55 protein-coding genes and 1 pseudogene (1 of these 56 running past the window's edge) are annotated in these 56,600 nt (G+C 70.9%); 24 read left to right on the top strand and 32 right to left on the bottom strand.

The window, feature by feature from the left end:
• Positions 1–773, top strand: partial view of an HAD family hydrolase gene (locus AC3EN4_RS24375; RefSeq protein ID WP_435208118.1) — the 3' portion only. 133 nt of this gene lie to the left of the window's left edge; 773 of the gene's 906 nt are visible here — the last part of the coding sequence; its start codon lies off the left edge, out of view; its stop codon occupies positions 771–773.
• 3 nt (positions 774–776) lie between these two features.
• Here the strand turns inward: AC3EN4_RS24375 and AC3EN4_RS24370 are convergent, their stop codons facing one another.
• From AC3EN4_RS24370 to AC3EN4_RS24315, 12 genes are all read right to left on the bottom strand, one after another.
• Positions 777–1,634 carry a lysophospholipid acyltransferase family protein gene (locus AC3EN4_RS24370; RefSeq protein ID WP_435208117.1) on the bottom strand — a complete coding sequence of 286 codons (858 nt, stop codon included), beginning with the start codon at positions 1,632–1,634 and terminating at the stop codon, positions 777–779.
• Positions 1,635–1,891: 257 nt separating this feature from the next.
• Positions 1,892–2,968, bottom strand: a complete 1,077-nt coding sequence (locus AC3EN4_RS24365; RefSeq protein WP_435208062.1) for an NAD-dependent epimerase/dehydratase family protein — start codon at positions 2,966–2,968, stop codon at positions 1,892–1,894.
• 119 nt (positions 2,969–3,087) lie between these two features.
• Positions 3,088–3,189 carry a 30S ribosomal protein bS22 gene (locus AC3EN4_RS24360; RefSeq protein WP_007465623.1) on the bottom strand — a complete coding sequence of 34 codons (102 nt, stop codon included), beginning with the start codon at positions 3,187–3,189 and terminating at the stop codon, positions 3,088–3,090.
• A 214-nt stretch (positions 3,190–3,403) separates the two neighbouring features.
• Positions 3,404–3,613: a helix-turn-helix domain-containing protein gene (locus AC3EN4_RS24355; RefSeq protein ID WP_007465625.1), complete on the bottom strand. Its 210-nt coding sequence runs from the start codon at positions 3,611–3,613 to the stop codon at positions 3,404–3,406.
• Between the two features lie 200 nt (positions 3,614–3,813).
• Complete coding sequence (locus AC3EN4_RS24350; protein ID WP_421473346.1) at positions 3,814–4,998, bottom strand: ABC transporter permease; 1,185 nt, start codon at positions 4,996–4,998, stop codon at positions 3,814–3,816.
• Positions 4,995–5,927, bottom strand: coding sequence for an ABC transporter ATP-binding protein (locus AC3EN4_RS24345; RefSeq protein WP_435208059.1), 933 nt, complete (start codon positions 5,925–5,927; stop codon positions 4,995–4,997). Before AC3EN4_RS24345 ends, AC3EN4_RS24350 begins: the two co-directional genes overlap by 4 nt.
• Positions 5,924–7,306 carry an efflux RND transporter periplasmic adaptor subunit gene (locus AC3EN4_RS24340; RefSeq protein ID WP_435208058.1) on the bottom strand — a complete coding sequence of 461 codons (1,383 nt, stop codon included), beginning with the start codon at positions 7,304–7,306 and terminating at the stop codon, positions 5,924–5,926. The genes AC3EN4_RS24345 and AC3EN4_RS24340 overlap by 4 nt, the downstream gene beginning before the upstream one ends.
• A 460-nt stretch (positions 7,307–7,766) precedes the next feature.
• Entirely contained in the window at positions 7,767–8,273 is a 507-nt protein-coding gene (locus AC3EN4_RS24335) for a hypothetical protein (RefSeq protein WP_435208056.1), read from the bottom strand.
• Positions 8,270–14,947: an RHS repeat-associated core domain-containing protein gene (locus AC3EN4_RS24330; RefSeq protein ID WP_435208055.1), complete on the bottom strand. Its 6,678-nt coding sequence runs from the start codon at positions 14,945–14,947 to the stop codon at positions 8,270–8,272. Before AC3EN4_RS24330 ends, AC3EN4_RS24335 begins: the two co-directional genes overlap by 4 nt.
• Positions 14,948–15,385: 438 nt before the next feature.
• The gene (locus tag AC3EN4_RS24325) at positions 15,386–16,675 is read right to left on the bottom strand and encodes a hypothetical protein (RefSeq protein WP_435208054.1); all 1,290 of its coding nucleotides are present in this window, start codon (positions 16,673–16,675) and stop codon (positions 15,386–15,388) included.
• Positions 16,676–16,736: 61 nt separating this feature from the next.
• Complete coding sequence (locus tag AC3EN4_RS24320; protein ID WP_435208052.1) at positions 16,737–17,312, bottom strand: TetR/AcrR family transcriptional regulator; 576 nt, start codon at positions 17,310–17,312, stop codon at positions 16,737–16,739.
• 68 nt (positions 17,313–17,380) lie between these two features.
• On the bottom strand, positions 17,381–18,301 hold the full coding sequence (locus AC3EN4_RS24315; protein WP_422737088.1) for a proline dehydrogenase family protein: 921 nt from the start codon (positions 18,299–18,301) through the stop codon (positions 17,381–17,383).
• An 85-nt stretch (positions 18,302–18,386) separates the two neighbouring features.
• On the opposite strand from AC3EN4_RS24315, the gene AC3EN4_RS24310 reads away from it, so the two are divergent.
• From AC3EN4_RS24310 to AC3EN4_RS24300, 3 genes are read left to right on the top strand one after another with little or no spacing between them, the layout of a single operon-like run.
• Positions 18,387–18,659 carry a hypothetical protein gene (locus tag AC3EN4_RS24310; protein ID WP_435208050.1) on the top strand — a complete coding sequence of 91 codons (273 nt, stop codon included), beginning with the start codon at positions 18,387–18,389 and terminating at the stop codon, positions 18,657–18,659.
• A 1-nt stretch (position 18,660) separates the two neighbouring features.
• Positions 18,661–19,827: a glutathionylspermidine synthase family protein gene (locus AC3EN4_RS24305; RefSeq protein WP_435208048.1), complete on the top strand. Its 1,167-nt coding sequence runs from the start codon at positions 18,661–18,663 to the stop codon at positions 19,825–19,827.
• Between the two features lie 18 nt (positions 19,828–19,845).
• Positions 19,846–20,433 (top strand): CGNR zinc finger domain-containing protein, encoded by a 588-nt coding sequence (locus tag AC3EN4_RS24300; RefSeq protein ID WP_435208046.1) that lies wholly within the window; start codon positions 19,846–19,848, stop codon positions 20,431–20,433.
• A 21-nt stretch (positions 20,434–20,454) separates the two neighbouring features.
• Here the strand turns inward: AC3EN4_RS24300 and AC3EN4_RS24295 are convergent, their stop codons facing one another.
• Positions 20,455–21,261, bottom strand: coding sequence for a sugar phosphate isomerase/epimerase family protein (locus AC3EN4_RS24295; RefSeq protein WP_435208044.1), 807 nt, complete (start codon positions 21,259–21,261; stop codon positions 20,455–20,457).
• A 75-nt stretch (positions 21,262–21,336) separates the two neighbouring features.
• On the bottom strand, positions 21,337–22,281 hold the full coding sequence (locus AC3EN4_RS24290) for a Ppx/GppA phosphatase family protein (protein ID WP_422737092.1): 945 nt from the start codon (positions 22,279–22,281) through the stop codon (positions 21,337–21,339).
• A gap of 80 nt (positions 22,282–22,361) precedes the next feature.
• On the opposite strand from AC3EN4_RS24290, the gene AC3EN4_RS24285 reads away from it, so the two are divergent.
• The 3 genes from AC3EN4_RS24285 to AC3EN4_RS24275 are packed head-to-tail and all read left to right on the top strand — an operon-like array spanning position 22,362 to position 23,777.
• Complete coding sequence (locus AC3EN4_RS24285) at positions 22,362–23,159, top strand: DUF3109 family protein (protein ID WP_435208115.1); 798 nt, start codon at positions 22,362–22,364, stop codon at positions 23,157–23,159.
• Between the two features lie 34 nt (positions 23,160–23,193).
• Positions 23,194–23,394 carry a hypothetical protein gene (locus tag AC3EN4_RS24280; RefSeq protein WP_355050827.1) on the top strand — a complete coding sequence of 67 codons (201 nt, stop codon included), beginning with the start codon at positions 23,194–23,196 and terminating at the stop codon, positions 23,392–23,394.
• Entirely contained in the window at positions 23,394–23,777 is a 384-nt protein-coding gene (locus AC3EN4_RS24275) for a type II toxin-antitoxin system death-on-curing family toxin (RefSeq protein ID WP_435208113.1), read from the top strand. Before AC3EN4_RS24280 ends, AC3EN4_RS24275 begins: the two co-directional genes overlap by 1 nt.
• Positions 23,778–23,787: 10 nt before the next feature.
• Here the strand turns inward: AC3EN4_RS24275 and AC3EN4_RS24270 are convergent, their stop codons facing one another.
• A complete protein-coding gene (locus tag AC3EN4_RS24270; RefSeq protein ID WP_435208042.1) occupies positions 23,788–24,366 on the bottom strand; it encodes a TetR/AcrR family transcriptional regulator in 579 nt (192 codons plus the stop codon).
• Positions 24,367–24,916: 550 nt separating this feature from the next.
• Here AC3EN4_RS24270 and AC3EN4_RS24265 point away from each other — a divergent pair.
• The gene (locus AC3EN4_RS24265; protein WP_435208040.1) at positions 24,917–25,570 is read left to right on the top strand and encodes an NADPH-dependent F420 reductase; all 654 of its coding nucleotides are present in this window, start codon (positions 24,917–24,919) and stop codon (positions 25,568–25,570) included.
• A gap of 63 nt (positions 25,571–25,633) precedes the next feature.
• Here the strand turns inward: AC3EN4_RS24265 and AC3EN4_RS24260 are convergent, their stop codons facing one another.
• The gene (locus tag AC3EN4_RS24260) at positions 25,634–26,317 is read right to left on the bottom strand and encodes a response regulator (RefSeq protein ID WP_435208038.1); all 684 of its coding nucleotides are present in this window, start codon (positions 26,315–26,317) and stop codon (positions 25,634–25,636) included.
• Positions 26,318–26,340: 23 nt separating this feature from the next.
• The gene (locus AC3EN4_RS24255) at positions 26,341–27,546 is read right to left on the bottom strand and encodes a sensor histidine kinase (protein WP_435208111.1); all 1,206 of its coding nucleotides are present in this window, start codon (positions 27,544–27,546) and stop codon (positions 26,341–26,343) included.
• Positions 27,547–27,773: 227 nt separating this feature from the next.
• Between AC3EN4_RS24255 and phoU the strand changes: the two genes are divergently transcribed.
• Entirely contained in the window at positions 27,774–28,427 is a 654-nt protein-coding gene (gene phoU, locus AC3EN4_RS24250; RefSeq protein ID WP_435208037.1) for a phosphate signaling complex protein PhoU, read from the top strand.
• A 54-nt stretch (positions 28,428–28,481) separates the two neighbouring features.
• On the opposite strand, the gene AC3EN4_RS24245 is transcribed toward phoU, so the two are convergent.
• A complete protein-coding gene (locus AC3EN4_RS24245; RefSeq protein WP_421473362.1) occupies positions 28,482–29,249 on the bottom strand; it encodes a phosphoglyceromutase in 768 nt (255 codons plus the stop codon).
• Positions 29,250–29,402: 153 nt separating this feature from the next.
• Here AC3EN4_RS24245 and AC3EN4_RS24240 point away from each other — a divergent pair, with 153 nt between their 5' ends.
• Both AC3EN4_RS24240 and AC3EN4_RS24235 read left to right on the top strand, forming a co-directional pair.
• A complete protein-coding gene (locus AC3EN4_RS24240; protein WP_435208034.1) occupies positions 29,403–30,680 on the top strand; it encodes an MDR family MFS transporter in 1,278 nt (425 codons plus the stop codon).
• Between the two features lie 78 nt (positions 30,681–30,758).
• On the top strand, positions 30,759–32,030 hold the full coding sequence (locus tag AC3EN4_RS24235) for an MDR family MFS transporter (RefSeq protein ID WP_435208033.1): 1,272 nt from the start codon (positions 30,759–30,761) through the stop codon (positions 32,028–32,030).
• 370 nt (positions 32,031–32,400) lie between these two features.
• Here AC3EN4_RS24235 and AC3EN4_RS24230 read toward each other — a convergent pair.
• The 3 genes and pseudogenes from AC3EN4_RS24230 to mshA all read right to left on the bottom strand — a co-directional run.
• Positions 32,401–33,069, bottom strand: a pseudogene (locus AC3EN4_RS24230) (hypothetical protein); the annotation flags it as partial.
• 708 nt (positions 33,070–33,777) lie between these two features.
• Complete coding sequence (locus AC3EN4_RS24225) at positions 33,778–34,311, bottom strand: type III secretion system chaperone family protein (RefSeq protein WP_435208031.1); 534 nt, start codon at positions 34,309–34,311, stop codon at positions 33,778–33,780.
• A 54-nt stretch (positions 34,312–34,365) separates the two neighbouring features.
• On the bottom strand, positions 34,366–35,730 hold the full coding sequence (mshA, locus tag AC3EN4_RS24220) for a D-inositol-3-phosphate glycosyltransferase (RefSeq protein WP_435208030.1): 1,365 nt from the start codon (positions 35,728–35,730) through the stop codon (positions 34,366–34,368).
• Positions 35,731–35,934: 204 nt separating this feature from the next.
• Here mshA and AC3EN4_RS24215 point away from each other — a divergent pair, with 204 nt between their 5' ends.
• Both AC3EN4_RS24215 and AC3EN4_RS24210 read left to right on the top strand, forming a co-directional pair.
• Positions 35,935–36,699, top strand: coding sequence for an SDR family oxidoreductase (locus AC3EN4_RS24215; RefSeq protein WP_435208028.1), 765 nt, complete (start codon positions 35,935–35,937; stop codon positions 36,697–36,699).
• Positions 36,700–36,715: 16 nt separating this feature from the next.
• Entirely contained in the window at positions 36,716–37,513 is a 798-nt protein-coding gene (locus tag AC3EN4_RS24210) for a class I SAM-dependent methyltransferase (RefSeq protein ID WP_435208027.1), read from the top strand.
• A gap of 250 nt (positions 37,514–37,763) precedes the next feature.
• Here AC3EN4_RS24210 and AC3EN4_RS24205 read toward each other — a convergent pair whose 3' ends face one another.
• Entirely contained in the window at positions 37,764–38,789 is a 1,026-nt protein-coding gene (locus AC3EN4_RS24205; RefSeq protein WP_435208026.1) for a UDP-N-acetylmuramate dehydrogenase, read from the bottom strand.
• Between the two features lie 126 nt (positions 38,790–38,915).
• Between AC3EN4_RS24205 and AC3EN4_RS24200 the strand changes: the two genes are divergently transcribed.
• From AC3EN4_RS24200 to AC3EN4_RS24165, 8 genes are all read left to right on the top strand, one after another.
• Positions 38,916–39,674: a maleylpyruvate isomerase family mycothiol-dependent enzyme gene (locus AC3EN4_RS24200; RefSeq protein ID WP_422737102.1), complete on the top strand. Its 759-nt coding sequence runs from the start codon at positions 38,916–38,918 to the stop codon at positions 39,672–39,674.
• Positions 39,675–39,854: 180 nt separating this feature from the next.
• Positions 39,855–41,162 (top strand): ABC transporter substrate-binding protein, encoded by a 1,308-nt coding sequence (locus AC3EN4_RS24195; RefSeq protein ID WP_435208024.1) that lies wholly within the window; start codon positions 39,855–39,857, stop codon positions 41,160–41,162.
• Positions 41,163–41,232: 70 nt separating this feature from the next.
• Positions 41,233–42,273, top strand: coding sequence for a carbohydrate ABC transporter permease (locus AC3EN4_RS24190; RefSeq protein ID WP_435208022.1), 1,041 nt, complete (start codon positions 41,233–41,235; stop codon positions 42,271–42,273).
• Complete coding sequence (locus AC3EN4_RS24185; RefSeq protein ID WP_435208020.1) at positions 42,270–43,103, top strand: carbohydrate ABC transporter permease; 834 nt, start codon at positions 42,270–42,272, stop codon at positions 43,101–43,103. Before AC3EN4_RS24190 ends, AC3EN4_RS24185 begins: the two co-directional genes overlap by 4 nt.
• Positions 43,100–44,479, top strand: coding sequence for a GH1 family beta-glucosidase (locus AC3EN4_RS24180; RefSeq protein ID WP_435208019.1), 1,380 nt, complete (start codon positions 43,100–43,102; stop codon positions 44,477–44,479). Before AC3EN4_RS24185 ends, AC3EN4_RS24180 begins: the two co-directional genes overlap by 4 nt.
• A 19-nt stretch (positions 44,480–44,498) precedes the next feature.
• Complete coding sequence (locus AC3EN4_RS24175) at positions 44,499–45,506, top strand: LacI family DNA-binding transcriptional regulator (protein WP_435208017.1); 1,008 nt, start codon at positions 44,499–44,501, stop codon at positions 45,504–45,506.
• A gap of 132 nt (positions 45,507–45,638) precedes the next feature.
• The gene (locus AC3EN4_RS24170) at positions 45,639–46,052 is read left to right on the top strand and encodes a RidA family protein (RefSeq protein ID WP_435208016.1); all 414 of its coding nucleotides are present in this window, start codon (positions 45,639–45,641) and stop codon (positions 46,050–46,052) included.
• A gap of 1 nt (position 46,053) precedes the next feature.
• Positions 46,054–46,950 (top strand): GNAT family N-acetyltransferase, encoded by an 897-nt coding sequence (locus AC3EN4_RS24165; protein WP_435208014.1) that lies wholly within the window; start codon positions 46,054–46,056, stop codon positions 46,948–46,950.
• On the opposite strand, the gene AC3EN4_RS24160 is transcribed toward AC3EN4_RS24165, so the two are convergent.
• Both AC3EN4_RS24160 and AC3EN4_RS24155 read right to left on the bottom strand, forming a co-directional pair.
• Positions 46,951–47,073 (bottom strand): hypothetical protein, encoded by a 123-nt coding sequence (locus tag AC3EN4_RS24160; protein ID WP_488179855.1) that lies wholly within the window; start codon positions 47,071–47,073, stop codon positions 46,951–46,953.
• A gap of 134 nt (positions 47,074–47,207) precedes the next feature.
• On the bottom strand, positions 47,208–47,462 hold the full coding sequence (locus AC3EN4_RS24155; protein WP_435208011.1) for a hypothetical protein: 255 nt from the start codon (positions 47,460–47,462) through the stop codon (positions 47,208–47,210).
• A 191-nt stretch (positions 47,463–47,653) separates the two neighbouring features.
• Here AC3EN4_RS24155 and AC3EN4_RS24150 point away from each other — a divergent pair, with 191 nt between their 5' ends.
• A complete protein-coding gene (locus tag AC3EN4_RS24150; RefSeq protein WP_435208009.1) occupies positions 47,654–48,385 on the top strand; it encodes an XRE family transcriptional regulator in 732 nt (243 codons plus the stop codon).
• A 90-nt stretch (positions 48,386–48,475) separates the two neighbouring features.
• On the opposite strand, the gene AC3EN4_RS24145 is transcribed toward AC3EN4_RS24150, so the two are convergent.
• Both AC3EN4_RS24145 and AC3EN4_RS24140 read right to left on the bottom strand, forming a co-directional pair.
• Positions 48,476–48,991: an O-acetyl-ADP-ribose deacetylase gene (locus AC3EN4_RS24145; protein WP_435208007.1), complete on the bottom strand. Its 516-nt coding sequence runs from the start codon at positions 48,989–48,991 to the stop codon at positions 48,476–48,478.
• Position 48,992: 1 nt separating this feature from the next.
• A complete protein-coding gene (locus tag AC3EN4_RS24140) occupies positions 48,993–49,784 on the bottom strand; it encodes an EI24 domain-containing protein (RefSeq protein ID WP_435208005.1) in 792 nt (263 codons plus the stop codon).
• 68 nt (positions 49,785–49,852) lie between these two features.
• Between AC3EN4_RS24140 and AC3EN4_RS24135 the strand changes: the two genes are divergently transcribed.
• Positions 49,853–50,836, top strand: coding sequence for a helix-turn-helix transcriptional regulator (locus AC3EN4_RS24135; protein ID WP_435208003.1), 984 nt, complete (start codon positions 49,853–49,855; stop codon positions 50,834–50,836).
• 45 nt (positions 50,837–50,881) lie between these two features.
• Here AC3EN4_RS24135 and AC3EN4_RS24130 read toward each other — a convergent pair whose 3' ends face one another.
• The 6 genes from AC3EN4_RS24130 to AC3EN4_RS24105 form a co-directional block, all read right to left on the bottom strand.
• Positions 50,882–51,796, bottom strand: coding sequence for an SDR family oxidoreductase (locus AC3EN4_RS24130; protein WP_435208002.1), 915 nt, complete (start codon positions 51,794–51,796; stop codon positions 50,882–50,884).
• A 46-nt stretch (positions 51,797–51,842) separates the two neighbouring features.
• Positions 51,843–52,580: an alanyl-tRNA editing protein gene (locus AC3EN4_RS24125; RefSeq protein WP_007465709.1), complete on the bottom strand. Its 738-nt coding sequence runs from the start codon at positions 52,578–52,580 to the stop codon at positions 51,843–51,845.
• Between the two features lie 11 nt (positions 52,581–52,591).
• Positions 52,592–53,479 (bottom strand): alpha/beta fold hydrolase, encoded by an 888-nt coding sequence (locus AC3EN4_RS24120; protein ID WP_435208000.1) that lies wholly within the window; start codon positions 53,477–53,479, stop codon positions 52,592–52,594.
• Positions 53,476–53,790, bottom strand: coding sequence for a DUF2516 family protein (locus tag AC3EN4_RS24115; protein WP_435207998.1), 315 nt, complete (start codon positions 53,788–53,790; stop codon positions 53,476–53,478). Before AC3EN4_RS24115 ends, AC3EN4_RS24120 begins: the two co-directional genes overlap by 4 nt.
• A gap of 71 nt (positions 53,791–53,861) precedes the next feature.
• Positions 53,862–54,626, bottom strand: a complete 765-nt coding sequence (locus AC3EN4_RS24110; protein WP_435207996.1) for a hypothetical protein — start codon at positions 54,624–54,626, stop codon at positions 53,862–53,864.
• Positions 54,623–55,306, bottom strand: a complete 684-nt coding sequence (locus AC3EN4_RS24105) for a helix-turn-helix domain-containing protein (protein ID WP_435207995.1) — start codon at positions 55,304–55,306, stop codon at positions 54,623–54,625. Before AC3EN4_RS24105 ends, AC3EN4_RS24110 begins: the two co-directional genes overlap by 4 nt.
• Before the next feature lie 113 nt (positions 55,307–55,419).
• Between AC3EN4_RS24105 and AC3EN4_RS24100 the strand changes: the two genes are divergently transcribed.
• Positions 55,420–56,217, top strand: a complete 798-nt coding sequence (locus AC3EN4_RS24100; protein ID WP_435207993.1) for an alpha/beta fold hydrolase — start codon at positions 55,420–55,422, stop codon at positions 56,215–56,217.
• Positions 56,218–56,600: the final 383 nt, after the last annotated feature.

Below are 56,600 nucleotides of genomic sequence, written 5' to 3'. Positions count from 1 at the left end.
CGACCGCCGCCGCCTTCTTCGACGTCGACAACACGATGATGCAGGGCGCGTCGATCTACTGGTTCGCCCGGGGGCTCGCCGCCCGGGACTACTTCACCACCGCCGACCTGGCCCGTTTCGCCTGGCAGCAACTCCGGTTCCGGCTGCTCGCCCGGGAACACGCGGGCGACATGTCCCAGGCGAAGGAGGCCGCGCTGGCCTTCGTCGAGGGATGGCGGGTCGACGACGTGGAACGCCTCTCGGAGGAGATCTTCGACGAGCTGATGGCGCCCCGGATCTGGGCCGGTACCCGCCAGCTCGCCCAGGGCCACCTGGACGCCGGCCAGCGCGTCTGGCTGGTCAGCGCTGCCCCGGTGGAGATCGGTCGGGTGATCGCCGCCCGACTCGGCCTGACGGGTGCGATCGGCACGGTGGCCGAGGTGCGGGCCGGGGCGTACACCGGGCGATTGGTGGGTGATCTCATGCACGGGCCGGCGAAGGCCGAGGCGGTCACCCAGCTCGCCGCCGTGGAGGGGCTGGACCTCACCCGCTGCGCGGCGTACAGCGACTCGGCCAACGACCTGCCGCTGCTCTCCGCGGTGGGGAGGGCGGTGGCGGTCAACCCGGACGGCACCCTGCTGCGGCAGGCCCGCCAGCGCGGCTGGGAGGTACGGGACTTCCGGACCGGCCGTCGGGCCGTCAAGATCGCCGTACCGTCGACAGCGGCGGCCGGTCTCGTCGCCGGCGCGGTCACCGCCGGACTGGCTCTCCAGCGTCGCCGCCGCGCCGGCTGAGCGTCAGGGGCCGAACGGGTCGGGTCGCCGTTCCAGCAGCGTGTGCAGGGTCTGCTGGATGGTCTCCCGCACCTGGTCGGCGAGGTTGAAGACGACCAGCGGATCGTCCGCCGAGTCGGTCAGGTGGGCGGTGGGGATCGGCGGGCAGAACTCGATCAGCCACTTGCTGGGCAGCGGCACCATGCCCAGCGGACCGAGCCACGGGAAGGTCGGCGTCACCGGAAAATACGGAAGCTTGAGCAGTCGCGCGAGGGGCTTGATGTCGGCGAGCATCGGATAGATCTCCTCACCCCCGACGATGGCGACCGGGACGATCGGCGTGCCGGTCCGCAGCGCCGCCGAGACGAAGCCACCCCGGCCGAACCGTTGCAGCTTGTACCGGTCGGCGTAGAGCTTGCCGATGCCCTTGAACCCCTCGGGGAAGACGCCGACCAGGTCGCCGCCGCCGAGCAGCCGCTCGGCGTCCGGGTTGCAGGCCACCGTGCCACCCGTCTTGCGGGCGATCTCCGACACCACCGGCATCCGGAACACCAGGTCGGCGCCGAGCAGCCGCAGGTAGCGGTGGGCCGGGTGCTTGTCGTGCAGGGCCGCCGACAGGATCAACGCGTCCAGCGCCACGGTGCCCGAGTGGTTGCCGACCACCAGGGCGGGTCCGTCGACGGGTACGTGCTCGACCCCGCTGACCTCGGTGCGGAACCAGTCCCGGTAGAGCAGGCGCAGCAACGGGTGGAAGACGGCGTCGGTCAGCTCCGGATCGAAGCCGAACTCGTCGACCTCGTAGTCCCCGGCCAACCGTCGACGCAGGAACGCCAGCCCGTTCGCGACCCGACGATCCCACTGGTCTCCGGGCCGGTCCGGCACCGCCGGCGCGGTGCCACCGCCGGAAGCCGGCGTGCTGTCGCTGGCCGGTTCGTCGGGCGTCGTGCCGTCGACCTGGGCGGCGGACGTATCAGCCGGGCCGTCGGTCGGCAGGTCGACCTCGTCACCGGCCGTCGCGGCGGGGGCGAGCCGGGCCGCCGGACGGTGGCCGTTGCGCCGCGCCGGCTCCGCGTCCGGCACGGGCGGAACCGGCGGTACGTCGAACCGCCCGATCCCCTGCGGCTCCTGCCCCGGACCGGTCATGAGGTGCGCTCCCGCACCGCGGCCCGGACCTGTCGGATGCCGTCCAGCACCAACTGCTCGGCGGCGGCCAACTGGCCCCGGCTGAGCACCGCCTTGCCGTGGTGGGCGCGGATGAAGTCCTCGAACGCCTCGGCCGTGGAGCGCGGCGTGAAGCCGTACTCCTGCTCGAGGCGCGTGGTGTCGACGACCCGGCCGTGGACGAAGAGGTCGACCTGGTCGAGGCCGTAGCGGCCGACCCCCATGGTGCGGGCCAGCGCCGCGGCGCCGGAGAGACCGGGCTCGAACACCGGCACGGCCACCCGACCGGCCCGCCGGATCGCCTGGGACAGCGACAGCACGCCGGGACCGGCGACGTTGTAGGTGCCCGGATGGTCTTCCACGATCGACCGGTGCAGCACCTCCAACGCGTCGTCGAAGTGCAGGAACTGGAGTCGAGGATCGCGGCCGAAGACGGTCGGCACGAACGGCTGGGCGAAGTAGCGGGTCAGGGTCGTGTCGGCGGTCGAACCGATGAACGGGGCGAAGCGCAGCACCGTTGCGGTCACGTCGGCCCGACGGCGGCGGAAGCCCCGCACGTACCCCTCGACGTCGAGGATGTCGCGGCCGAATCCGCCGCGTGGCACCTCGCGCGGCTCGGTCTCCTCGGTGAACACGGCCGGATCGCGGAACGACACCCCGTACGCGGCGGTCGACGACCGGACCACGAGCTTGCGCAGGCGGGGCGCGCGCTGGCAGGCGGCGAGGAGCTGCATGGTGCCGATGACGTTCTGGTCCTTCATGGCCGACCGGCCACCGTGCTGCGGGTCGGGGGAGCTGACCAACGCGAGGTGGACCACCGCGTCGACGTCCAGGTCGGCCAGGAGCCCACCGAGCGAACCCGGGTCGACGCGGATCCGCTCGACCCGGTCCAGCAGGTCGGTGAACTCGGCGGCCGGTTCCGGCGCGTCCACGCCGATGACCCGCTCGATACGCGGATCGGCGGCCAGCCGGGCGGCAACGTGGGCGCCCAGGTAGCGACCGACCCCGGTCACGACGACGACCCCCGGAGCACCTGGGGTGCTACCGGGGGTCATCTGACGCACCTACGCCGACAGGCGGGATCGAGCCGGGACGACCACGGCCTGATCACCTGAGCCTCCGGAGGTCGACAGTTTGGCAAGTGACGCTGCTGCCGGGCTGGGCCCGGCGACTGTCACTTGCCGAGACGGCGACGCTGGACGCGGGTCTTGCGCAGCAGCTTGCGGTGCTTCTTCTTAGCCATGCGCTTACGGCGCTTCTTGACCACCGAGCCCATACGACAGCCTTTCGATACAACGTGCGGGGCGGACCGGATGACACCACGCAGGTGGCGACGGAGACCGCATGCGGACAACGGACCGGACCAGTCTGGGCGGCGGGGCGCACCGGCGGGGTCTCGGTCGCGCTCCAGGGTAGCCGGAGAGCGTCAGCAGGACCAACGCGCCCCCGTCCATCACGCCTCGCGAGCGCTCGTTCGGCCGTGCGGTGGCTCAGGCGGTTTCCTGAAAGGCACCCCGCAGGTATTCGTGCACCGCGTGCTCGGGCACCCGGAACGACCGGCCCACCCGAACGGCGGTCAGCTCACCGCTGTGCACGAGGCGATAGACCGTCATCTTCGACACCCGCATGACCGTCGCCACCTCCGCGACGGTCAGGAACTTGACCTCCGACAGCCGTCCGTCGGACTGCGACCCGGCCATGGCTCACCGACCCATCCCATGCCCGGCGCGGGCCAACCCGACGGATGCTCCGGGCCGGGCGGCGACGCGCGTGTTACCAGTACGGTAGCGGGACGGCTGTGACCGGCGCGATCCCTTCGTACAACTGATCATGTTTCGGTGGTGGGTTCACCCGATCCGGCCCGCCGTTATCTCCCCGCCTGCGTCCGTCGTCCGGTTGCTCACTCGGCGCGCAGCGCCACCACCGGGTCGAGCCGGCCGGCGCGCTGCGCGGGGACCACGCCGAAGACGATCCCCACCGCCGCCGACACACCGAACGCCAGCGCCAACGACCACCACGTGATCGCCGCCGGGATCGGTGACAACGCGTCCACCAGCAGGGCGGTCCCCACGCCGAGCGCCATCCCGGTCAGCCCGCCGATGGTCGTGAGCAGCACCGCCTCCAGCAGGAACTGCACGCCGATGTCGCGGGGCCGCGCGCCGACCGCCTTGCGCAGCCCGATTTCCCGGGTCCGTTCGCGGACGCTGACCAGCATGATGTTGGAGACGCCGACGCCGCCGACGAGCAGCGAGATGCCGGCGATGGCGGCCAGCACCCCGGTGAGTACGCCGAGGATGTCGCCGAGCACCCCGAGGATCTGCTGCTGCGTAACCGCGCTGAACTCGGTGTCCGGGTGCCGGCGGTTCAGCTCGGCGACGATGCGTTCGCCCAGCTCGTCGATCCGTTCCCGGTCGGGCGCCTTGACCGCGATGCCGTCCACCCGCTGGGTGCCCCAGAGGCGCTGGGCGGCGGTCACCGGTACGTGCACCTCGTCGTCCCGGTCGACGCCGAGGCTCTGCCCGAGGGGCGCGAACACGCCGATCACCCGGAACCGTACGCCGGCGAGGGTCACCTGCTGACCCAGCGGATCGCGGTCGGGGAACAGCGCGCGGGCCACCGAGTCGCCGAGGACCGCGACCCGCCGGCTGGTGTCCACGTCCGTACCGGTGAGGTAGCGGCCCCGAGCCAGCGAGCGGGTGAACACCGTCGGCGTGGTCTCCAGCACGCCCTGCACGGTGGTGAAGTCGGAGCGCGCGCCGGCCCGCGCGGTCGCGCCCGAGGCGACGGTGACCGCGACCCGCTGCGGATCGCCGACGACGCGGGAGACCGCGTCCGCGTCCTTGAGCGTCAACGGCGAGACCACCGGGGCGTTGCCCACCTCGATCTTGCCGGGGACCACCAGCAGCAGATTGGAGCCGAGCCCTTCGACCTGCTGCTCCACCTTCTGTTTGGTGCCGGTGCCGATGGCGACCAGCAGCACCACCGACGCGACACCGATGATCACGCCGAGCATGGTGAGCGAGCTGCGCAGTCGGTTGGCGCGCAACGCGTCCAACGCCACCCGCCACGCCTCGGCGACCCTCACGTCGTACCGTCCCCGGGCTCGCGCGCGTCGGCCTCGACGCGCCGCCGGCCGGACACCCGTACGTCGGCCTCCGCGGGGTCGTGCGGAAGGCGTCCGGTGGCTCCGGCGGCGCCACCGGAGCCACCGGACGGGTGCCCCGGGCCGTTTCCGGACGCGGACCGGGGCTCCGCGCTGGGAGCGGGGACCAGTGTCTCAGGTCGACCGTGGTCGACGGACGGCGGTCGATCATGGAGATCGCCGGCGCTGTCGGCCACCACCACACCGTCGCGCATGGCGATCCGGCGTGCGGCCCGCGCCGCCACCTCCTGGTCGTGGGTGACCATCACCAACGCCACCCCGGACTCCGCGTTCAGCCGCTCCAACAGTTCCAGGACCGCCGCGCCGGTCACACTGTCCAGGTTGCCGGTCGGCTCGTCGGCGAGCAGCACCGTCGGCTCGGTGACCAGCGCGCGGGCGATGGCGACCCGCTGCTGCTCGCCACCGGACATCTGGTTGGGCCGGTGGTCGAGCCGGTGCCCGAGACCGACCCGGCCCAGCATCGCCGCCGCCCGCTCCCGGCGCTGCCGGGCCGACACCCCCCGGTAGACCAGCGGCAACGCCACGTTCTCCACCGCCGACGTACGCGGCAGCAGGTGGAACGCCTGGAAGACGAAACCGATCGTCTCGTTGCGCAGGGTGGCCATCTCCGGCGGGGACAGGGCGTTGACGTCCCGCCCGCCGATCACCAACCGGCCACCGGTCGGCCGGTCGAGCCCGCCCAGCAGGTGCATCAGCGTGGACTTGCCGGAGCCGGACGGTCCGACGAGGGCCACGTAGTCCCCCGCCCGCACGGTCAACGACACCCCGCGCAGCGCCTCGACCGACACCCCGTCGAGCTGGTACGTGCGCGACACGTCCACCGCCTCGATGGCCGGCGGGGTGTCGCTCACCGCACCTCCTGACCGTCGCGTACCTGGTCGGTGCCGCGTACCACGATCCGGTCGCCGGCCTGGACGCCGTTGAGGATCTGCACCAGGTCGGACCCCTGGACGCCCACGGTCACCGGTGCCCGGTCCGCCCTGCCGTCGCGGACCACCCAGACGGCGTCCCGGCCGTCGGCGGAGAAGACGGCCGAGGCGGGAACGGTCACCGCGTCGGCGGCCTCGCGTACCCGCAGGTGCACGATCGCGTTCATGCCGGGGCGGGGCGTGGGGGCGGGCTCGTCCTCGGCCAGCTTCCCCGCGCCCAGTGCGAGGCGTACCCGGTAGGTGACCCCGCCCTGGGCGGAACTGGTGGGGAGCACGTCCACCGAGCGGACCGTGGCGTCGTAGCTGGCACCGCTGACGGCGTCCAGCTCGACGGTGGCGGTCACCCCGGGCTTGACCAGCAGCACGTCGGTCTCGTCCACGTCGGCGAGCAGCCCGAGCTGCCCGGTGTCCACGATGGTCAGCACCGGCGTGCCGGCGGTGACGAGACCGCCGACCACGACGGCGTCGTCGACCCCGGCCGGCGGGCCAGCCGGGGCGGGAGACAGCGCGGACGGGTCGATCCCCGCCCCACCGGCCTGCTCCAACAACCCGGCCAGGCCGCCGCTCGCGCCACCGCCGGCCCGGGTGCCGCCCGGCTGCACCACCCCGGCGATCGGGGCGCGCAGGGTCAGCGCGTCGACGGTCGCCTTCGCCAGGTCGTACGCCTGCTGGGCCTGGAGCCGTTGCGCCGCGGACAGCGAGCCGACGGCGGAGTTCAACCCGCTGATCCCCCGCTGCACCGCGCGCACGGCCGCGTCGGCGCTGCGCGCGGCGGCGGCGTACTGCCGCTGGGCGGAGGTCACCTGGGCCAGCAGCGCGTCCCGTAGCTGCTGGTCGGCGATCTTCTCGGCGGCCTCACGGGCGGCGTCGAACGCCTCGTCGGCGGCCTTGTCGGTGCTGCGCCGACTGCTGGTCAGGTTGCCGGTGGAGACGCCCCGGCCGGCGCGCTTGGCCGCGTCCAGCGCCTCCTTCGCCTGGCGCAGGCGGGCCTGGGCCGACGGGGACGCGACCACCGCGAGCACCTGACCGCGCTTCACCCGCTGTCCGGGTTGGACCCGCAGGCTGGCCAGGGTGCCGTCGGCGGGTGCGGTGAGGCTGGCGGCGGCGCGGGCCGTCACCGTCGCCGGAGCGTCGATCACCTCGCTGACCGGGTTGACGGCCGCCGAGGCGAGCGCGACCGGCGGTTGGTCGTCACCGCAGGAGGCGGCGGTGGTGGTGGTGAGGACGGCGACGGCGGTCAGGGCGATGAGCAGGCGGGGCCGCGTGGCGCTTGCGAGCCTCGGCCGGTCGGAGCGGCGCACCCATCGATGGTACGGCGTCGATTTAAGGCAGAGGTTGAAGGCTGACCATCACGGCCGTCTCGGGCATCTAGCACGGCCAGCAGACGCCGGGCCACACGCACACGCTATAGGCCCCCAGCCGGCACGCACGCCACCAACCGAACCACCGACTCCAACTAAACAACTAGGACCGTGACGGTCCATTTGCGCCGCGTGCGAAGTGGGTGGTTCCGGGAATTGAAGCCACACCGCTGTACGGTCGACATTGACGCGCTCGAATTCGGTAGATGCCGCACCGCGTCACCACAGCCTGCCGTTCGGCGGAGAGCGACATCAACGGATTCCTTACGGCAGCCCGACAGCCGCCAGGTCAGTTCACACGCGCAATTACCGCCGCCATCTAGAGCGACATGACGTACTGACGCAACTCTACCCAGAGCACACCATCCCCACGCCCTCAGGGGCCGCGAATTCTGTTGGTTCAGCGTGAATTTGACGCCTGAAGCAGGCTACACGGGGAGGACCAATTCGGCAATCTTCCTTGAACACCCTCCAGGAATGAGCTCGAATAATCGGGCGGCACGTCACCTATTCCTTCCACTTCGAGGACATAGAATTCTGCCAAATCGCCCTCGACATGAAGTCGCGCCTCCGGGAAGAAGTCAACTTCGAGGCGAAATAAGCCGTTACGTCGGTTAGGCGCGCTAGATGCGACCGTCAGCGCCACCAACGGCATCCGTACCGCCGGCGAGCTCCAGACGAACGAGCGCAGACCACGCAATACAAGAAGCGCAGAATTTCCTACGTCAAATTGCAAAGATGTACGCAGTTCGAACAGAAGGGCTGCCGTGGAGGACAACTGACACACTCGAGAGTCGAGTAGTTGCGCCTCCTGTAGAGCATCCTCGCCCGTCAACGGATCAGTGTCAGGCGCGTCAATATTTGACGACACGGAATCTGACAGGACGAGTTCATCGATGGAAGTCATTGAATTTTGATGTGGTTGTAGGAATCGGCCCTACTGACCGTCTGCCCAGTTAACGGGTTGACCGACTGCCCTTTCTTGTTCATGTAAACCACATATCCCTTAGGGTACTGATGTTTTCCAGTGGTAACTGGATCCATCACCCGAACTTGCACCACCCGAGGATCGAGCCCCTTAGTTCCAGCCGGAATATCGTACACCCAACCCTTGCCCGTTGCGACCGGCGTGCCGGCAGCCCCCTTGGGGAGGGGCAGAGTTTCTCCAGCAGGTCCAGTTACCGATTCAAGCACACAGCTGGTGTTGTGGACCAACACCGTGGTGTTGCCGGCTAGCACATAGAACGTATGAATGCCTCCGACGGTGAGGTTGTAAGCGAGGCCAACATGCACGCTGTCCGAGCGAAGTCTCACCACGGCCCGAGTGTTGCCATCCGCTGACAGCACCAGATCGCCCGCGTCAAGCCTGTCAGCCCGCTGCCACTCCCGGTCGGTCAGGTTCCAGAACGGATGATCCTCGGTCGTGGTGATCACCGCGCCGACAAGCTGGAGCTCGATGAGATCGTCCTGATGGACCCACACGTGGGTGATGACTCGGGGACCCTGCTCACCGGTCTCCGGGTCTGCGGCCATCACCTCGTCTCCGGCCTCCAACTCATCCAGTCGTTTGGTGGTGCCGTCGGCCATCAGGACTTCAGTGTCGCCGCTGAAGCTCTTGCAGCCGCAATTGCAGCCGGTGCCCCCCTCGCCACCCTTACCGGGCTTGCCAAGCTTGCCCGGCGTCCCGGGCATAACCCGGTCATCATCTGGCAAATTCTCGACGCCCCACTGGAAATGGCCAGAGAAGAGTTCCTGCATCCAATCGCCACACCTGCCCGTAGAACGCATCTCAGCGCAGATGTACATCGCGAGTCCGCGAGTATCTTCCTCCATCAGAGTGTCGTTATTGCCCTGACTTTTAGCCCGGTACCAAGCCGCACGCCGCTCGTTCCACCGACGCATGAACTCTTCGAGCGGAACAGTTGGCGGAACCACGATTCCCCAGCCGAGGTTACGCGGATGATCAAACCTCGATCGCGTGGTCGTCTTGCCGTTCGCGTCTCCCCACGCGATGTTGGCATCGGTGCCGCAACCGCCCGGGCAGCCTCCGGCACCCCGACCGTCACCCTCCTTCAGCGGGCGCGGGTCGTAACCGCGGCAGTCGTACTCCAGGCAGTCGGCGGGGATCAGACCGTCTGGGTCGCTCATCGTGACGGGGGAGTTGTTGGCGTAGGAGTAACCGTTCCACTGCTGCGGATCGGTCAGGTCCTGCAACGGGTCCACGGAGACGAACCGACCGATGGTCGGGTCGTAGTTGCGGGCGCTGACCTGGGTGAGGCCGGTGTTCGTGTTGAGTGGCTGGTTGAGAAAGCCGCGGTTGTCCGGCGCGGTGACGGTGGAGCCGCGCGGCGCGCCGTACGGGGTGTACTGCCGCCAGGTCGGCACCTGGGCCGTGTAGTTCAGGTAAAGAGTCGGCGTGCCCTGGTGGTCGGGGATGGTGAACCCGTACGCGTTGCCACTACCCGTGCGGTAGGCCACCGCGCCACTCGGCGTCGGGTAGTAGCGGGTGCCGCTGACCGCCTGGGTGCTGGTGTTGAGGGTGATCTGCTGACCGGGCAGGTAGAGGGTGGTGACCCCCGGGTCCTTCTGGATCAGAAGGTTGCCGTCGGCGTCGTACAGGAACGAGCTGTTGCCGTCCGTGCCGCCCGTCACCGACGCCAACTCACCCGCGTCGTCCCAGTTCAGGGTCTGGGTGCCCTGCCCGGCCTTGCGGGTGGTCATGTTGCCCGCGTCGTCATAGCTGTACGAGGTACTCCCGGTGAGCCCACCGGAGGTGGTGGTGCTCGTCAGCGTGTGCGGCTGGCCCTTGGAGTTGCCGTCATAGGCGTAGTTGGTGGTGGTGTCGGTTCCGCCGGTCGTGGAGTACTGGATCTGGCTCTTCCGGTTGCCGAGCGGGTCGACGCTCCACTCGGTCCAGTAGGCGCTGGTGGTACCGATACCGCTGCCGACCATGGCCCGGTTGCCGAGGGTCGGCGCGACGGCGCAACCGTCGGTCGCCGTCCAGGCCTTGAAGAGCCGCCGGAGTGAGTCGTACCGGTAGCACTCCGTCTCGGACACCATGGTCGGCTCGTACCGGGTGTTCACCGTCTTCGTGATGTTGCCGTACAGGTCGTACTCGTAGTCCTGCTTGTCGACGTTCGTCGTGGTGGTCGTCGTCTTGGTCACCAGCTGCTGGTTCAGCCGCCCGTTGTGATCGTCGTAAATGTTGACGATGGAGGCGAGGCTCGTCGGAGAGCCAACCTGGTTACTGATGACCCGACCCCAGGCGTCGTAATCGGTGACCGCGCTGTACCCGGCGAGCCCCGCCAGGGAAGACAACAGGTCCAACGGTCCGACGTAGCCACGGCTCACTGTTTCCGCAGGCAGATTTCCTCGGGCCGGATAGATGTCCGCGATGGGGATACCGGTCACCGTCGAGTAGAGGTGCCCGAACCCGTACGTGTTGCCGAGCGCTCCCTCGACAGCCGGGATGGTGATCGTCTCGCCCTTCGAGTTGCCGAAGGAGTCGAAGCTGGTCCACTGGGTGCTGTACTCGGCGCCGTTGCGGAAGGCTGTCGCGGTGGTTAGCTTGCCGATCGCGTTCGTGATCGACCCTGCGTTGTTGTCGTTGTCGTACACCCAGGCGGCCAGCTTGTTGCTGGCCGACTGCGCCGACGCCGGCGCGGCGAAGCTCGCCGTGCGACGGTTGATCTTGTCGAAGGTGGCCGAGGCGGTCTTGCCCCGGCCGTCCGTCGACTCGATGACGTTGCCTGCGCCGTCGTAGCGCATGGTGCTGCTGCCGGCGTCCGGGTCATCCTTGCCGACCACCTGTCCCAGCAGGTTGTACGTGCTGGTCCACACGTTGCCGGCACTGTCGGTCAGGGTCGATTGGTTGCCGTGGCTGTCGTATCCGTAGGTGCTGTCCACCGTGGTGCCGCCGGTCAGGCGGAAGGGGCCGGTGAAGGGGTTGCTCGGGGAGACCAGCGTCGGCGCGGCGGTGTACTGGAGTTGCTTCTCCAGCCGACCCATCGGGTCGTTGACCGTCGAGGTGACGGTGCCTCCGGTCGGCGGGATGACGGTCGTGCGGTCACCGTTGTACACCGTCCTTGTCGACGACTTCACCACGCCGTCGCGGGCACTCTCCGCCAGGATGACCCGGCCCAGCCCGTCGTAGGTGTTTTGGGTCTGGTTCAGAACCTTCTTTCCCAGCGAGTCGGAGTCCGCGGGGACGGTGCTCGCCCCGTTGGCGGCGTCATACCAGGCGTTGAAGGTCTTCCACACCCAACCCCGGCTGTCGTAGATCGTGTCGGTGACCAGTCGACCGCCCACGTTGGCGTCCGACTGGACCTGTCGGACGCGGTACTGGGCGTCGTAGATGGTGGTGGTGGTCGAATAACCGCTGTTCTTGTTGAGGGTCTCGGTCTTCGTCGCGGTCGGCCCGGTGTTGGAAACCGCGTAGGTGTGCTTCACGTTCGGCGGAACGCTGGTGGGTCGGGACGCCAGCCAGACCGCCGTCAGCCGACCGAGCGCGTCGTACTGCGATCGGGTGACCACGCTGTTGGCGTCGGTGCTGCTCGTGGGCAGATTGCGCAGCGTGGTGATGGTCGTGGAGGTGGCGTGACCCTCCGCGTTCTCCAATTTCATGCCGGTGGTCAGACCGGCCGTGTTGTCGGTGTAGGTGGTGATGGTCTTGTTGTCGTTGCCGTCCCAGCTTCCGGTCACCCGTCCGTACGCGTCGAACTCCGCCTTGTCGGTGGTCTGGTAGACGTACGCCCCGGAGACCCAGTCGGACGCTTTGCGGACCATGGTGACGTTGCCCCGGGTCGGGGCGGCCTGCGGGAACGCCTCCTCGAACTGCGTGTCGTCGTAGTAGGTGCGGACGTGCGAGACGACCTGCGCCGGCCGGTTGACCGTGGTCGGAGCGGTCAGTGTGTTGGTGCTACCCGGCACCGAGGCCGGCGAGCCGGCGCGGAAGCCGGCGCAGGCCACCGACACCGTCTCGACCTGGCTGGTCAGGCCGACCAGGTTGAGATCGGTGTTGGCCGCGGCGTACGTCGTGCTCGTACACCGGTCGTAGGTGGGGTTCGCCGGCACGGTGTGGTCGTACGAGTAACGCAACAGACCGAAGGTCGGCGAGCTGATCGACGAGTCGTACGACATGTCGGACTGGCTGTACCGCCAGGTGGTGCTGGCGCCGGAGGTGACGGCCTGCCGCCGCCACGTCTGTACCGGCGCGGTGAACGTCGCGGTCAGGTCCGGGAGCCCGGTGCGGCTCCGGATAGCGGTCGCCTCCGAAACCCAGTACGAGGTGACCGTCGAGCTGTCCACCGGGCCGCCGTCGCCGAGGTACGAGGTGGTTTCCAGAGCACGACCAGCGAGCTGGTCGACGTCCTCGTGCACCCCTCCCGCGCTGTCGGTGACGGTGGCGACCGCAGTGCTGTTGTTCTTGCTCATGCCCCGGTAGTAGGTGGTCTGGGACAACGTGCGGGGGTCGTTCACGCCGTCACCGTTGCGCACCCGGACCTTGCCGTACCCGCGGAACTGGCCGTAGGTGCGGTACTTGGCCTTGACCACCTCGTTGTCGTCGTAGTGCCAAGCCGCACCGTCGAGGTACTCGTAGCTCGTGGCGGTCATTGGCGCGCCGCCGGTCGGGTCGGTCGCGGTGACCCGGGTGACGGCGTACTTGTTGAACCAGTCGCGGATCTGGTCCGGCAACCCTTCTGGGGTCCAGTAGACCGGGTAGCAGGACTTGGTGTTGGAGGCGGGACTGATCGTCACCGGCACGGTGCAGGGTTCCGGCAGCTCATAGATGGGCGAGATGACCGAGCCGGTCTCGGTGGTGATCGTCGCGATGCGCTGCCGGTAGAACGAGGGGTAGCCGCTCCTGACCTCCACGCGGTTGGGGAGTTTGAGGCCGGTGAATGACACCGAGGGCAGGGTGATGGCGTTCGACGAGCCACCCGAGTTGGTGTCGTGCCCGGTGCGGGTGATCGATGCCAGCCACAGCGTCGCCGATGTGCCGTCCTCTGGGTCCGGCATCGTGTGGGCGAAGGCGTAGGAGTCGACCTTCTTGTACGGGGTACTGCTGGTGTCGTACTGCTGAGTGACGATGGAGGTCAGCCGCACGGTGGAGAAGAAGGACGGGCTCCACGTCTTGCAGTCGGTGCCGGAGTTGCAGACGAGGTCGAACGGAACGTCCGGCCAGTTGGCCTTGTTCGCCTCGTTCAACGGCTTGCAGGTGCCCGAGAGGCAACGGTCGTCGGTGTTGAACACCACCTGGTTGGGAACGATGCCGTACGCGCCGTTGTCACGGAAGCCGTAGTCGATCCGGGCAAGGTTGCTGTCCCGGATGTACATCACGTCCGTGGCGCCCTCGTTGCGCCCGTAGTAGTTGGTGGCCTGGTTGTAGTAGTAGGCCATCGCGTTGCCGTGGACGTCCTTGACGTAGTCGAGGTTCCACCGGTACGCCATGGTGCAGACCGAGGAGCTGAAACCGGCCGCGTTGTAGCAGGGGTCCCCGGAGTGCGCCGAGTAGACCGGGACGTAGTCGACCGACTTGGTCTCCGGCTTGTTCGTGGTCCACCCGGGCAGGCGGTTGCGGCCGAACTCGTAGACCGTGCCGTCCCGCTCGGTCACCCGCCAGTAGTCGGTGTCCTTGGTCCCGCTGCCGTTACCCGAGTTCATCACCCGGGTAACCACGGCACCGGTGTCGTTCTGCACCTTCCAGGTGTCCTTGGCGGAGTCCCAGATGAGCGAACTCGACGATCCGTTCAAGGCGATGGTGAGGATCGGACCGGCGTAGCAACGGTCGTTCGTCTTGACCGGGGACGGGCTGCCGCCCGGGTCGTCCGAGCAGGAGACGAAGGTCTGCTCGACGTACGACCTCGGTGTGGTCCAACCATCGCCGAGCCACGACGCTTGGGCGTTGGTGGCCACGGTCTGACCGTCGACACTTCCGGAGTCGTAGGAGAGGGCCAGTTGCGGCACGAGTTTCGACCGGGTCGGCGGCACGGTCAACGGGTACGAGTAGGTGAAGGAGCCGGTGCTGCCACCCGCGCTCCATGAGCCGGACGGCTTCAGGTCGGTCGCCGCGTACGTGCCGCCCTTGCCACCCTCTTCGCCAACACCGGCGATAGCGGCGAGGACCACCGCCGAGCCGGCCGACCGGCTGTCGGCGGCGTCGGTCGTCAGCGGCACCTCGGCCGACACCGAGTTGGCCGCCTGGTCGTTCGTGGAAGGCACCCGGATCGGCGTCCGGCAGGCGGCGAGCGAGGGAGTGGTGAGCGCACATGCCGGCAGTTGCACGAGCCGCAGACGGGAACCGTAGTTGCCGCCGTACGCCTCGGTGAACTCGGCGTAGTCGACGCCGACACGTACGGAGCCGCTGGCGCGTCCACTCGCCGTCGGAGTCACCGACAGCAGTACGCCGTCCACGCCAGCGGCCCCGGTGGTCGCCCGGTCCGCAATCTGAACCTGCACCTGCCGGGGACCGGTGTAACGACCGTTCTTCGCGACCGGCACCACCCAGACCGGGGTGTCGGCGGCACGGGTCTTCGCCGGTGCCGCCGTTCGGGCCGTGGGAGCCGACTCGGGCAGCTCCACCGCAACCGACGCGGCCTTCGGCCATGCCGTCCGCGACGGCCGATGGGTCGACTTTGCCTGGTCAGGTGGGGTAACGAAGTGCGAGGGCAACGGCCTGACGCCGGTCACAGATCTCCCGGGCGACATGGGCGGGCGCTTGGACAGCCCGCCGTCATCCGGCTTCGCGATCGCTGGCGTCCCGGTCAGCAGACTGGCTATCAGCGACGTCGCCGCAGTCAGCGCTACCAGACGTCTGGGACGTTTGACGAGACGGAATCCCCCGTGCCCGACCATTTCACCCTCACCTCTGCAAGATCCGGAACCACGCAGGGTGTTGTGTCGCACACCCCCGTGGCGCGAACAATGTTTCACGTTCGACTGCCCGCAAGGTCACGGCAAGATAACGAAGGCGAAGATCACGGGGGCCGAACCCGTAGCAGCAAGTCCAGAGGGGATAGCTCACGCGGCGACGGCGCGGACGTACGCCACGCACTCGTCGTGCAAGGTCGACCAGTCCTCGCCGAACGCCTCGTCGGCGGCGGCGGCGAGCGTCCTGCGGTCGTGCACGACGGCCTTGAAGAAGGTCAGCAGCCGCTCCGGCCCGAACCGGTCGACGAGGTGGCGGACGGCGAGGTAGCCGACGCCGTAGCTGCCGCCGACCCGTTCGGCGGGCGCGTCGTCGGTGGGGGTGATCCCCTCCAACCGGCCGTCCCAACCGCTCCCGACCAGTTTGCGCACCTCGGCCAGCCCTTCGTACCGGTCGACCGGCCGACCGCCGGAACCCGAGAACTCGGCCAGTCCCTCGACCAGCCACCAGGTCGTCTTGCCCGGGTAGCCGCGCTCGGGCAGCGAGGCGGCGTGGGTCAGCTCGTGCCGCAGCAGGTCGTCGGCGCCGCTGCCGGGCAGCCCTTCGGCGTTGAGCACCACCTCGTGGTGGCCGCCACCGACCGTCACCGCGTAACCGCCGGTCCACTGTGGGCGGCCGCCGCCGTACCAGCGCTGCCACTCCGTGCGCCCGGCGTAAAAGATCCGGTAGCGGTCCGGGGGCGAGCCGGCCACGACGTACGTGTCGGCGACCTTCGCGGCCGCCTCCGCCTGGGTCAGCAGGGCCGGCAGCTTGCCGCGCAGCGCCGGTGTGGTGGCGACGATGGTGCGCGCGCCGACCGCCACGACCAGGTCGCTGATCTCCCACGGCCGGGTGCCGGTCTCGGCGGACTTGGACTCCTCGACGGCGACGAGTCGGGGCTGGTCGCCGTTCTCCCGCCAGCGGGTGCCGATCAGCACCGGGCTCGGTCGGCAGTCGGCCGTGACGAAGCAGTACTGGAAGCGGACCAGCAGCCGCCACTCCCCCGGCTTGCCGACGATCGGCGTGGGCAGGCCGCTCGGCTCGGCCCGCCAGACGGTCACCTTGAGGGCCCGTAGCGCGGCGAAGCGACGACGCAGGTCGGTGTGCGCGGCCGGGTCGGCGACCGCGAGGAAGCCGGTCCGATCGCCGCCGAGCAGCGCCGTGGACTGCCGTCGGAGCTGGGCGGTCATCCGGTCGGAGAGGCCGCGTGCGACGGCGGTGGCCGGGTCGTCGGTGGCGGTGACGCCGGCCCGGCTGAGCGTGGCCCGGCCGCCGGCCTCCCGAACGGCGCCGACCACCAGCGCCGCCGGAAGGCCGCAACCCAGCAGCAGAACGACAACGACGAGTACGGTCCACAGCGGCCAGAGCCGCCGCGGTGCTGGCTGCTGCACCCCGTCAGTCACCCGCCGAAGGGTACGACCAATCGACGAATCGGGCGAGGCCGACCCGACCCGATCGGCTCGGTCAGGCCCCGCGAGCCGGCCAGGAGCGGAATGCGGTGTCCAGGCCGGCGACCAACTGGTGGTACGAGCGGTCGACCTCGCGCGGCAGACCGAAGCCGCCGGCGGCCTCCAGGGCGACGAAGCCGTGCAGGGCGCTGCGCAGCGCGCGGGTGGCGTCCACCGCGTCGTCGCCGGTGAGCCCGTAGCCGCGCAGCACCGCGAAGATGGCACCGACCGCGCGTTCGCCCGCCTCGACGTGCTCGGGGTCGGACGGGTCCGGCACCCGCTGGGTGGTCGGGTAGCGCCCCGGGTGCCGGCGGGCGTACGCCCGGTAGGCGTCGGCCATCGCGCGCAGGGCGTCCCCGCCGGCCCGCCCGGCCGCGGCCGTGGTCAGCTCGATGGCGAGTTCGGCGGTGGCGAGCGCGGAGAGCTTCTGGTTCAGCGCGTCCGCCCCGCGGATGTGCTTGTAGAGGCTGGGCAGCGCGACGCCGAGCCGGCTGGCGAGCGCGGCGAGGGTGAGCTGGTCGTAGCCGACCTCGTCGGCGAGGCGGGCAGCCTCGCGCACCACGGTCTGCTGGTTGAGCCCGGCCCTAGGCACCGCCACACACCCGGCTATCAGTCATAGCCTGAAAGCTAACTCTGCTAGCCGGGTGCGTCAAGCGACAGTCACTTCTTGGAGATCAGAGCGCGGCCGAAGAAGACCATGTTCGCCGGGCGCTCGGCGAGCCGACGCATCAGGTAGCCGTACCACTCGTCGCCGTACGGGACGTAGGTGCGCACCGTGTAGCCCTCGCCGGCCAGCCGGGCCTGCTCCTCCGGGCGGATGCCGTAGAGCATCTGGAACTCGAAACGCTCCGGCCCCCGGTCGAACCAACGGGCCCGGTCCTCGCCGATCGAGATCATCCGCGGGTCGTGTGTCGCCAGCATCGGGTACCCGTCGCCGGACATCAGGATGTTCATGCAGCGGACGTAGGACTTGTCCACCTCACGGGCCGACTGGTAGGCCACCGACTCCGGCTCCTTGTAGGCGCCCTTGCAGAGCCGCACCCGCGAGCCGGCCGAGGACAGCTCCCGGCAGTCCGACTCGGTCCGCCGCAGGTACGCCTGGAGCACCGCGCCGGTCGACGGGAAGTCCTTGCGGAGCTTCGCCAGCACCTCCAGCGTCGAGTCGGTGGTGGTGTGGTCCTCCATGTCCAGGGTGACCGTGGTGCCCACCGCGTCGGCGGCCGCGCAGATCGCCCGCGCGTTGTCGTACGCCAACTGCTCGTCGAACATCTGGCCGAGCGCGGAGAGCTTCACGCTCACCTCGGCGGCCGGGGTGAGCCCGGCCCCGCCGAGCATCGACAGCAGCTTCAGGTACTCGTCCCGGGTGGCCGTGGCCTGCTCGGGAGTGACGGTGTCCTCGCCCAGGTGGTCGAGGGTGACGGCCAGACCGTCGTCGACGAGCCCGCGGGTCGCGCGCAACGCGTCGTCGGTGGCGGCGCCGGCGACGAACCGGCGGACGACGTCCCGGGTGTACGGGGCGGTCGCGACGAGCCGCTCGACCTGGGATGACCGGGAGGCGGCGAGGATGACGGAACGGAGCATGAGCCGAGCGTATCGCCCCTGCCAGGAGCCCCGCCCGGCGGCGGCTGGGGCTGCGGTGCTGGCGTCGATCAGCTACAACGATGCCGTGAACCAAAGCCCCCGCCGCCGGCTTCGGTCGGCCTCCGTGCAGCTCGGCGCGCTCACCGCTCTCGCGCTCGCCCTCTCCGGCTGCAACCTGACCTCGGACGACGACGATGACGACGACTGCGCCCTCGGGCCGGTCGGTGGCGGCGACACGGTCGCGCTGGCGATGCGGGTGCCCGCCTCCGCCACGACGCGCACCGCCGGGGAGCCGACCAGCGCCGCCCTGCCCGAGCGCGGCGGGTTCGGCACCCACCTCGCCTCCTGCGGCGGCTGACGTGCGCCGCGAGACGGTCACGCCCCGGCCCGACTGGGACGCCACGATCCGGGCCCAGGGCCTGGTCTACGTCGACACCGAGCTCCCCGACGGCGGGATCATGTCGTACTGGGACGAGACCGCCGCGTACGCCTTCGACCTCGACGAGGTGCTGCGGCTGGAGGAGGCCACCGAGGAGCTGCACCGGATGTGCGTGGCCGCCGCCGAGCACGTGGTGGCGCAGCGCCGGTACGCCGAGTTTGGCATCCCGGAGTGGGCCACCGACGCGGTGGCCCGATCGTTGCGGGAGACGCCGCCCACCCTCTACGGGCGCTTCGACCTGGCGTACGACGGCAGCTGGCCGCCGAAGATGCTGGAGTACAACGCGGACACCCCGACGGCGCTGGTCGAGGCGAGCATCATCCAGTGGTACTGGCTGGAGCAGACCCGCCCCGACCTGGACCAGTGGAACAGCCTGCACGAACGGCTGGTCGGCGCCTGGGCCAAGATCGGCGCCGGGCTGCACGACCCCCGGGTGCACGTGCTCTGGTCGAACGAGGAGGAGTCGGGCGAGGACCACATGACCGCCGGCTACCTCGCCGAGACCGCCCGCCAGGCCGGCCTGGACGTCGAGCTGCAACCCATCCAGGAGATCGGCTGGGACGGCCGGCGCTTCGTCGACGCCGCCGACCGTCCGGTGACCACCTGTTTCAAGCTCTACCCGTGGGAGTGGATGCTCGCCGAGCCGTACGGGCCGCCGGCGCTGGCCCCGGGCACCCCGACCACCTGGATCGAGCCGGCCTGGAAGCTGCTGCTGTCCAACAAGGCGCTGCTGGCGATCCTCTGGGAGCTGTACCCCGGTCACGAGTACCTGCTCCCGGCGTACCTCGACTCGCCGCGCGGCATGCCCGAGTACGTGGCCAAACCGCTGCTCGGCCGGGAGGGCGGCTCGGTACGCATCGTCACCGCCGGCGAGGAGATCACCAACCCGGGGATCTACGGCGACGAGGGCTGGTGCTACCAGGAGTTCCGGGCGCTGCCACAGTTCGCCGGCAACCGGACGGTGTTGGGTAGCTGGATCGTCGACGGCGAGTCGGCCGGGCTGGGCGTCCGGGAGAGCGCGAGTCTGATCACCGACGGCTACGCGCGGTTCCTGCCGCACTACATCGACGCGCCGCGCACCCCGTGAGTCGTCTACCGTTGGGGTGTGAACTTCGACGCGTACGCCCGGACCGGCGTTGACCTGGTCAACGCCCGCCTGGACGACCTCGACGACCTGCGGGCCCTCTTCCCCGACGACAACGCCTGGATGCGCGACGAGGTCGCCGACCGCGATGTCGCGATCTTCCGGCGGGCTCAGAAGCGGTTGCGGGACGTCTTCGAGTACGGCACCTCGGGGCGCGACGCCCAAGCGGTGACCGAGCTGAACGCGCTGCTGGAGGCGTTCCCGGTCCAGCCGCGCATCTCCGGGCACGACTCCAGCGACTGGCACATGCACGTGACCAGCCGGGGCGCGTCGGTCAGCGCCGAATACCTGGCCGGCGCGGTCTGGGGGCTCTCGGTGTGGCTCTGCGAGTACGGCAGCGCCCGCTTCGGGGTCTGCGCCGACGAGCGGTGCGGCAACGTCTACCTGGACACGTCGTCCAACTGCTGCCGGCGGTTCTGCTCGGAGCGCTGCGCCACCCGCTCGCACGTCGCGGCGCACCGGGCCCGCAAGCGGGCCGCGGTCGGTGAGCAGGCACCGGTCGCCCCGCAACCCACCTCGGCCACCGAGTCGCTGACCCCGGTCAGCTGACCGGCCGGCCGGGCGGCGACGTCAGACGTCGACCGGTGACGGCGCGGTGAGGTGCGCGCGGGCGAATTCGAGCGCGGTCCGCAGGTCCGCCTCGCGCACCGCGCGACTCTTCGCGCCCCGGGTCGCCACCTCGACGGCGACCGCGCCGGTGAACCCTCGCCCGGCCAGCGAGGAGAGCAACTCCGCGCAGGGCTGGGTGCCACGCCCGGGCACCAGGTGCTCGTCGCGGCCCCCGCCGGTGCCGTCGCCCAGGTGCACGTGGGCCAGCCCCGCGCCCATCCGGTCGGCCATCGCGAGGGGGTCACTGTGCGAGGCCGCGCAGTGGGAAAGATCCAGGGTGTACGACGGGTAGCCGGTGTCGGTCGGGTCCCATCCGGGGACGTACGGGACGAACTGCCGCCCCGCCATGCGCACCGGGTACATGTTCTCCACCGCGAAGCGGAGCCCGGAGAACCGGTCCGCGACCGTGGCCAGCCCCTCGGCGAACCCGCGCGCGTAGTCGCGCTGCCAGGTGAACGGCGGGTGCACCACCACCGTCGGCGCCCCGAGCGTCTCGGCCAGCTCAGCGGCCTTGCGCAGCCGCTGCCACGGGTCCGGGCTCCACACCCGCTGGGTGACCAGCAGGCAGGGCGCGTGCACCGAGAGCACCGGCACGCCGTAGTGCGCCGACAGGCCGCGCAACGCGCCCGCGTCCTGGCTGACCACGTCGGTCCAGACCATCACCTCGACGCCGTCGTAGCCGAGCGCCGCGGCCAGTTGGAACGCCGCGGCGGTCGGCTCGGGGAAGACCGAGGAACTGGACAGGAGCACCGGGACTCGGGACGTCACACCAGCCAGCGTAGCCCGGCTGTCACGGGGCCAGCAGGACGAGCACCGGCAAACCGGTCGGCGACCGGCGCTCGGTCACATCGGTTCGAGTTGATCGAGCCGACGGAGGATGACCCCCTCCCGCAGCGCCCACGGGCAGATGTCCAACGCGTCCAGGTCGAGCCGGCGCATGACCCCCTCGGCGACCACCGCACCCGCCAACAGTTGGTGGGCCCGGCCCGCGCCGACCCCCTCCAACTCCATCAGCTGGGCGGGCGTCATGTGCCGGATGAAGCCGATGATCTGCCGCAGACCGGCACGGGTCAGCCTGCGGTGCACCCAGAGGCCGGCGCCGGACGGCGCCGCCCCGGCCAGTCGCGCCAGGGTGCGGAACGTCTTCGAGGTGGCCGCCACCCGGTCCCAGCCCACCTCGGTCATCTGGTCGACCACCTTGTCCAGCCGGCTGTCGACGTACTCCCGTAGCTTGTCGACGGCCTCGGCGGACGGCGGCGTGGTGCTGGCCGGGTCGACTCGCAGTTGCTCGCGGGTGAGCCGCCCGGCGCCGAGCGGCAGCGAGACAGCGACATCCGGGTCCTCGTCGATCCCGGCGGCGATCTCCAGGGAGCCGCCGCCGATGTCGAGCACCAGCAGACGCCCCGCCGACCAGCCGAACCAGCGTCGCACCGCCAGGAACGTCATCCGTGCCTCGTCCGCGCCGGAGAGCACCTCCAGGCGTACGCCGGTCTCGTCGCGGACCCGGGCCAGCACGTCGGCCGCGTTGGTGGCGTCGCGCACCGCCGAGGTGGCGAACGCGAGCAGGTCGTCGGCCTCCAGCCCGGTGGCCGCCGCCCTGGCCATGCCGACCGCCTTGACCAGGCTGTCCGCACCCACCTCGGTCAACGCCCCGTCCGGGCCGATCTGCTCGGCGAGACGCAGGACGACCTTCTCCGAGTGGGCCGGCCAGGGGTGCGCGCCGTGATGCGCGTCGACCACCAGCAGGTGCACCGTGTTGGATCCGACGTCGAGGACACCCAGTCGCATGGTGAAGACCCTAGGTGCAACACGTTCGTGCGGCTCGTCGGCCCGCGGACGGCACCGCGCGTACGCTGGTCCGGGTGACGATGGAGCTCCGCGTGCTGGTGGACGACCCGGGCGACCCGCGCAGCCGCGAGGTGCCGCTGGACTTTCCCCGGGAGTGGATCGAGTTCGCCGACCCGGCGGACGAGACCCACCTGATCCGGGCCGACCTGACCTGGCTGCTCTCCCGCTGGACCTGCATCTTCGGCCAGGGCTGCCACGGCATCATCGCCGGCCGGGCCGCCGACGGTTGCTGCTCGCACGGGGCGTTCTTCACCGACTCCGACGACGAGAAGCGGGTCCGCCGTGCGGTCAAGCTGCTCACCCCGTCGACCTGGCAGCACTTCCAGCGCGGCTTCAAGAACTGGACCGACGAGGACACCATCGACGGCAAGAACCCGGCCCGCCGCACCGCCACCCAGGGCGCCGACGGGCCGTGCGTCTTCCTGAACGACGCCGACTTCGCCGGTGGCGGCGGTTGCGCGCTGCACGCCCAGGCGCTGCGCGACGGGGTGCACCCGCTCGAGTACAAGCCGGACGTCTGCTGGCAGCTGCCCATCCGCCGGGACCAGGACTGGGTGAAGCGTCCCGACAACACCAAGGTGCTGGTGTCCACGCTGTCCGAGTTCGACCGGCGGGGCTGGGGTGCCGGTGGGCACGACCTGGACTGGTGGTGCACCTCGTCGACGGACGCGCACGTCGGGACCGAGCCGATGTACCTGTCGTACGGCCCGGAGCTGACCGCGCTGATCGGCCCGGCAGCGTACGAACGACTGGCCGAGCTGTGCGCCGCCCGGGTGCGGCAGGGCCTGGTCGCCCCCCACCCCGCCGACGATCTCTAGCCGATCTTGGTAGCAGCGTTGCTACCATATGCGTATGGCAATGACCCTCCGGCTGGATGACGAACGCGAACGGCGCCTCCGCCTGGTCGCGGACGAGGAGGACCGATCCATGCATGCCGTCGTGGTCACCGCCATCGACGACTACCTGGCGCGACGGAACGCCAAGGAGTTCGGCGACCTCGCCGACGAGATCATCGAACGACACGCCACCCTGCTCGCGCGCCTCGCCGAGTGATGGCAGAGGTTCGATACCCCACGCTCGCCGACGTAGCCGGCATCGCCCGCAAGCTCGGCGTGGGGATCAGGGACGCCGGCCTCGTGGAGTCGGCGGTGGCTCGGCCGAGAACGAGCGTCTACGGCGAAGACGCCTATCCCGATCTCTGGACGAAAGCGGCGGCGCTGCTGCACTCACTGGCGAATAACCATCCGTTCGTGGACGGCAACAAACGGATCAGCTGGATCGTGACTGTCGCCTTCCTATTGCAGAACCGCGCCGTCAGCATCGACCAGCTCGACGAGACCGATCAGGACGTCGCGTACGACCTGGTCATAGCCGTCGCGGAGAGTCGCCTGACGGAAGTCTCCGAAATCGCCGCCGCCCTGCGCAAGCTGTTCTGAGCACTCGGGGTCAGTCGAGGGCGGCGGCGACCAGGGCGCGGGCGCTCTGCCGGGCCGCCTCGGCGATCGCCGGATCGCCGTCCAGCACACCGCTGGCGAGCCCACCGTCGATCAGCAGGGTGAGCTGCCGGGCGAGCAGCTCCGGGTCGACCGCGCCGGCCTTGCGGGCCAGCTCGGTCACCCACGCCCGGACGACGGTCTTGTGCTCGACCGTTCGGGCGTGCACCGGGCCGCCGGCGGGCGACTCGGCGGCCGTGTTGATGAACGCGCAGCCGTGGTAGCCGTCCCGGCGACAGGCGCTGGCGAGGGCGTCGAACATCCCGACGAGCTGGTCGCGCGGCTCGTCACCGGCATCGCGGGCCGCCGCCCGTAACGCGCCGAACCACGCCTGGTCGACCCGGTCCAGGTACGCCAGCACCAGGTCGTCCTTGCGGGGGAAGTGCTTGTAGAGCGTCGCCTTGGCCACCCCCGACTCGGCGATGACCGTGTCCACCCCCACGCCGCGCGGGCCGTGCGCGTAGAAGAGCCGGAACGCGGTGTCCAGGATCCGGTCCCGGGCCGAGCCGGCCGGCGTGCGCTGCGCGGACATCGACACTCCCTCGTCGTTGCTGGTGGCGGGCACGATTTTACCGACAGCTCCGTCTACAGACAGCTCCGTCTACAGACAGCTCCGTCTACAGACAGCTCTGTCTGCTACCGCTCTTCGTTTCCGCCGCAGGGGCCGACGGGTTCCTCGACTCCTGTCGAGCTGCCCCAGATTTGGGGCTGAGTCATCAGGAACGAGGCATCAAGGACCGACGCGTCAAGGACCGGCGCGTCAAGGACCGGCGTCAAGGACCGAGGCCACTGGTCACGTGTCGCAGCGCGCCCCGCCCCGCCGCCCCGTTTCTGGGGCAGCTCGACACGCAGTGAGGGACAGTCGCCATGCCGCCACCTAGGCCGCCACCCAGGCCGGCCGGCTCATCGGCGCCCGCCGCACCGCGCCCCAAGCCGCCGCCCCGACTTCTGGGAAAGCTCGACACGCGGTGCAGGACAGCCGCCCTGCCGCCGTCCAGAGGGGCAGCAGATAGACAGACCTGTCTGTTAGTCTGCGAGCAACCGGCGCGAGGCCACCGCGCCCGAGTGGAGGATCGATCGACATGCGCATCGCAGTTCTCGGCACCGGCTCGGTGGGGCAGGCCATCTCGGCCCGCACGGCGGAGCTGGGCCACCAGGTCACCGTCGGCACCCGGGACGTCGCGGCCACCCGGGCGGGCGCGTACGCCGGCTGGGCCGCCGCGCACCCCGAGGTCGGCCTGGCGACCATGGCCGCGGCGGCAGCCGACGCCGAGCTGGTTGTCAACGCCACCAGTGGCACCGCCTCCCTGCCGGCGCTCACCGCTGCCGGCGCGGCCAACCTGGCCGGCAAGGTGCTGCTCGACATCGCCAACCCGCTCGACTTCGGCGCGGGCTTCCCGCCCACCCTGACGGTGGACGACACCGAGTCCCTGGCCGAGCGGATCCAGCGGGAGTTCCCGCAGGCAAAGGTCGTCAAGTCACTCAACACGCTCACCGCGGAGCTGATGGTGCACCCGCGCCAGCTCGCCGACGGCGAACACAGCGTCTTCGTCTCCGGCGACGACACGGAGGCGAAGCGGATCGTCACCGACCTGCTCGTCAGCTTCGGGCACACCGACGTGATCGACCTCGGCGACCTCTCCACCGCCCGGGGCACCGAGATGCTGATGCCTCTCTGGCTGCGACTCTACGGCCGACTCGACACCGCCATCTTCAACCTCAAGGTCGTCCGCTGACCCGACGCCGACAGCCCGAAGGGGGCCCACGCCAGGCGCGTGGACCCCCTTCGGATCGGCCGATCACGGCTCGAACTTGTAGCCCAGACCCCGTACGGTGACGATGAAGCGCGGCGCCGACGGCTCCGGTTCAATCTTGGAACGCAACCGCTTGACGTGCACGTCCAGCGTCTTGGTGTCGCCCACGTAGTCGGCACCCCAGACCCGGTCGATGAGCTGGCCACGGGTCAGCACCCGGCCGGCGTTGCGCAGCAGCAGCTCCAGCAGCTCGAACTCCTTGAGCGGCAGCTGCACGGCCCCACCCTGGACCGTCACGACGTGCCGCTCGATATCCATCCGCACCGGGCCGGCGGCCAGTGTCGGAGCGCCCGCCTCGGCGACCTCCGGGCTCTGCCGCCGCAGCACCGCACGGATGCGGGCGACCAGCTCGCGGGGGGAGTACGGCTTGGTGACGTAGTCGTCGGCACCGATCTCCAGGCCGACCACCTTGTCGATCTCGCTGTCCCTCGCGGTGACCATGATGATCGGCACGGCTGAGCGCTGCCGGAGCTGCCGGCACACCTCGGTCCCCGACATCTCGGGCAACATCAGGTCGAGCAGCACGATGTCGGCGCCGGTCCGGTCGAACTCGGTGAGGGCGTCGGTGCCGGTCGCGGCGACCGAGACCTCGAAGCCCTCCTTACGGAGCATGTACGACAGGGCGTCGGAGAACGACTCCTCGTCCTCGACCACCAGAACGCGGCTCAACGGGGATTTCCTTTCCATTGCTGTCAGACCTGCCGTAGCTCGGCCGGACCGGCCTCGATCCCAACCGGCGGCAGTGTCGCCAGCAGGTCGTCCGGTGGGCTGGCGGGCAACCGGAGGGTGAACGTCGACCCACCACCAAGAGTGCTCGACACCTCCACCCGACCGCCATGGTTGCTCGCGATGTGTTTCACGATGGCCAGGCCGAGCCCGGTGCCACCGGTGGCGCGTGAACGGGCCTGGTCGGCCCGGTAGAAACGCTCGAAGATCCGGTCCACGTCCGTCGGGGCGATGCCGATGCCCTGGTCGGCGACCGCGATCTCGACGTGCTCGTCGTCGCCGCGGAGGGTGACCCGCACCGTGGTGTCCTCGCCCGAGTAGTTGATGGCGTTCTCCACCAGGTTCGCGACCGCCGTGGCGAGCTGACTGTCGCTGCCGTACGCGGTGAGGCCACGCTCGCCGTCGACCGTCACCTCGACGCCGCGCGCGGCAGCCGTGGTCCGGGTGCGGTCGACCACCTCGGCGATCACCCAGTCGAGCGCGACCGGCTCCGGTGGCGGCTGCGGCTCGGCGCCCTGGAGCCGGGTCAGCTCCAGCAACTCCTGCACCAACCGGCCCAGCCGGGTGGACTCGTGCTGGATTCGCTCGGCGAACCGACGGGCGGCGACCAGGTCCTCGGAGAGGTCCGGCGCCGCGGCGTCGGCCGGCTCGGTGGCGTCCAGCAGCGCCTCGGCGAGCAGTTGCAGCGCCCCGATCGGGGTCTTCAGCTCGTGGCTGACGTTCGCCACGAAGTCGCGCCGGACCCGGGTCAGCCGGTGTGACTCGGTCACGTCGACGGCCTCGACGGCGATGAAGCCGTTCCCGAGACCCATGGCCCGCAGGTGCACGCCCAGCGGGTTCTCCCCCGCGCTGTCGCGACCCCGGGGCAGATCCAGCTCGATCTCGCGCCGCACGCCGGTGCGCCGCACCTGACCCGCGAGGGTACGGATCAACGGGTGCGCCGCGATCGAACCGGGTGTGCTGCCGGTGCGCAACAGCCCCATGGCGCGGGCCGCCGGGTTGATCAGCACCGGCTCGTCGTCGTTGTCCAGTACCACGACACCGGCCCGGAGCGAGTCGATCGTCCGACGGCCGAGCCCGGCCTGCTGCTCGTCGGCTATCGCGGGCCTCCCTGTTCTCCAGCGGGACAGCAGGAGGCCGGCGACCAGTCCGGCCGCCAACGCCACGGCCACCACGACCGCCACCGCCCACTCCACTCGGCGATCGTAGGGTCATTGTTAACCTGGCTACCACACAGAACGGGACGAACCACCCTCACTTTCAGAAGTGTTCACCCCCACGTCTGGCGTCGTTCACCGTGGTTCATCCGGGGTCCGTCAACGCCCCCTACCGTTGGCGTCGCACCTGCTCAACCCCTGCGCCGACACCCGTCGGCGGCGACCGACCACAGGACGTGATGATGCGCGACGAGTTCCGGGCCGACCTTCAGATCGTCAGCCAACTGCTGGTGGACATGGCGGAGGGCATCCGCGCCGCCATGCGCCAGGCAACCCGGGCCCTGCTCACCGCCGACCGGCAGGCCGCCGAGACGGTCATCGAGCGGGACGCCGAGATCGACGACCTCTACCGGCACGTCGAGGAGCGGGTGTGTGACCTGCTCGCCCGACAGGCGCCGGTCGCCTCCGACCTCCGGGCGATGATCACCGCGCTGCACGTGGCGGCGGATCTGGAGCGGATGGGCGACCTCGCCGAGCACGTGGCGAAGACCGCGCTGCGCCGGCACCCCTCCCCCGCCGTTCCGGCCGAGCTGCGGACGGTCTTCACCGAGATGTCCGACATCGCCGACCGGATGGCCGGGAAGATCGGTTCGGTGCTGGCGAAGCCCGACGTGGACCTCGCCGCCGAGCTGGACCGCGACGACGACGCCATGGACGAGCTGCACAAGAGCCTGTTCGCGGTGCTGCTCGGCGACGACTGGCCGTACGGGGTGGAGACCGCGATCGACGCCACCCTGCTGGGCCGCTTCTACGAGCGTTTCGCCGACCACGCGGTGAACGCCGGCGAGCACGTGATCTACCTGATCACCGGGGAGAACAGCCCGACCGCCAACTGATCGGACGTACGAGAAAGGGGGCCCCGCCGACGCGGGGCCCCCTTTCTGCGACGCTCAGCGGCCCTGGTTGGCGACCGCGGCGGCGGCTTCCTTCGCTGCCGTCGGGTCGAGGTAGGTGCCGCCCAGGGTGAGCGGGCGCAGCTGCGGGTCGAGGTCGTAGCGCAGCGGGATGCCGGTCGGGATGTTCAGCTTGGCGATCGCCTCGTCGGAGATCTGGTCGAGGTGCTTCACCAGGGCGCGCAGCGAGTTGCCGTGCGCGGCCACCAGCACCGTCCGGCCGGCCAGGATGTCCGGCACGATCGAGTCGTACCAGTAGGGGAGCATCCGCTCGACGACGTCCTTGAGGCACTCGGTACGGGGCATCAGCTCGGTCGGCAGCAGCGCGTACCGCGGGTCGCCCACCTGCGACCACTCGTCGTCGTCGGCGATCGGCGGCGGCGGGGTGTCGTACGAGCGGCGCCAGAGCATGAACTGCTCCTCGCCGTACTCGTCAAGGGTCTGCTTCTTGTTCTTGCCCTGTAGGGCGCCGTAGTGGCGCTCGTTGAGCCGCCACGACCGGCGTACGGCGATCCAGTGCCGGTCGGCGGCGCTGAGCGCCAGCTCGGCGGTGCGGATCGCCCGGCGCATTACGCTGGTGTGGACGACGTCCGGCAGCAGGCTGTGCTCGCGCAGCAGTTCGCCACCGCGCCGCGCCTCGCCCTCGCCCTTCTCGGTCAGGTCGACGTCCACCCAGCCGGTGAAGAGGTTCTTGGCGTTCCAGTCACTCTCGCCGTGCCGCAGCAGGACCAGCGTCCCGACGGTGGGCCCCTCGCTCGCAGTCATGCGGATCATCCTGCCTCAACCGGTTCGCGGACACGCGGGCACCCGTCGTGACGACCACCACGTGAAAAAGCGGATGACCTGCGATTCCGGCCAGCACTAGGGTTGTAAGGCGCTGTAGTCACATCGGTCATTACTTGCAAGCGGGGGCACCACGTGCGGACGATGCGGAGCTGGTTCCGGGACACCACCGGTGGCCTGCCGAGGACCTTCTGGTACCTGTGGTCAGGCACCTTGATCAACCGGCTCGGCTCGTTCGTCCTGGTGTTCCTCGCCATCTATCTGACCCAGGAACGGGGCTTCTCGCCCTCCCAGGCGGGCCTGGTGCTCGGGCTCTGGGGCGTCGGCGGCGCGGTCGGCACCACGGCGGGCGGGGCCCTCGCGGACCGGTGGGGCCGCCGGCCGACGCTGCTCACCGCGCACGTCGGCGCGGCGACCATGATGCTCGCCCTCGGGCTGGCCCGGGACCTCTGGGCGGTCGCGCTGGGCGCCCTGCTGCTCGGCATGTTCGCCGAAGCCGCCCGCCCGGCGTTCGGGGCCATGATGATCGACGTAGTGCCGGCGAAGGACCGGTTGCGCGCCTTCTCGCTCAACTACTGGGCCATCAACCTCGGCTTCGCCTGCGCCGCCATCCTCGCCGGCCTCGCCGCGCAGGCCGACTACCTGCTGCTGTTCGTGGTCGACGCGGGCACGATGCTGATCACCGCGCTGATCATCTTCGTCCGGGTACCGGAGACGCGCCACGGTGGGTTCACCGTCGCGGCGACGACGGCCCCGCGCGGCGCCCTGCGCACGATCCTCACCGACCGGGTCTTTCTCGGCTTCGTGACGCTGAACCTGTTCGCCGCGCTGGTCTTCCTCCAGCACATCTCGATGCTGCCGATCGCCATGGGCGACTCCGGGCTGAGCCCGGCCACCTACGGCTCGGTCATCGCACTCAACGGCCTGCTCATCGTCGTCGGCCAACTGTTCGTGCCGCGGCTGATCCGGGGACGCAACCGGTCGCAGGTGCTCGCCCTGGCCGCCGTGGTGATGGGCGTCGGATTCGGGCTGACCGCGTTCGCGGGCAGCGCCTGGTTCTACGGGCTGACCGTGTTGATCTGGACGGTCGGCGAGATGCTGAACTCGCCGTCGAACTCCACGCTGATCGCCGAACTCTCCCCGGCCGAACTGCGCGGTCGCTACCAGGGCGTGTTCGGCCTCTCCTGGCAGATCGCCGGCGCGAGCGCGCCCATCCTGGGCGGCGTGGTGCGCGAGCACGTCGGCAATGCGGCACTGTGGCTCGGCTGCGCCGCGATCGGGGTGCTCACGGCGGTGGCCCACCTGGCGTCCGGCCCCGCCCGGGAGCGCCGGGCCGCCGCGCTACGGCACGCCGCCGAGGCCGCGACACCGGTCGGCGCGCGTGCGCCGCAGCCCGCCGAGGTTGCGGCCTGAGTCCGGTACGACCACCGCGGGCGGGCCCGACTACCGTTCCGAGGAAACGGTTAACAAACTGAACTGTCGGGAGGTCGCATGCACGCCCTGCGGCGCTGGTGGCACGACACCGCGGGCGGGCTCCCCGGCTCCTTCTGGTACCTCTGGGCCGGCCTGCTGATCAACCGTGCGGGCGCGTTCGCCATGCTCTTCCTGTCGCTCTACCTCACCGACGCCCGGGGCGCCAGCGAAGCGGTGGCCGGCACCGTCGTCGGGGCGTACGGGGCCGGTGGGGCGGTCGGCGTGCTGTTCGGTGGGGTGCTGGCCGACCGGTGGGGTCGCCGGGCCACCCTCCTCGCCGCGCATTTGGCCACCGCCGCCCTGATGGTGGCGCTGGCCTTCAGCCGGCCCCTGCCGCTGATCGCGGCGTTCGCCGCGCTGGTCGGCGTCGCGCATTCCATGCCCGGCCCGGCGTTCGTGGCGGCGATCGTCGACGTGGTGCCCGCGGACCGGCGTTCGCGCGCGTTCAACCTGGAGTTCTGGGCGCTGAACCTCGGGATGGCGGTCGCCTCGCTGCTCGCCGGGCTGGTGGCCGAGGCGAGCTTCACCGCGCTGTTCCTGGTCGACGCGGGCGCCACGTTGACCGCCGCCGCCGTCATCGGCTGGAAGGTTCCGGAGACCCTGCGCCGGGCCAGCCCTGCCGCCCCGACCAGTGACCGGACGCCCGTCCGGCCCCGGCGGCCGGGACTGCTCACGGTTCTCAGCGACCGGATCTTCCTGGTCTTCGTCGGCCTCACCTTCGTGCTGGCCGTCCTCACCCTGCAGACCTCGACGATCATGCCGTTGGCGATGCGCGCGGACGGCCTCGGACCGTCGGCGTACGGCGTGGTGGTGGCGCTCGGCGGCGCGCTGATCGTGCTCGGGCAACTGTTCGTGCCCCGACTGATCGACCGACGCCGCAAGGCCGTCGTGCTGGCCGCCTCCTCCGCCCTGCTGGCGGTCGGCTTCGGAACGCTGGCCGTCGCCGACGACCTGGCCGTCTACCTGGGCGCGGCGGTGGTCTGGACGGCCGGCTCGATGCTCGCCGCCCCACCCAACGCGCAGATCAACGCGGATCTCGCGCCGCCGGACCTGCGCGCCCGGTACCAGTCGGTGTTCTACCTGACCTTCCCCGCCGCGGCCTTCGTCGCGCCCATGCTGGGCGGGCTGAGCCTGCAGTTCCTCGGCAATCGGCACTGGCTCATCGTGGGCGGGTTGGGTCTGCTGGCCGCCGTCGGCCACCTGCTGGCCGGACCACAGCGCGAGCGGCACGTCGACGCGCTGCGCCGGGCCGCCGACCGGGAGCCGGCTGACCGGGTCCCGACAAGCTGACGGTACGACGGCAAAGCGCCCACCACATCCCAAAGGTCATGGTGGGCGCTCGCCGGTGGGGCCGGCGGCGGCGGGCAACACTCACCCCCGTAAGCATCGCCCGCTCACGCCGCCGGTCCAAACAGGTGGGCACCGTCCCCCAACGGTTGATCCACCCGTCCCCTCGCGCCTCGCCTGGTGCGCGGATCTGATCGATCCGCCGCTCCCCCGAACGTTTCCAAGCGTGGCGCGGCGCAATAAAGCTAGTTCGACCGCATTCTGGATTCAACCCAGATGGGCTGTCTCGCCGGTCACAACTGGCGAGTATCCCCAGTTCGGGCCTCGGTCTGTGGCAACAGCCGACTACCCGTCGGGCATTCCCGCAAACACCTCAGCCGTCCTCACGATCGGGTGATTCCGTTCGGAAGAAGTTGCTCGGCCGGCCGTCCCGCATCTGCTCCTGATAGATCAGATTGAGCCGGCGCAGATCAAAGGTGTGGAACCACTCATCCCAGGTGATCTCACGAATCCGGCTGCTTTCCCGGTATCCGGGGATGTTGAAGGTCAACACGCCGGCCCGGCCCTCCCGCTCGGCGCCCGCGATGGTCGCCGGCTTCGCGCCACGCGCCTGCGCCCACCGCTGGATGACCTCGTGGTTCGCGGTGATCAGGCTGCGCCCCGGCCGCTCCGGCCGGTCCGCGATCGACGCGATCACCTGCGAGCTGCGGACCGACCGTCCACTGCCGCGCCCGGTCCGGATCCCACCGGCCGCCATGCCCGTCGACCGGCTCGCCGTGGCCCGCTTCGCGGGAGACGCGCTCTTCGCGGTAGCCGTGCTCCTGGCGGTCGCCCGCTTGGCGGGAGCCGTTCTCTTCGCCGTGGCCCGCTTCGTCGGCGCCGTGCGCTTCGCCGCCGGTCGGGCCGACGCCTTCTTCGCGGGCGCCTTCTTCGCGGGCGCCTTGCGCGCCGGAGCCGTCGTCCGCGCGGTCGCCGAGGTCCGGCGCGCCGCCGTCGACTTCGCCGCCGTCGTCCTCTTCGCGGTGGTCTTCTTCGCGGCGGCCGACTTACGGGCCGCCGTCGACGTCCGTACGGTCGTCGTCTTCTTCGCAGCCGCCGTCTTCCGCGCCGGAGCGCTCTTGGCGGCGGCCGTCTTCTTCGCGGCGGCTCGCTTCGCCGGGGCGCTCTTGTTCGCGGGCGCGGCCTTCGCGCGACTCGGCGCCGCCCGCGTCGCCGACTTCTTCGTCGCGGCGGCCCGACCCGCCGACGCCCTGCTGCCGGATGCCCGGCCGGCCGGACCGGTGCTGCGCCGACCCGCCCCACCGGCGTCCGAACGCATCGAACGCACCAACTGCTTCACCAGGTCGGGCTTGCGCATTGCGGAAATGCCGGAGACTCCGCGCTTGCGCAGTTGCCCCCGGATGTCGTCCACCCGCATCTGCGAGATCGCCGACTCGGAGACCCCCGGCGTACCCGGAGTCTGGTTGCCGGCCTGTCGTCTGGTTCGGGTCGCAGTCCCGCCGCGACCTGAGCTGTTCCGCTGAGCCATGGGACGCTCCGCTCCTCGACACTCCGTCCTCGGCGCGCGGGGGTCCCTGTGCCGCACCGCGCGCCGCGGCATACCCCGCAGGAGCAGCCCCAACCCCCAACCGCGCCCCGCCCCCACCCCCCAACCGCGCCGATCTTGCACTTTCGGTTGTCGATATAACCCTTTATGCGCCTTGTGTCGCGACAGAAAGTGCAAGATCGCGGGGCGGGGCGGGGCGGGGCGTCAGGCAGGGTTGGTGGTGGGGGGTGGGGGTGGGGGTGGGGTGGAGGGTTCGAAGAGGTGGGCGAAGGCCGCCAGGTTCGCGGTCGACTCGCCGCGCTTGACGCGCCACTCGTACTCGCGCCGGATCGAGCTGCCGAAGCCGATCTCCAGCATCGTGTCGAAGGACTCGTCGGAGTAGGTGAGCACCGAGCCGAGCAGCCGGTCCAGTTCGTCGGCGTCCACGCCGGCCGGATTGACCCGCCCGGTCAGGTAGACGTCGCCGACCGCGTCGATGGAGAAGGAGACGCCGTACATCCGGGCGTTGCGCTGCAACAGCCAGGACCACAGCTCCTCGCGGCGCTCGTCGGGCTGGCGCATCACGAACGCCTCGATCCGCAGGGCGTGCTCGCCGACGATCAGGTTGCAGATCGTCTTGAGCTTGTGGGTGCCCGGCAGGGTTACCGCGTACGAGCCGGGACCGGTCGACTCCCAGGCCAGGTCACGGTCGGCGCAGACCGACTCGATCAGGGTCGCAAGATCGCTCTTCGGGCTCACCGGACCCACTCTACGACCGACCCGACCGACGCACCCGGTGGCGAGCGCCCGGGGTCACCAGGAGCAGGACAGGGCCGGGTCGCAGGCCAGATCGGCGGCGAGCCGGGCCCGACGCGAGGCGATCGCCTCCCCGTACACGTCGAGCAGCCCCGACACCGTCTGGTCCCAGGAGAAGTGCCGGGCGTGCTGCGCGGCGCCCCGGGAGAGCCTGGCCCGCAATGCGTCGTCCGGCAACAGGCGACTCAGCGCGCGGGCCCAGTCCACCGGGTCGTGCCCGTCGATGAGCACCCCGCTCACCTGGTCCCGGACGGCGGTGACCAGGCCACCGACTGCGGCGGCCAGCACCGGCGTACCGCAGGCCTGAGCCTCCAGGGCGACGAGGCCGAAGGATTCGTTGTGCGACGGCACCGCGACCAGGTCGGCGGCCCGGTAGAGGGCGGGCAGGTCGTCGCCGGTACGCGGCGGCAGGAAGACCACCCGGTCGGTGACACCGAGCGTCGCGGCCAGCTCGATCAGGGCGGTCGGCCGGTCCAGGCCGCTACCGCTGGGGCCGCCGCAGATCACCACGGTCACCTCGTCGGCCAGGGCGGGGTCCCGCTCGCGCAACGCGGCGACGGCGCGGATCAACACGTCCGGCGCCTTGAGCGGCTGGATCCGGCCGACGAAGGCCACCACGTACCCGTCGACCGGCAGCCCCAGCCGGCGGCGGGCGGCGCGGGCGGCCACGGCGCGCTCGCCCGGCGCGGGTCGGAACCGGGCCAGGTCGACGCCCGGCTGCACGACGGTCACCTGGGTCGGGTCGGCGTCGTACCGCTCGACGAGGTCGCGGGCCTCCACCCGGGTGTTGGCGACCAGCCGGTCCGCCTCGGCGACGACCTGCTCCTCGCCGATCACCCGGGCCTTCGGCTCCGGCCGGTCGTCGGCGGCGAGCTGAGCGTTCTTGACCTTGGCGAGGGTGTGCGCGGTGTGCACGAGCGGCACACCCCAGCGTTCCTTCGCCAACCAGCCGACCTGACCGGAGAGCCAGTAGTGGGAGTGGATGAGGTCGTAGTGCCCGGGCGGGCGGGACGCCTCGGCCCGCAACACCCCGGCGGTGAAGGCGCAGAGCTGCCCGGGCAGCTCCTCCTTGGTCAGCCCTTCGAGCGGGCCGGACATGATGTGCCGGACCTGCACGCCGGGGGCCATCTCGACCACCGGGGGAAGGTCGCTAGAGGTGGCCCGGGTGAAGATCTCCACCTCCACGTCGGCCTCGGCGAGCCGCCGGGCGACCTCGAGGATGTATACGTTCATCCCCCCGGCGTCGCCCGTTCCGGGCTGATGCAGGGGGGATGTGTGTACGGAGAGGGTGGCGATGCGGCGGGGCCGCGGCCACGGTCGGGCACCTCGCTGACGACCGACACCGGTGTGCAGTTCCGCCACGTCCGCTCCTTCTGTCACGGTTAATGCCGTCACGCACGACCGGCGCTTCTCGGTCAACCTGTACGCCGGATGTCATCTTCCCCATCGGGCTACGGAAATGCCTCAGCGCGGCCGCCCGGCGTGACGGACCTCATCACCGGGCTCCGTCGACACTGCCGTACGCCCGGTCGGGATCGGCGGGGCGGCGCGGGTGACAATGGCCCGATGACCTCTGTCGCCATCGTCACCGGAGCGTCCAGCGGAATCGGCGCGGCCACCGCCCGCCGGCTCGCCGCCGAGGGCTTCCACGTGCTCGCCGCCGCCCGCCGGGCCGACCGGCTCGCCGGTCTCGTCGCCGAGATCGCCGCCGCGGGCGGGCAGGCCACCGCGGTGACCTGCGACGTCACCTCGGACGAGTCGGTGGCCGGGCTCGCCGAGGCCGCCGCGCAGGCGCCCGGGCCGGTCACCCTGCTGGTCAACAACGCCGGCGGGGCGCGCGGGCTGGATCCGGTGGAGTCCGGCTCGCTCGACGACTGGCAGTGGATGTACGACGTGAACGTGCTCGGCACGTTGCGGGTGACCCAGGCGCTGCTGCCGGCGCTGGAGGCGTCCGGTTCGGGGACCATCGTGGTGGTCTCCTCCACGGCCGGGCTCACCGTGTACGAGGGCGGCGGCGGCTACACCGCGGCGAAGCACGCCCAGACGGCCATCGCCGGCACGCTCCGGCTGGAGCTGTGCGGCCGACCGCTGCGGGTGATCGAGATCGACCCGGGGATGGTGAAGACCGAGGAGTTCGGTCTGGTCCGCTTCGACGGCGACGCCGAACGGGCCGCCGCCGTCTACGCCGGAGTGCCCGGGCCGCTGGTCGCCGAGGATGTGGCCGACTGCATCGCCTGGTGCGCCACCCGCCCGGAGCACGTGAACATCGACCGGCTGGTGGTCCGGCCGCGGGCGCAGGCGGCGCAACACAAGGTCCACCGGGTCTCCTGAGCCGGGCACAGGACCCATGAGCGGGGCGCCACGACGCCGACCCCTCGGCGTGGTCACCCGGGGCACGACCAACCCGAACCGGCTCCGCCGGGTGGACAACTGGATCGTGGAAACCTGCGCCGACCGGCTGCGGGCCGCGGACGATCCGCTGGTGGTGGACCTGGGCTACGGCGAGACGCCGGTCACCGCCGTGGAGCTGCGAGCCCGGCTGGCGTCGGGGGTGCGTCGGGACGTACGCCTGGTCGGGCTGGAGATCGACCCGGCCCGGGTGGCGGCCGCGACGCCGGCCGCCGACCCGCCCGGCCTGACCTTCGCCCGGGGTGGCTTCGAACTGGCCGGGCTGCGGCCGGTCCTGGTCCGCGCGTTCAACGTCCTGCGACAGTACGACGAGAGCGACGTGCCCGACGCCTGGCGTACGATCACCGCCGCGCTCGCCCCGGGCGGGGCGCTCGTCGAGGGCACCTGCGACGAGCTGGGTCGCCTGGCGAGCTGGCTGCTCATCGATACGGACGGCCCCCGGACGTTGACCCTGGCCGCGAAGCTCACCACCCTGGACAGCCCCGCCGAGCTGGCCGAACGGCTACCGAAGGCGCTGATCCACCGCAACGTGCCGGGTGAGGCGATCCACGACCTGATCCAGGCGTTGGAGGACGCCTGGCGGACCGCCGCCCCGTACGCCACGTTCGGCCCCCGCCAACGCTGGGTGCGCGCGGTGACCCACCTGAAGGCCGAGGGCTGGCCCGTCCTGGCTGGTCCGCACCGCTGGCGCCAGGGCGAGCTGACCCTCCCCTGGCCCCTCCCCACACACCCCTGACCCGCGCGCCCCCGACCCCGCGCGCCCCACCCCACGCACCCTCACCCCGCGCGCCCACCCCGCGCACCCCGCCGCCGCCCCCGCGATCTTGCAGTTTCTGTCGTCACATCGCGGGCGAAAATGGACAAAGCGATGACAGAAAGTGCAAGATCGCGGGGCGCGACGGCGCGCGGGGGCGCGGGGGCGCGGGACGAGCGCGGGCGCGCGGGGGCGCGGGCGCGGGGGCGCGCGCGGGGGCGCGGGACGGGGGTTAGAGGGCGCAGTTTACGAGGACTGGTTCGGGGTGCAGGGTCACTCCGAAGCGGTTGTGCACCTCGTCGCGGATGGTGTTGGCCAGCGTCAGCAGGTCGCCGGTGTGGGCGGTGCCGCTGCGGTTGGTGAGGGCGAGGGTGTGCTTGCCGGAGATGGCCACGCCGCCGGGGCCGGGGTGCCCCTTGGCGAAGCCCGCCTTGTCGATCAGCCACGCCGCGCTCACCTTGACCAGGCCGTCGGATCCGGGCCAGGCCGGCGGTTCGCCCAGGTCGGCGGCGCGTTCGCGCAGCAATGCGTACGTCGCCTGGTCGAGTACGGGGTTGGTGAAGAACGAGCCGACCGAGCGGGTGTCCGGGTCGGTGGCGTCGAGCACCATGCCCTTGCCGGACCGCAGTCGCAGCACCGCCGCGCGCGCGTCGGCAAGCGGCACCTGGTCGCCCACCTCGACGCCGAGCGCCCGGGCCAGTTCGGCGTAGCGCACCGGGCCGGACAGCGGCGAGCGGCTGAGCCGGAAGTCGACCGAGAGCACCACCCAGCGGTCCTGGTACTTGAAGATGCTGCCCCGGTAGGCGAACCCGCAGTCGGCGGCGGGGACGGTCTGGCGGGTGCCGTCGAGGCGGTCGTACACCTCGACGCCGGTGATCGTCTCGGCGACCTCCTGGCCGTACGCGCCGACGTTCTGGATCGGGGTGGCGCCGGTCGAGCCGGGGATGCCGGAGAGGCATTCCAGGCCGGCCCAGCCGTTGCGGACGGTGGTGGCGACCAGGTCGTCCCACGGCTCGCCGGCCTCGACACGTACGGTGACGGACTCGGCGTCCTGACTGAGGACCCGCAGGCCACCCGAGCGCACCAGCACGACCGTGCCGGGGAAGCCGGCGTCGCCGATCACCACATTGCTGCCACCGGCCAGGACGAGGATCGGCTCGTCCGCGGCCCGAACCGCCCGGATGATCTCGTCCGCACTGGTCGCGGCCACGATCCGCCCGGCCGGCCCGCCCATCCGTAGCGTGGTGTAGTCCGCCAAGGGACCCGGAATGGGACGATCGGCTTCGGTTGTCGGCTGGGCGGAGGCGTCTGACACGTCTTTCACTTTAGGCTGATGGGCAGCCGCGGCACCCACTGGTGGCCCGGCACCCCCGGGAGGATGGCGATGAGCAGAGTGCAGGGCAGCAAGGATTTCTGGATTGGGGCGCTCCGGGCCGAGGGTCCGGCGTTCGCCGCGGCGGTTGCCGAGGCACCGCCGGAGACACCGGTGCTGTCCTGTCCCGGCTGGACGGTCAATGATCTCACCCTGCACCTCGCGGGCATCTACCACTGGGTTTATTCGTTCGCCGGATCGGGGAGCACGGAGGCACCACCCCGCCGGGAGGCGTCCGAGGCGCCGTCCGGGGTGAGCGCGCTCCAGCTCTGGCAGCACGGGTACGACCAGTTGATGACCCTGTTCGACGGGCTCGACCCGGAGGCGCCAGCGTGGAACTGGGCCCCGCAGCCGAAGAAGGCCGGTTTCTGGCCGCGCCGGATGGCGCACGAGACGGCGGTGCACCGCTGGGATGCCCAGCTCGCCATCGCGGCCGGTGAGCCGGTCGAGGCCAAGCTCGCCGCCGACGGGGTGAGCGAGGTGCTGGACACCTGGTTGCCGGCCGGCCGGCGGCAGGTGAAGGGCGACTGGCACGGGGTGGTTCAGCTCGCGGCGACCGACGCGGACCAGGAGTGGTACCTGCGGCTGCGCGGTCAGGGCGTGGCGCTGCTCGACACGGCGACGATCTTCGACCACGACGACCACCACGCCCGTGCCCAGGTCAGCGGCACGGCGAGCGACCTGCTGCTGGCGCTCTGGGGCCGGGTCAGCTTCGAGACGCTGGACGTCACGGGCGACCGTGCGCTGCTGGACGGGCTGCGCACCGGCTGATCTCGCGCCGCACGCGTGACGCGAGGGCGTCACCCCGACGGGGGTGACGCCCTCGTCGTATGGCGGGACAGATTCGTGAGAGCGCTCTCTTGACAGCGTGCGGGTGACCCACCACGCTGGCGTGAGAGCGCTCTCTTGGCCTTCTGCCACCACCTCACCACGTTGAGAGAGGTCCATACGATGGCTGTCCTTCCGCGCCGCCGCCTCGCCGCGGTGGCCCTCGCCGCAACGACCGCCCTGCTCGTCACCGCCGGCTGCGGCGGCGGTGACGACGCCGACGCGGGCGGGCCGATCACGCTGACCGTCGACGTCTTCGGTCAGTTCGGCTACGACCAGCTCTACCAGGAGTACATGGCCGCGCACCCCGGCGTGAAGATCGTCGAGCGGGGCACCGGCAGCAACCTCGACGAGTACTCACCGAAGCTGACCCAGTGGCTCGCCGCCGGCCGGGGCGCCGGCGACATCGTGGCCATCGAGGAGGGCCTGCTCGTCGAGTACAAGGCGAACCCGAACAACTTCGTCAACCTGCTGGACCACGGCGCCGCCGACCTCAAGGGCAACTTCCTGGAGTGGAAGTGGAACGCCGGCCTGACCGCCGACGGCAAGCAGCTCATCGGCCTCGGCACCGACGTCGGCGGCATCGCCATCTGCTACCGCAAGGACCTCTTCGAAAAGGCCGGTCTGCCCACCGAGCGGGACGAGGTGTCGAAGCTCTGGCCCACCTGGCAGGACTACATCGCCACCGGGGAGAAGTTCGTCGCGGCGAAGACCGGGGCGTCCTTCCTCGACGCGGCCACCAACACCTTCAACACGATCCTGTTGCAGACCGCCGGCAACACCACCGGCTACAGCTACTACGACACCAGCGGCAACGTCGTGGTCGACAGCAACCCGGCCGTACGACAGGCATGGGACACCACGATGGACATCATCGACTCGGGCCTCTCCGGAAAGTACGGCTCGTGGTCCGAGGAGTGGGTGTCCGCCTTCAAGCAGACGAAGTTCGCCACCATCGCCTGCCCCGCGTGGATGACCGGGGTCATCGAGGGCAACGCCGGCCCGGCCGCCAAGGGCAAGTGGGACATCGCCCGGGTGCCCGGCAACGGCGGCAACTGGGGCGGGTCGCACCTCGCCGTGCCGAAGCAGAGCAAGCACCAGGCCGAGGCCATCGAGCTGGCCAAGTTCCTGACCAGCGCCAAGGGCCAGATCGGGGCGTTCAAGGCCAAGGGGCCACTGCCGTCCTCGCCGCAGGCGCTCGACGACCCGGCGATCGCCCAGTCGACGAACGCGTACTTCTCCGACGCGCCGGTCGGGATGATCTTCGGCACCGGCGCGAAGAGCCTCAAGCCGGTCTACATGGGCCCCAAGAACCAGGCCGTGCGGACCGAGGTGGAGAACGCCGTACGGACCGTGGAGCTGGGCCAGCGCAGCCCGGCGCAGGGCTGGACGGACGCGGTGACCAACGCGAAGAAGGCCGCCGCCAAGTAGCCCGAGCCAGCGTGCGGGCGGACTCCGGGAGCCGGGGTGCCGCCCGCACGACGGAAAGGAGTTCCCGGGCATGACGGTCCAGCTCGACGCCCGCCCGCCGGTCACACCGGCGACCAAACCCCGCCGACAATCGTCGGGTCGGCTCAGCCGCCTCGACACCCGCTACTCGCCGTACCTCTACATCGCCCCGTTCTTCCTGCTCTTCGCGGTGTTCGGGGTCTACCCGCTGGCGTACACCTTCTGGGTCTCGCTGCACGACTGGGACCTGCTCGGCAGCGAGCACCCGTTCGTGGGCGCGGAGAACTACACCCGGCTGCTCGCCGACCCGGACTTCTGGCACGCGCTGGTCAACACGCTGGGCATCTTCGTCATCTCGACGGTGCCGCAGTTGCTCGCCGCGCTCTGGCTGGCCAACCTGCTGAACCGCGGGCTGCGGGGGCGTACGGGCTGGCGGATGGCGGTGCTCGTCCCCAACGTCACCTCCACGGCCGCCGTGGCGATCGTCTTCGGGGTGCTCTTCGGCCGCGATTTCGGCATGGTCAACTGGCTGCTCGACCTGGTGGGGCTGGACGCGATCGAGTGGAAGTCCAACCGGATCGCCTCCTGGGTGGCGATCTCCGCGATGGTCGACTGGCGGTGGACCGGCTACAACGCGCTGATCCTGCTGGCCGCGATGCAGGCCATCCCCCGCGACCTCTACGAGGCGGCGGCGATCGACGGTGCGAGCCGGGCCCGACAGTTCTGGTCGGTCACCGTTCCGCTGCTCAAACCGACGATCATCTTCTGCACCATCATCGCCACCATCGGCGGCCTCCAACTCTTCACCGAGCCCCGGATGTTCCACTCCGGCACCAACCCGATCCGGGGCGGACCGCTGCGCGAGTCGCAGACCCTGACCATGTACATGTTCGAGAACGCCTTCGCGCCGCACTACAACTTCGGGTACGGCTCGGCGGTGGCGTGGCTGCTCTTCGCGCTCATCGCCCTCGTCGCGGCCGTCAACGTGCTGGTCCTGCGCCGCCTCGGCGGCACAGCCGGCAGCGGCAAAGGCGGCACAGCTGGCACCGGTCGAAGCGGCTCGTCCGGCACCGGCAGGAAGGGAACCCGATGAGTCGGCTCTGGCGGGCCAGTCCGCTCACCTACTTCGCCCTGATCGTCGCGGCCGTCCTGTCGATCTTCCCGATCTGGTGGATGTTCGTCGTCGCGAGTCGTACCAGCGACGCGATGGGCCAACTGCCGCCCCCGGTCACGCCGGGCAACAACCTGGGCGCCAACATCGCCCGGCTGTTCGACAACACCGACGCGTACTTCCTCACCGGCCTGATCAACTCGGTGATCGTGGCGACCACGGTCACCGTCTCGGTGGTGTTCTTCTCCAGCCTGGCCGGGTTCGCCTTCGCCAAGCTGCGCTTCCGGGGCCGCAACGCGCTGCTGTTGGTGATCATCGCGACCATGATGGTGCCGACGCAGCTCGGCGTGATCCCGCTCTACCTGCTGATGACGAAGTTGCAGTGGAACGACCGGCTGCCCGCGGTGATCGTCCCCGTGCTGGTCACCGGGTTCGGCGTGTTCATGATGCGGCAGTATGCCGGCCAGGCCATCAGCGACGAGCTGATCGAGGCCGCCCGGATGGACGGCTGCGGCACCGCCCGGGTCTGGTGGCACGTCGTGCTGCCGGCACTGCGCCCGGCCGCCGCCGTGCTCGGCCTGCTCACGTTCATGACCACCTGGAACGACTTCCTGTGGCCGTACGCTGTGCTGAACGACCCGGCCAACCCGACCGTTCAGCTCTCGCTACGGGCGTTGTCCGACGGGTACTACCAGGACATGTCGCAGGTGTTCACCGGCACGGCCATCGCGACGCTGCCCCTGTTGCTGGTCTTCGTGCTGTTCGGTCGCCAGATCATCGGCGGGATCATGGAAGGTGCGGTCAAGGCGTGAACGAGATCCGATTTCCCGAACATTTCCTCTGGGGAGCGGCCACCGCCGCGTACCAGATCGAGGGCGCGGCCCGCGACGACGGTCGCGGTCCGTCCATCTGGGACACCTTCTGCCGTACGCCCGGAAAGGTCTACCAGGGCCACACCGGCGACGTCGCCTGCGACCACTACCACCGGTACGCCGACGACGTGGCGTTGATGGCCGAGCTGGGCCTGAAGTCGTACCGGTTCTCGGTCGCCTGGCCCCGGATCCAGCCCGACGGCAGCGGCCCGGTCAACCCACGCGGGCTCGACTTCTACGACCGGCTGACCGACACCCTGCTGGCCCGGGGCATCGACCCGATCGTCACCCTCTACCACTGGGACCTGCCGCAGAGCCTCGAGGACCGGGGCGGCTGGACCAACCGGGAGACCGCCGAGCACTTCGCCACGTACGCCACCGCGGTCCACGCCCGCCTGGGCGACCGGATCGACACCTGGACCACCCTGAACGAGCCGTGGTGCTCGGCCTACCTCGGGTACGGCAACGGGGTGCACGCCCCGGGTGAGCGGGACGGGGCGGCGGCCTTCACCGCCGTACACCATCTGCTTCTGGCGCACGGCCTGGCGGCGCGGGCGCTGCGCGCGGCCGGCGCGCGCAGCGTCGGCATCACCATCAACCCCGCTGATGTACGACCGGCGGACCCGCAGAGCGCGGCGGACGCGGCCGCCGTCCGGCTGGTCGACGGCCTGCACAACCGGATCTTCCTGGATCCGCTGCTGGCCGGCGGCTACCCCGACGACGTCCGCGAGCACGTGGCGCGGATCGTCGAGCCGACGTTCATCCACGACGGCGACGAGAAGCTGATCGCCGCCCCGATCGACCTGCTCGGGCTCAACTACTACGCGCCCACCTACGTGGCGGGGCGGCCGGACGGCGACGGTGACGGCGCGTACCCGGGGACCGAGGGCGCCGTGCACTTCCTGCCGCCGAGCGGACCCCTCACCGACATGGGCTGGATGATCGAACCGGCCGGGTTGACGCGGCTGCTGGAACGGATCGCCGCCGACTACCCCGGCGTGCCCCTGCTGATCACCGAGAACGGCGCGGCGTTCCCCGACAAGGCGGGTGCCGAGTCGTCCGAGGGGCTGGGGCAGGTGATCGACAACGACCGGATCGCCTACCTCGACGGGCACCTGCGGGCCGCCCACGAGGCGATCTCCCGGGGCGTTGATCTGCGCGGGTATCTCGTATGGTCATTGTTGGACAACTTCGAGTGGGCGGAGGGTTACCGCAAGCGGTTCGGGATCGTGCACGTCGACTACCTGACCCAGCGGCGCACACCGAAGGCCAGCGCCCGGTGGTACCAGGAGGTGATCTCCCGGAACGGGCTGTGACGAGCGGGGGGCGGTCACGATGACGACGGCGCAGCGGCCGACGCTGGAGGCGGTGGCGGCACGGGCCGGGGTGTCCAGGGCCACCGTCTCCCGGGTGGTCAACGGCTCCACCACCGTCGCCGAGCCGATCCGGGAGGCCGTCAAGCGGGCGGTCGCCGAGTTGGGGTACGTGCCCAACCTCGCCGCCCGCAGCCTCGTCACCCAGCGCACCGACTCGATCGCCCTGGTCATGCCGGAGGCGGCCACCCGGGTCTTCTCCGACGACCAGGTCTTCCCCGGCATCATCCGGGGCGTCAGCCAGGAGTTGGAGGCCGCCGACAAGCAGTTGGTGCTGATGCTGGCCGGTTCGCCGGCCGGGCACCAGCGGGTCGAGCGGTACACCACCGGCCGCCACGTCGACGGGGTGCTCTTCGCCTCGCTGCACGGCGCCGACCCGCTGCCCGGCACCCTGGCCCGCCTCGGCATCCCCGTGGTGGTCAGCGGCCGGCCGCTCGGCGACGTACCCGTGCCGTACGTGGACGTCGACCACGTCGGCGGGGTCACCGCCGCCGTCCGGCACATGATCGACAGCGGTCGGCGGCGGATCGCCACCATCGCCGGCCCGCAGGACATGGTGGCCGGCATCGAACGGCTGAACGGCTACCGGGAGGCGGTCAGCGCCGCCGGGCTGCCCGAGCTGGTCGCCGTCGGTGACTTCACCCGGGAGTCCGGCGCGGCGGCGATGCAGCAGCTCCTCGCCGACCACCCCGACCTGGACGGGGTCTTCGCCGCCTCGGACCTGATGGCACACGCCGCCCTGCGGGCGCTGCACGCCGCCGGCCGGCGGGTGCCGGAGGACGTGGCGGTGGTCGGCTTCGACGACATCGAGACCGCCGCGTACACCGAACCGCCGCTGACCACCGTCCGCCAGCCGATCGTGGAGCTCGGCCGCCGGATGACCCGGCAACTGCTCCGCCTCGCCGCCGGGGAAGCGATCGAACCGGCCGTCATGCTGGACACCGAGCTGATCATCCGCGCGTCGGCGTGATTGCCCTCATGATCCGCGCAACTTCAGTGTTGTTGCTGCTTCCCGACGCCGCGAGGCAGCAACAACCCTGAACTTGCTGCCTGCCGCGTTAATGCGTCGCTGCGGCGGGCGATCGTCGTTAGCCTCGCCGGCATGCCGGATCCTGTCGCGCTGCTGCACGTGCCCGCCCTCTCCGACGTCGCCGAGTACGCGTACGCGGCGACCGTCGAACCTCCCGCCCGCCTGGTGTTCACCGCCGGCGCGTGCCCGCTCGACGCCGAGGGTCGTACCGTCGCGCCGGGCGACCACGCCGCGCAGGCCCGGCAGGTGATGACGAACCTGGAGACCGCCCTCGGGGCGGCCGGCGCGCGGCTCACCGACGTCGTCAAGACCACCGTGTACGTGGCATCGTCGCGCCAGGCGGATCTGGTGACCGTCTGGGAGGTGGTCCGGGACTTCTTCGGCGACCACGACCCGCCCAGCACCCTGCTGGGGGTGGCCGTGCTCGGCTACTCCGACCAGCTCGTCGAGGTCGAGGCCGTCGCCGCCGTACGGACGGGGGCCTGACATGCGCATCCGCGAAGCCCGGCCGGACGACGCCGCCGCTGTGGTGGCGCTGCGGGCGATCGTCCACCCGTACCTGGTGCGCGGGGTCGAGTCGACCCGCAAGATGCTTGCCGATCCTCCGCCGAACGAGGGCTGGATCGCGTTGGTGGCCGAGGTTGACGGCCAGGTGGTCGGCTGGACGTCCGCCGAGCCCAACACGTCGACGTCGGTGCCGGGCTTCGGCGACGTCAACACGCTGCACGTACACCCCGAGCACCGTCGTCGGGGCATCGGGACGGCGCTGTTGACCGCCGCGACCGACCACCTCCGCCCGCTCGGGGTGCACCGCGTCCGCACCATGGCCGCGGCGGACTCGTTGCCCTTCGCCCGCCGGCACGGGTTCGAGCCCAGCCGCGAGGTGCGTTACTCGGCGCTGGACCTGACCCCGCCGCCCGCGCTGCCCGAGCCGCCTCCCGGCGTACGGCTGTGGCCGATCGCCGAGATGGACCCGCACCTGCTCTACGCGGCGGACGTCGCCTCGGCCGTCGACGAACCCGGTGACGTACCCGTCGACGCGGTCACCTTCGAGAGCTGGCAGTACGACGTCTGGGACGAACCTGGCCTGGACAAGACGGCCAGCACCGCAGCCCTTGTCGACGGCGAGGTCACGGCGTTCAGCCTCGTGAAACGGGACGGTGACCGGATGTGGTCGGACTACACCTGCTCGGTCCCGACGTACCGAGGGCGAGGACTGGCCCGACTGGCCAAGACGGCGGCGCTGCACCGGGCCGCCGAGGCCGGCGTACGGATCGCGTACACCTCGAACGACGAGTCGAACGCGCCGATGCTGGCGATCAACGCCCGGCTGGGCTACCGCCCGGTGACGACCCTCTGGGCCTGCCTGGCCGACCTGACCTGATCAGTCAGCTTGGTTGCGCGGGCGCGTCCACTCCAGGAACCGCGCGACGTACAACGCCGGGTCCGGCCGCAGGCCCAGCTTGAGCGCGTCGGCGAACGCCTCCTGCGCGAGCGTGGTCAACATGAGCAGCATCCCGACCCGGTCGCCCCGCCAGCGGGACAGCAGCGACAGCCGCGCGGCAGAACACGGCCAGTGTGCACCGCAGCGGGTACAGCGCCAGTGCGGCAGGCCGGCGTGATGCGGACGCGGTCGCGGGCTCATCGGGTGCACACGGGCAGGCGGGCCTTCAGTAGCTGCACGCCTTCGCGCCGCACGTAAAGCTCACGCCGGGCGACCGCGTCACCGCGCACCCCCAGCTCGTACGCGTCGAGCCACACCCACCCGTCGTACGCGTCCCACTCCAACTCGCGGATGACCCGCACGGTGATCGGGCGCAGGAACTGCACGCTCGCGGTCGCCGACAGGCGTAGCAGGTCGCCGGCCCGGAATGTCGCTCCTGGTGCTGCGGGCATGTCTCCCCCTCCGGTGGGCCAGGAGGGGCCGCCCCTGAGTGCTCGCCCAAGGGACGGCCCCGGGCTGACACCGCCGCCGGGCTACACCTCCACCAGCAGTGCCGCTCACCTGACACCGTTCCAGCGTGTATCGGACGCCTGCACCGTCCGTATGCGACCATCGAGGGACGTCTAGGAAAGGTCCCCTTGCGATGACGCGAAACGACGTCCTCGGGATCGCCCTGAGGTCGGCGGGAATGACCGTTGCCGACCTCGCCACAAAGTGCGATGTGGACGCAAAGACCGTTGAGCGGTGGATCAGCAGGGGTCGCATACCTCATCCCCGCTCCCGGATGCGCGCTGCTGGGGTGTTGGGCAAGGATGTAGAGGTGTTATGGCCAGAAGTCGCCCGCCGCGCGATCAAGATCGGTTCAGACCGCGAATTGGTCGGCATGTACGCACGCCGTTCCGACCTGCCGCGTTCGCTGTTCCGCGAGTTGATCGACAAGGCGGACAGACGGTTGTGGTTCGGCGGGTACACGAGCTACTTCGTGTGGCTTGAGGTGCCAAATGCCCCCGCTACGCTCGGCGCGAAGGCGCAGAGCGGCGGCGACGTACGTTTCCTGCTCGGTGACCCCGATAGTGAGATCACCACGGCACGAGAAGGCATCGAGGCCACTCCGCTCACGCTCGCGACCCGCATAGCCATGACCCAGGCGGAGATCGCGAAGTCTCCCGCACCCCTTGCCGTCCGACTGTCAGATCGGCACGTTGCCATGTCCGTCTGGGTCTTCGACGACGAGGCGATCGTGGCTACTCACATCGGCGCTGGGCTCGGGCAGGATTCGGTGACGATGCACCTCCGACGCCGCGAGACGGGTGGCCCGTTCGATCGCTACGTGGAGCACTTCGAGTCCCTGTGGGGCGAGGCGCGAACGGTCTAGCCAGTGATCAGTTGATGGTGACCAGTTGAAAAAGGCTTCTGGGAACTGGTGGGCATCAAGTGATCAAGTCGGGAGCCGCCGAAAAAAGACCTACGCCGCGTCGAAGACCTCGCGGGCCGTTGCGTGGGTTTCCGCGCCGAAGAGCACCAGGCGTACCTCGCTGACCCTGGCGGGCGTGGCCGCGCGGAGCACCGACAGCGCCTGGCGGACCGCGTCGTCGACCGGCCAGCCGTAGATGCCGGCGGAGATCAGTGGGAACGCCACCGTGGACGCGCCCAACTCGTCGGCGACCCGCAGGCTGTTGGCGTAGCAGTCGCGCAGCAGCCCCGAGCGGTCCTCGGCGGCCGAGAAGACCGGGCCGACCGTGTGGACGACCCAGCGGGCCGGCAGGTTCCCGGCGGTGGTCGCCACCGCCTGCCCGGTGGGCAGCCCTCGGCCGTACGTGGACGCGCGCAGCGCCCGGCACTCGGCCAGGATGGCCGGCCCACCGCGTCGGTGGATCGCGCCGTCCACGCCACCGCCGCCGAGCAGGGACGAGTTCGCGGCGTTCACGATGGCGTCGACCCGCTGGTCGGTGATGTCGCCCTCGATCAGGGTGATCTCCACGTCAGCTCTCCTCGATCGACTGGCCCAACGAGCGGCGGGCCAGCAGGGTGGCGCCGGCGACGGCGGCCGGCATGACCAGCACCGCGCCGAGTGGGATGAGGAAGCACAGGAAGACCGCCACGCCGAAGCCGAGCGCCATGGGCCGGTCCGCCTTGAGGATCGTCCGGCGCTGCGGCAGCCGCATGCCGCGCCGGTAGAAGGGTGCGCCGACCAGCTCGACGGCGAGGAACCAGCCACCCACGGCCGCCCCGATCACCGGGACCACCGTCTGGCCGACCACCGGAATGAAGCCGGCGAGGAACAGTGGGATGCCGACGAGCGCGGTGAGGGCCACCAGGCGTACCGAGTCGGCGGTGCTGCGGCGCAGCGACGACCAGAACGGCACCTCCACGGCGTCCGGGGTGCCGCCGAGCCGCTCCTCCACCTTCTCGGAGATCTTCTCGTAGAACGGGTCGCCGATGACCAGGGTGACCGCGGTGAAGCTGATCACCGCGAGCAGTCCGCCGATCCCCAGGAAGGCCAGCCCGGCGATCACCCGGACCAGGCTGCGGCCGGTCCGCGACCAGTCGTCGGCGAACGGGGTGACCAGGGCGGCCAGGTCGTCCACGAAGTACACGAGGGTGGCGAACGCCGCCACGAACAGCGCGCCGGAGATCAGCGCCGGCACGATGCCGAGCAGCATCAGCTTCGGACTGCGCACGTAGAGACCCAACCCGCGCAGGAGCAGCCGCACCCCGAGGAGGAAACGTCCGACGGCCCCGGTCACCGGGCTGGCGATTCTGCTGGCGTCCACGATCGAGCAGCCTAACCACCAGTGATCGAATCCGCCGGACGGCGAGCGGCACCAGGCAGGATGGGCGGGTGCGCGCCTCCCGACTGATCTCGTTGCTGCTGCTGTTGCAGGCGCGCGGTTCGATGACGGCCGGCGAGCTGGCACGGGAGCTGGAGGTCTCCGAGCGGACCGTCTACCGGGACGTGCTGGCGCTCTCCGCCGCCGGGGTGCCGGTGTACGCGGACCGGGGCCGGGCCGGCGGGTACCGGCTGCTCGGCGGCTACCGCACCCGGTTGACCGGGTTGACCCGCGACGAGGCCGAGGCGCTCTTCCTCGCCGGCCTGCCCGGCCCGGCCGGCGACATGGGCCTGGCCGACGCGGTCGCCAGCGCCGAGCTGAAGGTCCTCGCCGCCCTGCCGCCGGCCCTGCGCGACGCGCCCGTCCGCACCGGTCAGCGGTTCCACCTGGACGTGCCGGGTTGGTTCCAGGAGACACCGCCGCCGACCTGGCTGGCCGAGCTGGCCCGGGCGGTCTGGGACGACCGGGTGGTACAGCTGCGCTACCGGCGCGGCGACAACGAGGTGACCCGGCGGGTGCAGCCGTACGGGCTCGTACTCAAGAACGCGACCTGGTACCTGATCGGTCGGGTCGGCGACGACATGCGCACCTACCGGGTGGACCGGGTGACCGGCGTCGAGGTGGGCGAGGAGCAGTTCGCCCGCGACGCGGGCTTCGACCTGGCCGGGCACTGGCGCGAGCAGGCCGGGTCGTTCCTGCGGACCATGCTGCGGGCCGAGGTCACCGTCCGGCTGAGCCCCGCCGGCCTGCGCCGGCTCCGGCACGTGGTCGACGCCCCCGAGGTGTACGACGAGGTCGTCACCACCCTCAGCGAACCGGACGAGCAGGGCTGGGTGGTGGCGCGGCTGCCTGTGGAGACGGTCGGCGTCGCGTACGCCCAGTTGCTGGCGCTGGGCCCGGAGGTGGAGGCGCTCGACCCGCCGGAGCTGCGCGGACGCCTGGCGGACGCGGCACGCCGGGCCGCCGCACGATACGACGACCCGGTCGTGCCGTGACGCCGGTCAGCGGCCCGTCACGTCGGCGGGCCGAGCGGTGACCGGTCAGCGGTAGCCGGTGACGTCGGCCGGCTTGCCCGCCTCGACGACCTCGACGATGTAGCGGATCGCCTCCGGCTGGCTGCCGTCGACGTCGGTGAAGCCGTACACCTTGGACAGCGTGCCCGCGTCGACGGACTGGCCGTTCCAGCGGGCCTTGTCCTCGTCGGCGGCGAGCGCGGCCACCGCGCGGCCGACGAAGACGGGGGTCTCGGAGATGAGGAAGTGCGGGTCGGTGGCGGCGCCGTCGCGCCAGTTCTCCTCGGTGACGCCGAAGTGCTCCAGCATCGCCTCGGAACGCAGCCACCCGGGGGTGAGGGCGACGGCCGTGCAGCCGTGCGGCTTCAGCTCGTGCGCCTGACTGAAGGCGAGCCGGTTGACCGAGACCTTGGCCAGGTCGTAGAAGACCGAGAGGCGGTAGTTCTGGTCGTTGTACGCCTTGGTGCCGTCGCCGATCTCGACCACCAGGCCACCGGGCTTGCGGATCAGCAGCGGCAGGGCGAAGTGGCTGGTGATGATGTGCGTGTCGATGGCCAGCCGCAGGGTGCGAAAGCCCTTGTCGAGCGGCTGCTCCCAGACCGGCTTGTCCCAGGTGACCAGCGGGTCGCCGCCCCAGATGTCGTTCACCAGCACGTCCAGGCCACCCTGCTCGGCGTCGATCCGGGCGACCAGGTCACGGACCTGCTCCGGCACCAGGTGGTCGACCTGCACGGCGATGCCGGTGCCGCCGGCCGCGGTGACCAGTTCGGCGGTCTCCTCGATGGTCTCCGGCCGGTCCATCTCCGAGCGGCCGGCACGGCTGCTGCGGCCGGTGGCGTACACGGCGGCGCCGGCGGCACCCAACTGGACGGCGATCTGTCGACCGGCACCCCGCGTGGCACCGGCGACGAGCGCGATCTTTCCTGCGAGCGGTTGTGTCATGCCTGCGAGGCTGCCAGCGATACCTGACAGCCGACGTCCGAATTCGTCAATCCACCAGTCGGACCCGGACCCGCCGGTTGGCCCGACCCTTGCTCTCCACCTTGACCACCTGCACCTTGCCGATCTGGGCGGTGGACGCGACGTGGGTGCCGCCGTCCGCCTGAACGTCCAGACCGACGATGTCGACGATCCGCACCTCCTGCTCGTCGGGCGGGATCAGGTTCGACTGGGTGCGGATGATGTCCGGCAGGGCCAACGCCTCGGTACGCGGCAGCACCCGGGTGGCGACCGAGCGGTCGGCGGCCACCTCGGCGTTGACCAGCTCCTCGATGCGGCTCTTGAAGTCCGGCGGCACCTCGGGCAGGTTGAAGTCCATCCGGGCCTCGCCCGGTTCCATGTTGCCGCCGGTGACCAGCGCGCCGAAGTCCCGGAACACCACACCGCAGAGCACGTGCAACCCCGAATGGGTACGCATCAGACGGGTGCGGCGCTCGTCCTCCACCGCACCGACGACCTCGGTGCCGACCGGCGGCAACGGGTCACCCTCGGCGGGGATCAGGTACGGGTCGTCGCCCTTGCGCGTACCGACGATCCGGGTCTGCACGCCCTGCCACAGCAGTACGCCGTGGTCCGGCGGTTGGCCGCCGCCGCCCGGGTAGAACGCCGAGCGGTCGAGCACGATGCCCTGCTCCGGGTCGGCGTGCAGGACCGTGCAGGTCCACTCGCGCAGGGTCGGGTCGGCGAGATCCAGCCGGTGCGTCCGGCCATGCTGTGTGACGCCCATGACAGGGCACGTTACTCGTTGAGGAAGCCGGAGATACGCCCCCGCAGGTCGGCGCGTTCCGTCCAGAGGAAGCCGGGGCGGTCGTACACGTGCAGGGTGGCCCGGGGCAGCGCGGCCGCGAGTTGCTCGGCGACCTCGACCGGGTGCAGCTCGTCGCCCACGCACCCGATCACCAGGGCCGGCGCGGTGACCGCCGCCAGCACCCCGGCGTCGTCCAGCGGCACCTGACCCGCCAGGGTGCCCAGGCCCTCGTCCAGGCCGTCGCGGAGCAACTGGTCGAGCCGCTGCCGCAGGTACGCCCAGCCGGCCGGCGTGTTACGGACCGCCGCCGGCAGCTCCAGCGAGACGACGTCCGCGACGGCCCCCGCGTCCCCGCTGGCCACGGCATCCACCAGTGCGCCGATGCGCTCCCAGGCGACCGGACCACGCGGCTGGTCGAGCGCCGCCGGCAGGAAGAACACCAGTTTCTCGAAGCGCTCCGGGCTCTCGGCGAGCAGCCGGCAGAGCGCCCCCGCGCCGAGGCTCGCCCCGAACGCCCGGTTGGCGCCGCCGAGGTCGGCGATCGCCCGCAGGTCACGGGCGAGGTCGAGATAGGTCCACGAGCCGGGCGGGGCGTCCGAACGGCCGTGCCCCCGGAACTGGAAGAACAGTCGACGACCGGCCACCCCGCTACCGAACGGTCGCGTGGTGGCGATCCCGTTACCCAGCCCGTGCGCGAAGACGGTGACCGGGTCACCGACGCCGGTGACCAGGCGTTCCAACTGCACGCCGTGCGGCGTGGCGACCAGCTCGGTCTCCGGGTCGGGGATCGCAGGTCGGCCGGTACGCGGCCCACCCGGGCCGGGACCGAAGGTGCGGGGACCGCTGTCCGGTGGCGGAGGCCAGCGGAAACCTCTCACCAGAACCCTTTGCCGTCACTGAGGTCGCGCAGGCCGACCCGCACGTCGAGCAGGTAGATGAGCGCGGCGGCGATGCCGATCAGTCCGAAGAGGCTGATCGGACCCCGGCTGAGCAGGATCAGGACGAGGCAGACCGCGAGGATCGCGATCCAACCGCCCTTGGGCAGCGTGCCGATGGCGGCGAAAGCGTCGGAGCGCTGCGTGATGGCATGCACCAGCGCGACACCCTGGATGATCAACGCGAAGACGAGCAGAATCAGCTCGATCACGTAACGGACTTCGAACGCGAAGATCGGCGCGGCGGTGGCCATGCCGGCAAGTTTATGTCGGCGACCCCGACTACGTCCGTCAAGGACGCCGTCGGGATCGCCGACCGGTTGAACTACTCGGCCGCCGGGCGGGTCCGCTTGGTGGCCCGGGGCAGCTTGGCCGACGGGGTCTCGGCCGGCTTCGCGGCCTTCGCCCGGGTGGCCTTCTTGACGGCGGCCGGCTTGGCCTCCGCGATCTCGGCGACCTCGGCCGGGCTCGGCACCTCCGCCGGGGCCGTCGTCGCGGTCGGGTCCGGCGTGGCGGCCGGAGCCGCGGTCGGGGCGGGCGTGGCGGCCGGGGCCGTCGTCGCGGTCGAGGCGGGCGTGGCGGCCGGCGCCGCCGTCGCGGCGGTCGCCTCGGTGGCCTCGATGTCCGCGTTTACCGTCTCGGCGGCCTCCAGCACGCCGGCGCCCACGACCCGCTCGCCACGGGCCACCAACGCGCCGTACGCGGCGAACGCCCGCTCCTGGGCGGCCTGGGCGGCGGTGACGACCACGGCCGCGTTGCGGGTGGCGGCAGCACGCAGCTTCTCGATGTCGGCGACCTCGCGCAGCTTGGCCAGGTCGGCCGACTCGCGCAGCTTGGCCAGGTCCAGCTCGGCCTGCGCCCGGTCACGCAGGGTGCCGGCGGTCTCGTTGGCCGTACGCAGCGTCTCGGTGGCCTTCTGGCGCAGCTCGAAGCCGGTCAGCACCGCCCGGCCGCCCAGGTCGGCGACGACCCGGGTGCCGTGCACGCCGACGACCGCGGGCAGCTTGCGGAGCTGCTCGATGGCCAGCTCGGCCGCACCGGCGGCGGCGTAGATGGGAGCGGGGATGCGGTTGGTCTTCGGCTCGGTCATGACGTCTCCTCCTCGGCCGTCTCGGCGGCCTTCTTCTCGGGGGTGCTGCTCGGGGCGTTCTTGTCGGGAGTGCCGCTCGGGCTGGTCTTCTCGGACGTGCCGCTCGGGTTGTTCTTCTCGGAGGTGCCGCTCTTTTCGGAGGTGCCGCTCTTCTCGGAGGTGCCGCTCGGGGCGGGCGCGGGGCCCGCCTCGGTGACGGCGACCGACTCGAGCACGGCCTCGGTCGGCGTGCCGCCCTCGGTGGTGGGACCGGTCGCGGCCAGATTGGCCACGTCGGCGGGCGCGTCGGCGACATCGGTCGGGGTGGTCGCCCCGGCTGCGGCCTGCGCCTCGGAGAGCCGGGCGTTCTCCCGGCGGAAGGTCTCGTAGATCTGGCTGAGCGACTGCTTCTGGGCCATCGTCAGGTCGGGGTCCACCGCGATGGCGGCGAGCACGCCGTGGCCCTCCTTGTCGTCGAGCAGCCCGGCTCGCAGGTACATGGCCGGGGTCGACACCCGCAGCGCGCTGGCCAGTTGCTGAAGCACCTCGGCGCTGGGCTTGCGCAGACCGCGCTCGATCTGGCTCAGGTACGGGTTGCTGACCCCCGCCTGCTCGGCCAGCTGGCGCAGCGAGATCTTGGCGTTACGGCGCAGATCGCGGATGAACCCGCCGACGTCGGGGAGGTCCTTTGGTGTCGCCATGCCGCCGACGCTAATCCGCTCCGCTAACTCCTGCAAGCAAAATGCTTGCCAGAGTTAGCAAGGTCTCAACGTCCCATTTGCGCGCCACCCCGCCCGGTCCGTACGGTCCTTTGGTGCACAAGATCACAGTCAATGGAGCAGTCCTCGCCTACGACGAGGCCGGCAGCGGTACGCCCGTCGTTCTGTTGCACGCCGGCATCGCGGACCGACGGATGTGGCGGGACGTCCTGCCCGCGCTCGCCGCCCGGCACCGGGCGATCGCCCCGGATCTGCGCGGGTACGGCGATTCGGAGCTGCCACCGATGCCGTTCACGCACCACGACGACGTGGTCGGCCTGCTGGACGCCCTGGACCTGCCGCAGGCCGCCCTGGTCGGCTGCTCCTTCGGCGGGTCGGTCGCCGTCGACACCGCGCTGGCCCATCCGGACCGGGTGAGCGCGCTCGCCCTGTTCGACACGGCGGTCTCCGGCAACGAGTGGTCCGAGGAGGCCAACGACCTCTGGGACGACCTGGTCGGCGAGGTCGACCCGGACGACTTCGTCGCGGGCGCGGCCGGCGAGGTGCGGTTCTGGGTGGTCGGCCCGGCCCGTCAGCCGGCCGACGTCGACCCCGACCTGCTGGCGCTGGCGCAGGAGATGGACCAGCGCGCCCTGGCCGCGGAACTGGCCCTCGGCGCGGTCGAGGTGGGCGAACTGACGCCACCGGCGATCGGACGCCTCGGCGAACTGAAGATCCCCGTCCTGGTCACCGCCGGCGCGGCCGACGTGCCGGACATCCGCCGGCTCGCCGACCGGATCGCCGCCGAGGTCCCCGGTGCGGTACGCCTGCCGGACGTCCCCGACGCCGCACACCTGCTGCCACTGGAGCGCCCGGCGCCGGTCAACGCCGCGCTCCTGGACTTCCTGACCTGAGCAACCCCACCCCGACACCCCGACACTCGCCATCCGGCGGCGCTCAGCGGCCGGCGCTCAGCGGCCGGCACTCAGCGCTCAGCGGCCGGCGCTCAGCGGCCGGCACTCAGCGCTCAGCGGCCGGCGCTCAGCGGTCGGCGACCGGCGACCGGCGACCGGCGGCCGGCGCTCAGCGCTCGACACTCGGCGGCCGGCGCTCGGCGCTCGGCGCTCGGCGCTCGGCGCTCGGATGAGCGTGATGCCTCAGAGGCATAAATATGACTCTGAGGCATCACGCTCACTGACAAGCGGACGACCCGGCGAGCGCCCCGGCCCGAACACCGCCGAGGCCGCCGTGACCACCGCACACTGACCCGTTGATCATGAAGTTATTGCCATCCGCA

The sequence above is a fragment of the Micromonospora sp. bgisy143 genome (genome assembly GCF_057708145.1).
Note: the sequence above shows the minus strand (reverse complement) of the source record. Positions and strands in the feature narration are given on the sequence as shown.

Bases quoted from the DNA above. Each gene is read 5' to 3' on its own strand.
- AC3EN4_RS24365 (WP_435208062.1), bottom strand. From the start codon at position 2,968: ATGACCCCCGGTAGCACCCCAGGTGCTCCGGGGGTCGTCGTCGTGACC.
- AC3EN4_RS24360 (WP_007465623.1), bottom strand. From the start codon at position 3,189: ATGGGCTCGGTGGTCAAGAAGCGCCGTAAGCGCATGGCTAAGAAGAAG.
- AC3EN4_RS24355 (WP_007465625.1), bottom strand. From the start codon at position 3,613: ATGGCCGGGTCGCAGTCCGACGGACGGCTGTCGGAGGTCAAGTTCCTG.
- AC3EN4_RS24335 (WP_435208056.1), bottom strand. From the start codon at position 8,273: ATGACTTCCATCGATGAACTCGTCCTGTCAGATTCCGTGTCGTCAAAT.
- AC3EN4_RS24315 (WP_422737088.1), bottom strand. From the start codon at position 18,301: ATGCTCCGTTCCGTCATCCTCGCCGCCTCCCGGTCATCCCAGGTCGAG.
- AC3EN4_RS24290 (WP_422737092.1), bottom strand. From the start codon at position 22,281: ATGCGACTGGGTGTCCTCGACGTCGGATCCAACACGGTGCACCTGCTG.
- AC3EN4_RS24285 (WP_435208115.1), top strand. From the start codon at position 22,362: ATGGAGCTCCGCGTGCTGGTGGACGACCCGGGCGACCCGCGCAGCCGC.
- AC3EN4_RS24280 (WP_355050827.1), top strand. From the start codon at position 23,194: ATGGCAATGACCCTCCGGCTGGATGACGAACGCGAACGGCGCCTCCGC.
- AC3EN4_RS24275 (WP_435208113.1), top strand. From the start codon at position 23,394: ATGGCAGAGGTTCGATACCCCACGCTCGCCGACGTAGCCGGCATCGCC.
- AC3EN4_RS24270 (WP_435208042.1), bottom strand. From the start codon at position 24,366: ATGTCCGCGCAGCGCACGCCGGCCGGCTCGGCCCGGGACCGGATCCTG.
- AC3EN4_RS24265 (WP_435208040.1), top strand. From the start codon at position 24,917: ATGCGCATCGCAGTTCTCGGCACCGGCTCGGTGGGGCAGGCCATCTCG.
- phoU (WP_435208037.1), top strand. From the start codon at position 27,774: ATGCGCGACGAGTTCCGGGCCGACCTTCAGATCGTCAGCCAACTGCTG.
- AC3EN4_RS24245 (WP_421473362.1), bottom strand. From the start codon at position 29,249: ATGACTGCGAGCGAGGGGCCCACCGTCGGGACGCTGGTCCTGCTGCGG.
- AC3EN4_RS24235 (WP_435208033.1), top strand. From the start codon at position 30,759: ATGCACGCCCTGCGGCGCTGGTGGCACGACACCGCGGGCGGGCTCCCC.
- AC3EN4_RS24215 (WP_435208028.1), top strand. From the start codon at position 35,935: ATGACCTCTGTCGCCATCGTCACCGGAGCGTCCAGCGGAATCGGCGCG.
- AC3EN4_RS24210 (WP_435208027.1), top strand. From the start codon at position 36,716: ATGAGCGGGGCGCCACGACGCCGACCCCTCGGCGTGGTCACCCGGGGC.
- AC3EN4_RS24200 (WP_422737102.1), top strand. From the start codon at position 38,916: ATGAGCAGAGTGCAGGGCAGCAAGGATTTCTGGATTGGGGCGCTCCGG.
- AC3EN4_RS24195 (WP_435208024.1), top strand. From the start codon at position 39,855: ATGGCTGTCCTTCCGCGCCGCCGCCTCGCCGCGGTGGCCCTCGCCGCA.
- AC3EN4_RS24190 (WP_435208022.1), top strand. From the start codon at position 41,233: ATGACGGTCCAGCTCGACGCCCGCCCGCCGGTCACACCGGCGACCAAA.
- AC3EN4_RS24185 (WP_435208020.1), top strand. From the start codon at position 42,270: ATGAGTCGGCTCTGGCGGGCCAGTCCGCTCACCTACTTCGCCCTGATC.
- AC3EN4_RS24175 (WP_435208017.1), top strand. From the start codon at position 44,499: ATGACGACGGCGCAGCGGCCGACGCTGGAGGCGGTGGCGGCACGGGCC.
- AC3EN4_RS24170 (WP_435208016.1), top strand. From the start codon at position 45,639: ATGCCGGATCCTGTCGCGCTGCTGCACGTGCCCGCCCTCTCCGACGTC.
- AC3EN4_RS24165 (WP_435208014.1), top strand. From the start codon at position 46,054: ATGCGCATCCGCGAAGCCCGGCCGGACGACGCCGCCGCTGTGGTGGCG.
- AC3EN4_RS24160 (WP_488179855.1), bottom strand. From the start codon at position 47,073: ATGTTGACCACGCTCGCGCAGGAGGCGTTCGCCGACGCGCTCAAGCTG.
- AC3EN4_RS24155 (WP_435208011.1), bottom strand. From the start codon at position 47,462: ATGCCCGCAGCACCAGGAGCGACATTCCGGGCCGGCGACCTGCTACGC.
- AC3EN4_RS24150 (WP_435208009.1), top strand. From the start codon at position 47,654: ATGACGCGAAACGACGTCCTCGGGATCGCCCTGAGGTCGGCGGGAATG.
- AC3EN4_RS24130 (WP_435208002.1), bottom strand. From the start codon at position 51,796: ATGACACAACCGCTCGCAGGAAAGATCGCGCTCGTCGCCGGTGCCACG.
- AC3EN4_RS24125 (WP_007465709.1), bottom strand. From the start codon at position 52,580: ATGGGCGTCACACAGCATGGCCGGACGCACCGGCTGGATCTCGCCGAC.
- AC3EN4_RS24115 (WP_435207998.1), bottom strand. From the start codon at position 53,790: ATGGCCACCGCCGCGCCGATCTTCGCGTTCGAAGTCCGTTACGTGATC.
- AC3EN4_RS24110 (WP_435207996.1), bottom strand. From the start codon at position 54,626: ATGACCGAGCCGAAGACCAACCGCATCCCCGCTCCCATCTACGCCGCC.
- AC3EN4_RS24105 (WP_435207995.1), bottom strand. From the start codon at position 55,306: ATGGCGACACCAAAGGACCTCCCCGACGTCGGCGGGTTCATCCGCGAT.